Annotated in this window: 46 protein-coding genes and 2 tRNA genes (2 of these 48 cut by a window edge); 17 read left to right on the plus strand and 31 right to left on the minus strand. The window is 57.0% G+C overall.

Annotated features, from left to right (window positions below; genetic code table 11):
- Together CKROP_RS05985 and CKROP_RS05990 are read right to left on the minus strand one after the other, a co-directional pair.
- Positions 1 to 314, minus strand: the start of a protein-coding gene (locus tag CKROP_RS05985) for an Nramp family divalent metal transporter (protein ID WP_012731845.1). 916 nt of this gene lie to the left of the window's left edge; 314 of the gene's 1,230 nt are visible here — the first part of the coding sequence; the start codon lies at positions 312 to 314; the stop codon falls past the left edge of the window.
- Between the two features lie 189 nt (positions 315 to 503).
- Positions 504 to 1,370, minus strand: a complete 867-nt coding sequence (locus tag CKROP_RS05990) for a diacylglycerol/lipid kinase family protein (protein WP_012731846.1) — start codon at positions 1,368 to 1,370, stop codon at positions 504 to 506.
- 156 nt (positions 1,371 to 1,526) lie between these two features.
- On the opposite strand from CKROP_RS05990, the gene CKROP_RS05995 reads away from it, so the two are divergent.
- Entirely contained in the window at positions 1,527 to 2,783 is a 1,257-nt protein-coding gene (locus tag CKROP_RS05995) for a YkvI family membrane protein (protein WP_012731847.1), read from the plus strand.
- Here the strand turns inward: CKROP_RS05995 and CKROP_RS06000 are convergent.
- Positions 2,780 to 4,720 (minus strand): sigma factor-like helix-turn-helix DNA-binding protein, encoded by a 1,941-nt coding sequence (locus CKROP_RS06000; protein ID WP_041628843.1) that lies wholly within the window; start codon positions 4,718 to 4,720, stop codon positions 2,780 to 2,782. The two genes, CKROP_RS05995 and CKROP_RS06000, sit on opposite strands and share 4 nt — an antisense overlap.
- Positions 4,721 to 4,961: 241 nt before the next feature.
- Entirely contained in the window at positions 4,962 to 6,224 is a 1,263-nt protein-coding gene (solA, locus tag CKROP_RS06005; protein ID WP_012731849.1) for an N-methyl-L-tryptophan oxidase, read from the minus strand.
- A gap of 218 nt (positions 6,225 to 6,442) precedes the next feature.
- Between solA and CKROP_RS06010 the strand changes: the two genes are divergently transcribed.
- Together CKROP_RS06010 and CKROP_RS06015 are read left to right on the plus strand one after the other, a co-directional pair.
- Entirely contained in the window at positions 6,443 to 7,873 is a 1,431-nt protein-coding gene (locus tag CKROP_RS06010; RefSeq protein ID WP_012731850.1) for an MFS transporter, read from the plus strand.
- Between the two features lie 6 nt (positions 7,874 to 7,879).
- The gene (locus CKROP_RS06015) at positions 7,880 to 9,154 is read left to right on the plus strand and encodes an aminopeptidase P family protein (RefSeq protein WP_012731851.1); all 1,275 of its coding nucleotides are present in this window, start codon (positions 7,880 to 7,882) and stop codon (positions 9,152 to 9,154) included.
- 145 nt (positions 9,155 to 9,299) lie between these two features.
- Here CKROP_RS06015 and CKROP_RS11115 read toward each other — a convergent pair whose 3' ends face one another.
- Entirely contained in the window at positions 9,300 to 9,485 is a 186-nt protein-coding gene (locus tag CKROP_RS11115; RefSeq protein ID WP_012731852.1) for a hypothetical protein, read from the minus strand.
- An 852-nt stretch (positions 9,486 to 10,337) separates the two neighbouring features.
- On the opposite strand from CKROP_RS11115, the gene CKROP_RS06025 reads away from it, so the two are divergent.
- Positions 10,338 to 10,652 (plus strand): YbjQ family protein, encoded by a 315-nt coding sequence (locus CKROP_RS06025; RefSeq protein WP_041628845.1) that lies wholly within the window; start codon positions 10,338 to 10,340, stop codon positions 10,650 to 10,652.
- A 592-nt stretch (positions 10,653 to 11,244) separates the two neighbouring features.
- Here the strand turns inward: CKROP_RS06025 and CKROP_RS06030 are convergent.
- Positions 11,245 to 11,457: a hypothetical protein gene (locus tag CKROP_RS06030; protein ID WP_041628846.1), complete on the minus strand. Its 213-nt coding sequence runs from the start codon at positions 11,455 to 11,457 to the stop codon at positions 11,245 to 11,247.
- Positions 11,458 to 11,576: 119 nt separating this feature from the next.
- On the opposite strand from CKROP_RS06030, the gene CKROP_RS06035 reads away from it, so the two are divergent.
- The 4 genes from CKROP_RS06035 (at position 11,577) to CKROP_RS06050 (ending at position 14,391) form a co-directional block, all read left to right on the plus strand.
- Positions 11,577 to 11,942 (plus strand): ImmA/IrrE family metallo-endopeptidase, encoded by a 366-nt coding sequence (locus CKROP_RS06035; RefSeq protein ID WP_041628847.1) that lies wholly within the window; start codon positions 11,577 to 11,579, stop codon positions 11,940 to 11,942.
- The gene (locus CKROP_RS06040; RefSeq protein WP_012731855.1) at positions 11,939 to 12,391 is read left to right on the plus strand and encodes a hypothetical protein; all 453 of its coding nucleotides are present in this window, start codon (positions 11,939 to 11,941) and stop codon (positions 12,389 to 12,391) included. The genes CKROP_RS06035 and CKROP_RS06040 overlap by 4 nt, the downstream gene beginning before the upstream one ends.
- Positions 12,392 to 12,438: 47 nt before the next feature.
- Positions 12,439 to 13,221 (plus strand): hypothetical protein, encoded by a 783-nt coding sequence (locus CKROP_RS06045; protein ID WP_012731856.1) that lies wholly within the window; start codon positions 12,439 to 12,441, stop codon positions 13,219 to 13,221.
- Between the two features lie 84 nt (positions 13,222 to 13,305).
- The gene (locus CKROP_RS06050) at positions 13,306 to 14,391 is read left to right on the plus strand and encodes a site-specific integrase (protein WP_012731857.1); all 1,086 of its coding nucleotides are present in this window, start codon (positions 13,306 to 13,308) and stop codon (positions 14,389 to 14,391) included.
- Positions 14,392 to 14,467: 76 nt separating this feature from the next.
- Here the strand turns inward: CKROP_RS06050 and CKROP_RS06055 are convergent.
- From CKROP_RS06055 to gltX, 3 genes are all read right to left on the minus strand, one after another.
- Positions 14,468 to 14,540: transfer RNA gene (locus CKROP_RS06055), tRNA-Glu, on the minus strand.
- A gap of 23 nt (positions 14,541 to 14,563) precedes the next feature.
- A tRNA-Gln gene (locus CKROP_RS06060) sits at positions 14,564 to 14,635 on the minus strand.
- Between the two features lie 167 nt (positions 14,636 to 14,802).
- Complete coding sequence (gltX, locus tag CKROP_RS06065) at positions 14,803 to 16,293, minus strand: glutamate--tRNA ligase (protein WP_041628848.1); 1,491 nt, start codon at positions 16,291 to 16,293, stop codon at positions 14,803 to 14,805.
- Between the two features lie 170 nt (positions 16,294 to 16,463).
- Between gltX and CKROP_RS06070 the strand changes: the two genes are divergently transcribed.
- Complete coding sequence (locus tag CKROP_RS06070; protein WP_041629402.1) at positions 16,464 to 17,612, plus strand: isochorismate synthase; 1,149 nt, start codon at positions 16,464 to 16,466, stop codon at positions 17,610 to 17,612.
- 32 nt (positions 17,613 to 17,644) lie between these two features.
- Here the strand turns inward: CKROP_RS06070 and CKROP_RS06075 are convergent, their stop codons facing one another.
- From CKROP_RS06075 to CKROP_RS06085, 3 genes are all read right to left on the minus strand, one after another.
- Positions 17,645 to 18,442, minus strand: a complete 798-nt coding sequence (locus CKROP_RS06075) for a fumarylacetoacetate hydrolase family protein (protein WP_012731860.1) — start codon at positions 18,440 to 18,442, stop codon at positions 17,645 to 17,647.
- Between the two features lie 106 nt (positions 18,443 to 18,548).
- A complete protein-coding gene (locus CKROP_RS06080; RefSeq protein ID WP_012731861.1) occupies positions 18,549 to 19,319 on the minus strand; it encodes an exonuclease domain-containing protein in 771 nt (256 codons plus the stop codon).
- Complete coding sequence (locus CKROP_RS06085) at positions 19,316 to 21,229, minus strand: DUF294 nucleotidyltransferase-like domain-containing protein (protein ID WP_012731862.1); 1,914 nt, start codon at positions 21,227 to 21,229, stop codon at positions 19,316 to 19,318. Before CKROP_RS06085 ends, CKROP_RS06080 begins: the two co-directional genes overlap by 4 nt.
- A gap of 119 nt (positions 21,230 to 21,348) precedes the next feature.
- On the opposite strand from CKROP_RS06085, the gene CKROP_RS06090 reads away from it, so the two are divergent.
- A complete protein-coding gene (locus CKROP_RS06090) occupies positions 21,349 to 22,743 on the plus strand; it encodes an MFS transporter (protein WP_012731863.1) in 1,395 nt (464 codons plus the stop codon).
- 108 nt (positions 22,744 to 22,851) lie between these two features.
- Here the strand turns inward: CKROP_RS06090 and CKROP_RS06095 are convergent, their stop codons facing one another.
- From CKROP_RS06095 to CKROP_RS06125, 7 genes are all read right to left on the minus strand, one after another.
- Entirely contained in the window at positions 22,852 to 23,538 is a 687-nt protein-coding gene (locus CKROP_RS06095; RefSeq protein WP_012731864.1) for a GNAT family N-acetyltransferase, read from the minus strand.
- 20 nt (positions 23,539 to 23,558) lie between these two features.
- Entirely contained in the window at positions 23,559 to 24,587 is a 1,029-nt protein-coding gene (locus CKROP_RS06100; RefSeq protein WP_012731865.1) for a 3-isopropylmalate dehydrogenase, read from the minus strand.
- A 41-nt stretch (positions 24,588 to 24,628) separates the two neighbouring features.
- Entirely contained in the window at positions 24,629 to 25,738 is a 1,110-nt protein-coding gene (locus tag CKROP_RS06105; protein ID WP_041629406.1) for a GTP-binding protein, read from the minus strand.
- Positions 25,739 to 25,998: 260 nt separating this feature from the next.
- Entirely contained in the window at positions 25,999 to 27,597 is a 1,599-nt protein-coding gene (gene serA, locus CKROP_RS06110) for a phosphoglycerate dehydrogenase (protein ID WP_012731867.1), read from the minus strand.
- A gap of 184 nt (positions 27,598 to 27,781) precedes the next feature.
- A complete protein-coding gene (gene ilvC / locus CKROP_RS06115) occupies positions 27,782 to 28,795 on the minus strand; it encodes a ketol-acid reductoisomerase (protein WP_012731868.1) in 1,014 nt (337 codons plus the stop codon).
- A 54-nt stretch (positions 28,796 to 28,849) separates the two neighbouring features.
- Positions 28,850 to 29,347 carry an acetolactate synthase small subunit gene (gene ilvN / locus CKROP_RS06120; RefSeq protein WP_012731869.1) on the minus strand — a complete coding sequence of 166 codons (498 nt, stop codon included), beginning with the start codon at positions 29,345 to 29,347 and terminating at the stop codon, positions 28,850 to 28,852.
- Between the two features lie 4 nt (positions 29,348 to 29,351).
- Positions 29,352 to 31,307: an acetolactate synthase large subunit gene (locus tag CKROP_RS06125; RefSeq protein ID WP_012731870.1), complete on the minus strand. Its 1,956-nt coding sequence runs from the start codon at positions 31,305 to 31,307 to the stop codon at positions 29,352 to 29,354.
- A 465-nt stretch (positions 31,308 to 31,772) separates the two neighbouring features.
- On the opposite strand from CKROP_RS06125, the gene CKROP_RS10725 reads away from it, so the two are divergent.
- Genes CKROP_RS10725 through ilvD form a run of 3 tightly spaced genes read left to right on the plus strand, consistent with a single transcriptional unit; the run spans position 31,773 to position 36,516 of the window.
- The gene (locus CKROP_RS10725; protein WP_148209651.1) at positions 31,773 to 33,830 is read left to right on the plus strand and encodes a mechanosensitive ion channel family protein; all 2,058 of its coding nucleotides are present in this window, start codon (positions 31,773 to 31,775) and stop codon (positions 33,828 to 33,830) included.
- Positions 33,827 to 34,615 (plus strand): PH domain-containing protein, encoded by a 789-nt coding sequence (locus CKROP_RS06135; protein ID WP_012731872.1) that lies wholly within the window; start codon positions 33,827 to 33,829, stop codon positions 34,613 to 34,615. Before CKROP_RS10725 ends, CKROP_RS06135 begins: the two co-directional genes overlap by 4 nt.
- Before the next feature lie 50 nt (positions 34,616 to 34,665).
- Positions 34,666 to 36,516: a dihydroxy-acid dehydratase gene (ilvD, locus tag CKROP_RS06140; RefSeq protein ID WP_012731873.1), complete on the plus strand. Its 1,851-nt coding sequence runs from the start codon at positions 34,666 to 34,668 to the stop codon at positions 36,514 to 36,516.
- Between the two features lie 93 nt (positions 36,517 to 36,609).
- Here ilvD and CKROP_RS06145 read toward each other — a convergent pair whose 3' ends face one another.
- From CKROP_RS06145 to CKROP_RS06165, 5 genes are all read right to left on the minus strand, one after another.
- Positions 36,610 to 38,256 carry a DoxX family membrane protein gene (locus CKROP_RS06145; RefSeq protein WP_012731874.1) on the minus strand — a complete coding sequence of 549 codons (1,647 nt, stop codon included), beginning with the start codon at positions 38,254 to 38,256 and terminating at the stop codon, positions 36,610 to 36,612.
- 111 nt (positions 38,257 to 38,367) lie between these two features.
- Positions 38,368 to 39,768, minus strand: coding sequence for a YkvI family membrane protein (locus CKROP_RS06150; RefSeq protein ID WP_012731875.1), 1,401 nt, complete (start codon positions 39,766 to 39,768; stop codon positions 38,368 to 38,370).
- Positions 39,769 to 39,824: 56 nt separating this feature from the next.
- Positions 39,825 to 41,165, minus strand: coding sequence for a YkvI family membrane protein (locus CKROP_RS06155; RefSeq protein ID WP_012731876.1), 1,341 nt, complete (start codon positions 41,163 to 41,165; stop codon positions 39,825 to 39,827).
- A gap of 84 nt (positions 41,166 to 41,249) precedes the next feature.
- Entirely contained in the window at positions 41,250 to 42,809 is a 1,560-nt protein-coding gene (gatB, locus tag CKROP_RS06160) for an Asp-tRNA(Asn)/Glu-tRNA(Gln) amidotransferase subunit GatB (RefSeq protein ID WP_012731877.1), read from the minus strand.
- A gap of 60 nt (positions 42,810 to 42,869) precedes the next feature.
- A complete protein-coding gene (locus CKROP_RS06165; protein ID WP_012731878.1) occupies positions 42,870 to 44,087 on the minus strand; it encodes a YkvI family membrane protein in 1,218 nt (405 codons plus the stop codon).
- A 289-nt stretch (positions 44,088 to 44,376) separates the two neighbouring features.
- Between CKROP_RS06165 and CKROP_RS06170 the strand changes: the two genes are divergently transcribed.
- A complete protein-coding gene (locus tag CKROP_RS06170; protein WP_237698404.1) occupies positions 44,377 to 46,236 on the plus strand; it encodes a gamma-glutamyltransferase family protein in 1,860 nt (619 codons plus the stop codon).
- Here CKROP_RS06170 and CKROP_RS06175 read toward each other — a convergent pair whose 3' ends face one another.
- The 5 genes from CKROP_RS06175 to gatC form a co-directional block, all read right to left on the minus strand.
- Positions 46,237 to 47,268: a 6-phosphofructokinase gene (locus tag CKROP_RS06175; RefSeq protein ID WP_012731880.1), complete on the minus strand. Its 1,032-nt coding sequence runs from the start codon at positions 47,266 to 47,268 to the stop codon at positions 46,237 to 46,239.
- 51 nt (positions 47,269 to 47,319) lie between these two features.
- Positions 47,320 to 48,702 (minus strand): MFS transporter, encoded by a 1,383-nt coding sequence (locus CKROP_RS06180; protein WP_012731881.1) that lies wholly within the window; start codon positions 48,700 to 48,702, stop codon positions 47,320 to 47,322.
- 474 nt (positions 48,703 to 49,176) lie between these two features.
- Complete coding sequence (locus tag CKROP_RS06185; protein ID WP_012731882.1) at positions 49,177 to 49,818, minus strand: NUDIX hydrolase; 642 nt, start codon at positions 49,816 to 49,818, stop codon at positions 49,177 to 49,179.
- A gap of 10 nt (positions 49,819 to 49,828) precedes the next feature.
- Positions 49,829 to 51,340, minus strand: a complete 1,512-nt coding sequence (gene gatA, locus CKROP_RS06190) for an Asp-tRNA(Asn)/Glu-tRNA(Gln) amidotransferase subunit GatA (protein WP_012731883.1) — start codon at positions 51,338 to 51,340, stop codon at positions 49,829 to 49,831.
- 3 nt (positions 51,341 to 51,343) lie between these two features.
- Complete coding sequence (gatC, locus tag CKROP_RS06195; protein WP_012731884.1) at positions 51,344 to 51,637, minus strand: Asp-tRNA(Asn)/Glu-tRNA(Gln) amidotransferase subunit GatC; 294 nt, start codon at positions 51,635 to 51,637, stop codon at positions 51,344 to 51,346.
- A 241-nt stretch (positions 51,638 to 51,878) separates the two neighbouring features.
- Here gatC and CKROP_RS06200 point away from each other — a divergent pair, with 241 nt between their 5' ends.
- Positions 51,879 to 52,541: an ACT domain-containing protein gene (locus tag CKROP_RS06200; protein ID WP_012731885.1), complete on the plus strand. Its 663-nt coding sequence runs from the start codon at positions 51,879 to 51,881 to the stop codon at positions 52,539 to 52,541.
- 30 nt (positions 52,542 to 52,571) lie between these two features.
- Here the strand turns inward: CKROP_RS06200 and ilvA are convergent, their stop codons facing one another.
- Together ilvA and ligA are read right to left on the minus strand one after the other, a co-directional pair.
- A complete protein-coding gene (ilvA, locus tag CKROP_RS06205) occupies positions 52,572 to 54,128 on the minus strand; it encodes a threonine ammonia-lyase, biosynthetic (RefSeq protein WP_012731886.1) in 1,557 nt (518 codons plus the stop codon).
- Positions 54,129 to 54,216: 88 nt separating this feature from the next.
- The gene (gene ligA / locus CKROP_RS06210; protein ID WP_041629412.1) at positions 54,217 to 56,304 is read right to left on the minus strand and encodes an NAD-dependent DNA ligase LigA; all 2,088 of its coding nucleotides are present in this window, start codon (positions 56,302 to 56,304) and stop codon (positions 54,217 to 54,219) included.
- 158 nt (positions 56,305 to 56,462) lie between these two features.
- Here ligA and CKROP_RS06215 point away from each other — a divergent pair, with 158 nt between their 5' ends.
- Positions 56,463 to 57,173 (plus strand): 3'-5' exonuclease, encoded by a 711-nt coding sequence (locus CKROP_RS06215; RefSeq protein ID WP_012731888.1) that lies wholly within the window; start codon positions 56,463 to 56,465, stop codon positions 57,171 to 57,173.
- Positions 57,174 to 57,263: 90 nt separating this feature from the next.
- Positions 57,264 to 57,671: the 5' portion of a TetR/AcrR family transcriptional regulator gene (locus CKROP_RS10730; protein WP_012731889.1), read on the plus strand. The gene runs 378 nt beyond the window's last position; only the first 408 of its 786 coding nucleotides appear in the window; the start codon lies at positions 57,264 to 57,266; its stop codon lies off the right edge, out of view.

Below are 57,671 nucleotides of genomic sequence, written 5' to 3' on the forward strand. Positions count from 1 at the left end.
AGGTCAGTAGCCGCCGCCACAATTTCCGCTTGTAGCCAATATGCGATTCGCCACGGTCGGGAAAGCCGCTGGCCTAGCAGTTGGGGAAGGCTCTTCCCGGTGACGATTCCGAGCTTTGCGGCCTGATACTGGATGATCATGGCCATCAGGTTCGCGGTCGCGAGCACCCACACCAACAGATACCCGTAGGTTGCGCCAGAGGAGATGTTCGCCGCAACGTTTCCGGGGTCCACGTAGGCAATAGCTGCAATGAAAGCCGGGCCCAGCAGACCGATAAGCCGCTTCGACGACGGAGATGCCGATGGCTGTGACATGGGGTCGGACGAACCTGAGGCTGGTGTGCCGGATGGTCGACGTCCGCTGTGAGAAGCGAGTGAATTCGTCGGCACTGCCTGCTCTGAATCTGACGTAACCTACTCCTTCCGTGAGAGTTTCAGCTTATCGGTTCAGCTTTGCGTCGCCGTAATGAGTACATACTCTTCCGTAGCCTCACGTGCGTGATCTCACGCGGCACACGCCAGTGTGTGGGGAACAACAGAGATAGTGATCTCGTCGTACTTAGACAAGTACATGACCTCCCCATCCAGCTGGACCTGAGAGTCCTTTTCCAAGATGAAATGCCACCGTTCCTCGCGGTCGGTGTTGTGGAGGCCCAAAGTACTGGCGCGGAAAAGGTAGCCGACCAGCATGGCCAGTGTCAGGCTTTTATGCTTCACCACATCGAACTTCCCGTTCGTTAGCGAAGTATGGTCACTAATTTTGATAACTTTGCTCATCCTGGGGACATTGGCGAATACTAAATTATCGAATTTCTCCTGGTGACCTTCGTGAATGATTTTCACGGGTTTCACGGAGAAGAGGTTCCTCATGACAATCCATCCCTGATTCCACTTGGTCAAATGCGCCGCCGTGAGTTTTTCTCCGATATGAGGGGTTAGACCAAATCCGATATATGAGTGGGCATAACGCTCAAGATTATCTTTTCCAGTACTTACCAATTTAAGGACGTCAATGTCTGTGTAATCACTGGTAATAATGCGATGTGCCAAGGCTTTGCCGTTACTCAATGCGTGATAATGATCATTTGCATTACCGCTCGGCAAGATAGCAGTGCGAATGTGGTCATGTGGATGACTCACAACACCATTGACTACTTCGTTGTATGTTCCGTCACCGCTGGAACAGACGATGACATGAATGCTCTCAGATTCTTTGGTGATCTGGGCGGCTATTTTCTCGGCATGTCCCTGAAATTGAGTAGGGACGACAGTGACCTCAAAAAGCCCCTCAAGCTGGTCAGCCAACCGTCGTGCGCGTTTTTCACTGTCACCTGTCGAGTGGGGATTAAAGAGGATTGTTACTGGTGTCATGTCTTTTCTGTCGTCGTCGTGTCGAGATTATTTCGGTCATTTATCCTGCCGCCATGAGGCTTCACCAATAGTAGATCCTCCCAAAGAGTGGGCGAGAACAACACCCCATAGGTAGGCTTAACAGAACTGTTGCCCCATGATCGAATAGGACTTTTCATGAGACAGAGTATGGCTGTTGCCATGGCATTTGTTGGCCTCCTGGTTGGTGCCGGGTTCGCCACTGGTAAAGAAATGCTCCAGTATTTCATCGCCTTCGGGTCAATTGGCCTGGTAGGAGTGGTGATCACTGGAGCACTCATGGCTATTTTCGGATGGGTTGTTCTACAGGTCGGAAGCTATTTCCTTGCCGACGAACACGGGCATGTTTTTAAGAACATTGCACACCCACGAGTATCACGAATTTTGGACCTCTGTGTCTCCGCAACCATGGTGACCATGGGCATGATGATGCTGGCCGGAGCAGGCTCCAGCGTGAAGCAGACCTTCGGTTTGCCCGGATGGCTGGGTTCCGCTGGGTTAGCGATCATCGTGTACTTCGTCTGTTTCCTTGATGCGGAAAAGGTATCCAACATCATCGGTATTGTGACGCCACTGATGATTGTTGCCGTCATCATTCTTTTCGTATGGTCACTCGTTCACGTTCCTGACGACTTTTCCTTCAGCGCAGCTAGCGAATTAGGTAAGAAAGAAGCCGCACCTGTTTCACCGTGGTGGTGGTCGGCTATCAACTGTGCCGGCATGACCTTGATGTGCGCGATCGGAATGTCACTGGTCATCGGCGGTACTCACACTAAGCTTCGCGACGTCGGTATCGGCGGTCTTATCGGTGGCTCGATTATCGGAATCATGATGCTGATGGAGACGGTCACGCTCTTCATCAACGTTAAAGATGCCGGAGGAAAAGATATTCCGATGGCGTCGGTTACCCACGCTATTAACCCTGCCGCCGGTATTATTCTTCAGATTATTATTCTGATCATGATTTTTAATACCGCGTTAGGCGATTTTTACGCCTTCTCACGGCGTATCGACGTCGCCCTCCCCACACATCCGAAGATCAACCTCGCCGTTATTCTGACTATTTGCTGGGCAATTAGTTTGTTCGGTTTCGGACCGTTGATTCAGGTTGTTTTCCCCATCCTGGGATACTTGGGAACGTTCGTCGGAATCGTGTTTATTGCATGGCGCATTCGCTGGAGCCGGCTCATTCGCGGCGAAAAGGAACGTCGTAACCGAATTCGACAGCTCACCCACCTGTACATCCACCCCAATATCGCTGTGGATAGCACGATGGAACTGAATCACGAGCTCGAGGGTTCCGACGCTAATAGTGAAAAACTCTTCGCGACGGTTGCCCAGGAGGAGCGTCGGAAATTAGATCCCGATGCAACTCTGCATAAAGAGGATCGTTAAAGCCACAGCTCTTCGACCATCGCGATGGCATCTTTGTCATGGCGGTGGCGTAACCGAGCAACGATCCTGCGGCGTGGTGCATCGGGTGCTAGCCCGAGGTACTCCGCAACCAAGCTTTCACACACTTGATCAATCGTGTTTCCGGTCTCACCGCCGAGGTCGTCGATCCGCTGAGCAATCTCATCGTGGGAAATCCCCATGTAGTTGGCTAAGTTGACCATGGTGATGGAACGGCTCTCTGGGCCCAACCCTACCCCACCAGCATGTAGCGGATTGGGCGTATAACCTGGATCTTCGCGTTCGGCAGATACCTCGTCTTCAAGGAGGAACGGTGCGCGCGGCGCGGCCGGCTCAATGCGGAAGTATGTGCCGTTTCCGAAGTCCATCCAAATCCGTTCGCCCTCTATGATCCCTTGCGCGACGAGAAGCCGCCGGATCGATCCTGTTGTTGTTCCTGTCGCGTTCCAGGCGACGGATTGGTCACCGTCGTCGCTGGGGATATGCCGAGGTTGGCCCAACTGCAATCCGAGTAGCTGAGCGACACAGGCGGGGACGCCGGTTCCGCTGCCCCGCATGTGGTCATGATTCACGGTGACGAGGTATTGCCACCGACCATTGCGCCAATAGAGACCTCGAGAATCCTCGGGCTGACGGTGGGGTTCTATGTCGTCATTTCGTCGGCTAACAATTCCATCATCCAGACGGAATTCACCGGAACTGGCATATGAACGAATCGACGACGCCGATACCCCAAACTTTGTCGTTCCTTCAGAGATAAGGTCATCAAGATCGGCCGACTCATCACCAACACGGGAACCAATAAAATCCCGGATGGAAATGAACTCGTCCAGACCCCACTCCCGTAAAGCGATCTTGGTTTTACTAATCCGGATAATTGAGTCTTCAGAATAAGCAGCATTTGCCAAACTACGGGCCCGGCCAATGCCCCACATATGCGCGATCTCATCAAGGGAAAGAGGATGACCGGCAATATCGAGCGCAGCCTGAATTCGGTTCACCGCAGTTGTCGGATTCGCCACCACGTGGTCGCCAATAACAGCGACACCACACCCCTCGAGCCACTTGATCAGGTCGTCCTCCGGAACATGGCTGATGCGCTGAATTTCTTTAAAAGAGACGACACCGTATTTGTCGGTCATATCGTCGAGTAACTCTGTCGTCTTCTTTTGGCATTCGCCGAAGCTAGGAAAACATACCCACCCTTGTTCGACAGAAAAACGATCGTCCAAAACATCGAGTATTTTCCACAAGGGCGCTTCCCAACCGTGCAAAGTTCGTTCGAGTTCCGGGTATTTCTGGGAAAGCGCCTTCACTGTGCCGACGGGATACGCGTGATACCGCATTGCGGCAAGGAGGTTGGCGACGGGACCTCGCGATATGGATTCACTGATCGTCGAATCCAGTCCCGCCAAAATTTGACGAATACGCTCCCGGGTCAGGCCAACCGCGTGGCCAATATTCTCTAGTGTTTCCTCGTGGCCGTCCCCGTAGCGTCGATACAGTATTTCCTGCTCTCGGTCAGAAAACTGAACGAATATGGTTTCCAGCAGGCGGGCAGCCCGTTCCGCAGGTGGGATGCCGATGGCCCACGAATCAGAAGCCGTAACGGACGAGGCCAGAGCGTTGTCAACCGCTTCGTTGATGTACGTCGGCGCATCACCGTAGCGGTCAACTACGCCGCGAAGGGATCCTTCCATGGCAGCGAGATAAGACAGAATGTCCAGCGCAGTGCGTGATTCATCAGGCGGTTGGTCATCCTGTCCCTGCCTGGCGAATGTTTCATGGTCGGGGGAAAACAGTAAAGGCGAGGCGTCACTCGAATCATCGTCAGCATAAAAAGTATCGCCCAGACGACTAGATGCATGACCGAGCTGGTCGACGTGAGTTTCGTCGGAAAGGTTATTGTTTTCGCTCATAGGGACCTTTCTCGCGCGTGGATGCATGTCAGTGCGCACTCACTACCGGTCGATGCATGCCCACTACCTGCCAATACCGTCAGAAACACCGGTTTCCTTACAGCCTAATCCCCCGACGCTGCTCGAGCAGAATAAGAGCGGGCGTAATTAAGGGAAACGCGCTAAACAAACGTCGGCAAGAAATAGATCAGCAAGGAATATGAGAAAGCACTGAGGCGAAGAGAAGTATCGGACGCCCTACTCACACTTCCTGTGACACCGCAGCTCGAACCTCGGTGAAGCGTAATGGGTCGAAAAGGTCAATGGGATGATCCGTACGACCGTCGGTAGCAAGGTCCGCAAGAACCTCGCCGATGGCTGGAACAAATTTAAAACCGTGCCCCGAAAACCCGCACGCAATAATGATGTTCGGATCATTCCACTGGGGGCGCCGGCCAATCACGAAATGTTCGTCAGGCGTGGTGGTGTACATGCAGGCCCGACTATTCCGATGCTCCCCGCGGCCGAGGGCCGGCACAAAAGTCAGCAGACGCTCCCGCATCTCATTGATCTCAGCGTCAGTGACCTCCCGATCCAACTGGTCCGGGTCAACCGTCCGACCATTGCGGAAAAACGCCACCTTAGCCCCTGCTTCTTCCCCATCCGCGGCCGGGAAACCGTAAATCTGGAGCTCGTCGGCGCGCTCGTGAATATACACCCGGCCCCGTTCATATTCTGCGAACTCCTCCCCTGGGCTAAACCAGTGCATGACCTGGCGCTCCGCACGCTGCGGAATGCCCGTCTCTTCAAACAGACCGGGCGCCCAGGCACCTGGGCAGATCACCGCTGTTCGGGCAGTAAAGACCTCTGGCTCCCCGTACTTTTGTGTGCCGGGCTTTCCTTCCTTGCCGACGGCTCCAGCGACCGTCACAGCAACCCCACCGTCCTTTGGCTCAATGTTCAACACCTTGTGGCGATGACGTAGCACTGCGCCACGTTCTTCCGCTCGGGCCAGCTGTAAGGCAACTGTTAACTCCGGGCGAACGAAACCCGCACGCTTCTCGAACACCGCCACCTCATCGTCCTTTACCGCAAAGTGGGGAAAACGAGCGCGAATGTCGTCGGCAGAAAGTAATTCGTGGTCAACCCCATGCTCAACCGCAGAGATCCGCGACCCCTCCACCGTGGTGCAACCGGGCGGTCCCGCGTACAAACCGCCTGTGTAATGGACAAGCTGCTCCCACCCTCGCTGCTGGCTATCTGCTTCCAGCTCGTCCCACAGCTCGAAAGCCCGCCGTAACAGTGGCACATAATCCGGATGCTCAAAATAGCTCATCCGAATGATCCTCGATCCACCATGGTGGGATCCATTGTCGTGACCGCGATGAAACTGCTCGAAGCCTAAGACCTTCTGCCCTCGTTCACTCAGCCGATCCGCGGCAGCAGATCCCATCGAACCCAAACCCACAACAATGACGTCCGCGTCAAAACCGTCATCTGCGTCAAAACCGTGATTGTTCGTCATGCTCTTTATTCTCAGACACGAGCCATTTCCAATGGAATCGAAATCTTCAATTTCGTCAATAGTTTTAACAAAAAGACAAGACAGAAACTCAAAGATCACTAACCTGAAATAAATCAGTAACTAAGGCTACTTAGATTTCAATTACCGGTTGGTTCGCTTCCGCGCCGGTGCACCGCATACTGCGCCCTCCCGCGGCGCAAGAAAGGAGCGGAAAACACATGAATGCTCCACCAATAACGACGGATTCCTCAGATTCCGCCGTAACGACAACCCCGAGTCGCCATGGACTCAGCCCCGCAGGAAAAACCGCACCAGAAGGAGAAAACACAATCGTCGACCTAGCAGGTGCGGAGGAACATTCCCGTACGAACATTCGTCGCTCTGTCACCTCTAGCTTTATCGGTAACTTCATCGAGTGGTTCGACTACGCCATGTACGGCTACCTCGCCGTCGTCATCGCCTCGGTTTTCTTCCCTGAATCGGACTCCAATGTCGGGCTTGTTCTCACTTTCGGGCTCTTCGCCATCAGCTTCCTCATCCGGCCCATCGGGGCGATTTTTTGGGGACATATCGGCGATCGCCTCGGGCGCAAAACAACTCTGTCGTGGTCAATTCTTCTGATGTCCGGCGCCACCATGTGCATCGCTTTCCTTCCCGGTTACGACCACATCGGTATTCTCGCCCCGCTCCTTCTCCTCGCGCTTCGCCTCGTCCAGGGGTTCTCCGCCGCCGGAGAATATGCCGGTGCAGGAACAATGCTTACCGAAATCGCACCATCCGGTCGTCGCGGGCTCTATGCCGCCATCGTGCCGGCGTCCACCGCGTCGGGATTACTCCTCGGCTCTTTACTCGCCGCGCTGCTTAATGGAATTCTTTCCGACGCGAATCTGCACTCGTGGGGCTGGCGGATCCCCTTCCTCCTCGCCGCTCCCCTCGGGCTCATAGGGCTGTGGATCCGTCGTCACATGGATGAGACCAATGAATTCCAGCGCGCACAGGAATCGGAGGAAGTTGCCGTCGGCACTGGTGAACCCCAGAAATCTCCCCTGGCCATGGTGTGGAAGGAACCCAAGGCTCTCGGTATCGCTCTTGCCGCATCCTTGCTGAATGCGATCGGGTTTTATGTCATCCTGTCATATTTGCCTACGTATCTGAGCGAAGAATTAGGGCAGAATCACACGGATTCCTTCATTGCCACGTCGGTCACTCTGTTTGCCTATATCTTCAGCGTCCTCTTCACCGGATGGCTATCCGACCGAGTAGGCCGCAAGAGGATTATGCTCACCGCGTCCATTGCTTTTGTCGTCACCATTGTTCCGGCATTCATGCTCCTTGACGGTGCGGGATTGTTCCTCGTCATTGTGATCCAGTTGTGCATGGGAATGGCCCTCGCTCTTAACGACGGTGTTTTGCCCTCGTTCCTTTCCGAGCAATTCAGCACCAAGGTTCGGCTGAGCGGTTTTGCTCTGACCTTTAACGCCGCCAATGCGGTTTTCGGTGGAAGCGCAGCGATGGTTGCCACGCTGCTAATCGGCTGGACGGGATCAGATCTCGCACCCGGCTTTTATCTCATGGCAGCGGCCGTCGTCACATTTTTTGCGGTCCTTGCAGCACGCGAAACTAGTAAACACGAATTAAAGAGAGGATAGGTTTCCATGCCATCTTTGCCCACCGGGGTCGTCCCCACCATTGATTCCACGGATTTTCTTAATGAACGTCTGCGCACTTTTTACAACGGTGAGAAGCAGCCTTCGACCTTCAGTGAGGAAGAAATGCAGCGTCGCCTTGATGCTTTGCGTGGTGTCATGGCCGAGCAAGATCTTGATGCCGTGGTGCTGACCTCCCAGCACAACATCAAGTACTATTCCGATTTCCTTTACACCCATTTCGGACGTTTCTACGCCGTGGTCGTGACCGCCGACGAGTGCTGCACGATCAGTGCCGGTATCGATGCAGGTATGCCTTGGCGACGTTCGACGGGCGATAACCTGATTTACACCGATTGGGGCCGCAACAACTATCCCCACGCGATCAATACCGCTATTCGCGAGCGGGTAACACCACGACGGGTTGGCTTGGAATTCGATGGCCTGTCCGTTCATCTTTATAGCGCCATTACGACGACCATTGGGCCTGAAGTTGAATTCGTCGACATTGCTCCGTCGACAATGAGATTGCGCATGATCAAGTCGGACGAAGAAATCGCCGTCATTACCGACGGTGCCAACGTGGCGGATATTGGTGGTTTCGCTATCCGCGAGGCTCTAGAGGCCGGCCCTAAGACGGAATACGAGCTGGCGCTCATTGGCACCGAGGCCATGGTGAAAGAGATTGCTCATCGCTATCCCGGCAGCGAGATCCGCGACACGTGGGTGTGGTTCCAATCCGGCATTAACACCGACGGCGCGCACAACTGGCCGACGACGCGGATGGTTGAGCCGGGCGACATTTTGAGTCTGAACTGTTTCCCGATGATCAGTGGCTACTACACAGCCTTGGAACGGACGATGTTTTACGGTGACATTGACGACGCTACCCGGCGCTATTGGGACGTCAATATGGAGGTGTACTACCGGGGTCTGGAGCTGATCCGACCAGGTGCGGTGTGTGGGGATATCGCCAAGGAGCTGAACCTTATTTATGCCAAGCACGGGATGCTGGGGCTGCGCACCTTCGGTTACGGACATTCGTTCGGCGTGCTCTCGCACTACTACGGGCGGGAAGCCGGGCTGGAGCTCCGCGAGGATATCGATACTGTCCTCGAACCGAACATGGTGGTGTCCATGGAACCCATGATTACCGTTCCTGATGGTGAACCGGGTGCCGGCGGATACCGCGAACACGACATTCTCGTGATTACCGACGACGGAGCCCGTGATATCACTGGTTTCCCGACCGGCCCTGAGAAGAACGTGATTGCTGCTGGGTGATTATTCCGCCAAAGTGATTATTCCGTCCGGTGAGTGTGGTGGATGTGGGTCGGCTAGCCGTTGTCTCCAATAACCCAGTCCACCATTTCGTAGTTATCGAGTAAGGCTTCTTCTTCGTACGTGAGATCATCGGCCAGGCGTAAGTTTAATCGCCTATAGCCCAGGTCAATTGTTCATACCGGCGGAGTAAACGGTCTTCGTCATATTCGATAGCCGCAGAGTCACGGAGCCTACGAAGAATGCCAACAGAGCAAGGCATTTGTTTTTCCACTTTGTCTCGTCCCGCTCGCAGTTCTTCAACGGTCTGAGGCTTAAAAAGTGGTGCGGGCATTGCGATCGTCTCCCCTTCGTTAACTAGTCTCCCCTGGGTGAGTTTTTGTGATGTCGAGCCTAGTCAATCTGTGGAGCGTACACGGTAAAATGCCCAGTAACCTAGAGCACTACCAGGGAATCCGGCCACCAAATTCGGCTCGAAACACACACGGCCATTGCACGATCCAGAAAATATATTCTTCGTGCCGTTCGCAGGTTACGACGCGTTGTATTCTACGCGGGAGTTGAAAGTTCCTTTTAAGTCACATCTTTCACAAAGAACGATACAACTGACTGAACTATAAAAGTTACTATTAGGGCGATGTTCAGTATGGATATTGCCGGGTCGTAATTATGCCCACCAGAAAGCGCGATGGATATGAAACAGAGTACCCATATGCAGATCAGAAGCATTGAAGATAGTGAAAAGATCAATAACTTAATGCGGTGATTTGAGCCGGAACTTAAAAACATGGAGCAAGCTACAAGCCACGCCAAAGAAGATAAGATCCTGTCCCAGTAATCAGAGTCCCGGACGTCAGCTATCGATATAACGATCGAGATCACTACCAGCAGTACTACCACTAGAAATCTCCAGCTTAGAAGAATCTTCGCGGGGTTCCCTTTAGCATTCATAACACTTCATGATAGCCGGGAATATGAAATTCGGTCTCCCTGCTGCGTCAATTGAACTGGTCAAAAACACTTCTTGAACGACCCCGGCAGCCCCGACTCCGTCACATCTTCTCAAGGAGCCACACCATCACAACCTACTGAGCCCCGGTAGCATCGGAGCATCGTGGAGTGGCTGGCGCCTGGTACCGTCGCCACTCTTAAGAACGACCAACTACTGGAGAGAAGGAGCAAGGATATGATCGTGACTACCACAAATACCATCGAGGGTAAGCAGATCGGTCAGTACCTGCGCGTCGTGGCGGGTGAGACCGTCGCGGGGATTAACGCGTTCAAGGACATCAGCGCAGGGTTCCGCAACCTGGTCGGTGGCCGTTCCAACAGCTACGAGGGTGAGATCCGTAAGGCACGCGAGGACGCGCTCGGAGAGATGGTCGACCGCGCGCATGAGCTCGGCGCGGAAGGAATCGTCGGCGTTGACATCGACTACGAAGCCGTGGGGCAGAACATGATCATGGTGACTGCTTCCGGCACCGCCGTGACATTTCAGTAGACGGCCCAGCTGAACAACCTGGATAGCGCACGGCGCGCCACGGAACTAGGTGTAGGCCTGCAAGAACGCACAGTGGAGTTTTCGCGGAATCATGGAACACCCCTGCAGCCCCGATCATTTCGACATACAGAAAACTTTTGACAGACCCCACCAGCCACACTAACTTCGCTCTCGGACGCACTAAGGTGCTCCAGTTCCGAGGCTCGTGTGTACACCGCACGAGCTTTCGTGTATCCAAGGATCCCACGCATATCGGTTACTTCGACGAGTTCGGCCACAGCGGGCCTACTAATCTCGCCAGAACCAACGCCTCAAAGCCCACCCAGTCTTCGGCATTGGCGGATTTATCATCCCGGCAGACAACGTACGCTTATTCCCCGGGCAATTCCAACACCTCAAAAAGATCGAGTTGAATGCGAACAATCATCAATCGCCTGCTAACCCCCTGGACAGACTGAACTGCCCCCGTTAGTTGGACTGAGAAACCAGACACCGACTAGTGGGGAGCAGTTCACGCTCGAGGGCTAAGGAAGTTTTTAAAAGACTTTCGGGTTGAGGAAAACTTCGGAGGCCTCCTCAAGCTCGTCGATGTTCATGAGTTGAGTAGACTCTCGACCCTTACGAGTTCGTCGTAAAGGCGTCGTTCGGGGTCGGATAGTATCCCCATGACGACGAGCTCTCGGAGACCTTGTTGTGTCAGCGGGGCACCTTCCCGCATGATGCCGGCATCTTTAAAGCTGTTGTATATCGCTTTGCGCCGCTTGTGGAGTTCCTCAGTGGTTCTCCGGTTGATTGTGATGCTCATGCCTGTCTCCCCTGTAGCTGTGATGTGCCACATACAGTATCGGGGAATCGAGACATTTTCGTGGCGGGGACACAGTTTTGTTCGAGCATCAGGAAACGCCGCCGGTTTATGGTACAGGCGTGGTCGCTCCTCCTCTGTGCGTGTCCTCCCACACCGGTGGCGAGAAAGGCCGCTGGTACAGCGACACCCGAACAATAGGCCTCAGAAAAGACCTCCACCCCACACTGCGCTACTGCACACTCGCCCACGAACTAGGCCACGCCCTCAACAACCACGACAGTAGGGCCGAAGCCTGGCTTAGGGACCGGCAAGAGCGGGAAGCTGACATTTTCGCAGCTAACGTTTTGATCGACCCCAGCGAATACAAAAGCGCAGAGCTACTCTACGGCCCCCGCTACGGGGCTATTGCCCACGAAATAGGTGTCACCGTGCACCTCATCAAAGTGTGGGCGGCGCACCACACTCCCCAAAGGATAATTCCATGAACAGCTCCCCCACCCGCCAGCAAGACCTCCAAACATGGGCCATCAGACACCAAAAACTCATTTGGGGAATCATCATCGCCATTGCCGTTCTTGGCGGACTTTTCTTGTTGGCTAATACTGGCTCAGACGAGTGGGAATCTGATTCTCAACGCAACCAAGCTTTCCAGGAATTCTATTGCAAGAAGCTAGAAGAAGACCCCAACGAAGTAGGCGACAGTCTCATCTCGGCGTCGAATGATCTGTACAGCGATCCCGGGGACAGGGCAGTGCTTGTCCGAAACGCCAGAATGATAATTGACGGTGCCTTCACCCCTACCTGTGACACGGATAGCCCGACTTACAACCAGATGATTGTTGAGTCATGGGCAAAAGTTGCAGAGCAACAGTATGGCGACAATTTCACGCCATCAAAGGCTCGAGAAGCTGGCGTCAGCGTTGAAAACAACTAAAACCTTTAGGACTGTGTATAAAACGCCCCGTAGATCAAGGAACAGCAATGAAAACAACCAAAACCAACATGACCGCCCTCGACTACATCCTTACCGCCGTATGGTGGCTGGCCGTCATCCTCGCTATCGTCAGCCTGTTCTCCATGAGCGGGGCACGGGGCAAGATCGGCATGTTTCTCTTTTTCGCGATCATTGCGGGACTGCTGAGCTACGTCATCACGGCCCGCAGCAAAGATAAGGAATCCGGCCAGCACACGCCCCGAAAGTGGAAGATCGTTGCGCCTACTACTGCTGTTGCGCTCCTCGCTTCCCTAGCGCTGGTTGGTTCAGCGGGGACAAAGGACGCTGAGACGGAAGCGGCCACCGCACCGGCCACTACGACCGCCACCACCACGACGGCACAGACTGAGACGACAACCACACAGAAACCGGCCCCCACGACCACACAGGACAAGCAGCCCTCACCAACGAAAACAAAGGACAACACCATGAACAACGGCGACATGGGTAAAGACTTTGAACAGTGGTACCTCAAAACCGCCGGCATGACCTCATGGGAAGACAACTACTCGGCCGCGTGGGCACCCCACATTATCGCCGTAAAAGACGGAAAAGCCGGAATCATTCAGTTCGTTACTGACCTCGATTCGTCAGATAAAGACGGGAAGAAAATCGGTAACCAGTTGGCAACCGCTATGGTGAACACGATTAAAACGACGCCTAAGAGTGAGTTGCCTGAGTCGGTGCAGAAGACGGCGAAACAGGTCGGAGTGTCCGACATTACGGGTTCTAAGGTTATTGCGCTGAAGGATATTCAGTTCCAGGACTAGCACCCGCATTTTTTAGGCCCCGCCCCGTCACGTAACGACAAGGGTGGGGCCTTACCCCTACCCCACCACAAGGAAAACCCCAGAATGGCCAGCATAAAGCAATACAACACCGCCAACGGCCCCAGATGGCGCGTCCAATACTACGACCCCGCCAACGGCAAACGACAAAAACGCGGCTTCGCAACAAAATGGCAAGCTGAAAACTGGGCCGCAGAAAACACCGTAGACCTCACCACCGGACAATGGCGCGACCCCGCCGGGGCAAACATCACCGTCGAAACACTCTCGAAAACATGGTGGCGGGGCCGCCAGCACCTCAAACCCTCCACCCTCGACCGTGACGCCTCACGACTCCACGGCGTAGTCCTACCCATGTGGGGCAAACGGAAGATCGGCACACTACGCAAAAGCGAAATCCAAGCATGGGTATCCGCGTCCCCACTCTCCGGCTCCAGTATCAGGCACGCCCATAACCTGCTAGCCCAAATCCTCGACGTCGCCGTGGACGATAACTATCTGAAGTCGAACCCGGCGCGTGGGGTGAAACTGCCGCCTAAGGGCAAACCCGTCAAGGTGTATCTGACACCTACTCAGCTGGAGCGGTTGGCTCATCATGCGGGGGATAAGGCTGTAGTGGTGTGGGTGCTTGGCACCGTAGGTCTCAGGTGGGGTGAACTGGTCGGACTCAAAGTCGAGGACGTGGACGAGCTGCACTCCCGGCTACGCATAAACCGGTCGGTGATCTACATCAAAGGTAAGCCCCAAGAGACGCTGCCTAAGACGCATGAGCGTCGCACGGTGTCGGTCAGTTTGCCGGTTATGCGCATGATCCATGAACAGGCCGCTGGACGGCTCCCTAGCGCGTGGCTCTTCCCCCACACCGACGGAGGGCCACTGAAACGGGCCGACGGTACTAAAGGCTGGTTCGCTGCTGCCGTGAAGAAAGCTCAAGCTGAAGACCCGTCGTTCCCCCGAATCACCCCTCACGGGTTGCGCCACGTAGCCGCTGGCCTGTTGGTATCAGCCGGGGCGAACGTGAAAGTCGTACAGCGGCAGCTAGGCCATGCCTCAGCCGTTTTAACGCTGGATACGTACGCAGATTTGTTCGAAGAAGACCTCGACACTGTGGGGCAAGCGATGGCCGGTCTATTTCGCATAGAGCCAAAATAGAGCCACAGACGCCGAAACGTCCGACTTAACATATGCAAAATACCCCTGACCTGCAGTAACAGGTGAGGGGGTGTTGTACCCTGTACGGGATTTGAACCCGTGCCGCCGCCGTGAGAGGGCGGTGTCCTAGGCCGCTAGACGAACAGGGCATAAGAAGCCAAAGAGCTTCTTGCTGGCCTACCAGGACTCGAACCTAGAATGGCGGTACCAGAAACCGCTGTGTTGCCAATTACACCATAGGCCAATGAGCACAAAGCACCGCCAGGCCCGGCTGCGCTGTGCAACGGGGAATAATATAACCATAGGGCCTTATGTGGGGCAAATCCTCAGGTCAACGCTATTCCCACCGCAGCACAACACCCGCTCAGGGCCGACGAATGCCAGCTGCTGCAATACTCACTACAGCAGCAATCACTGTTGGGCTGACCACGGAGTAACGGCCCGCGCATCCTTGAGGCGCTTCATCGTCGTCTGCTTCCCCAGCAGCTCCAGGGACTCGAACAACGGCGGCGATACCGCAGCGCCCGACGTCGCTACCCGAATCGCACCAAACGCCTTCCGGGGCTTCAGACCAAGCCGATCGATCAACGCGCCATGCAGGGCAGCTTCGATGCGTTCCGTCGTAAAGGAGGATTCATCGATCGCATCCAGCTCCTCCATCGCCACATCAAGAGCCTGCACAGCATCCTCTTTGAGGTTCTTCCTGCCCGACTTCTCGTCGATCTCGAAGTCCTCATCCGACACCACAAGGAACTTCAGGAGATCCCACGCATCCCCCAACGTCTTGATGCGCGTTTGGACGAGCTCCGCGGCGACAGCGAACTTGTCGTCCGGATAGTCCGCGGGGAAGCCCTTGTACTCTTCCAAGTACGCCCGCAAACGCTGAGCAAAATCATCTTTATCGAGCATACGAATATGCTCAGCGTTGATAGCGATCAGCTTTTTCTCGTCAAATCGCGCAGGATTGCCCAACACATCGCCAACGTCGAAATTCTTGACCAATTCATCGCGGCCGAAAATATCCTGATCGGCGGACAAAGACCATCCCAAGAGAGACAGGTAGTTCACCATTCCTTCCGGAATGATGCCCGCATCCCGGTGATTAAAGAGATTCGACTCCGGGTCCCGCTTCGACAGCTTCTTATTGCCCTGCCCCATGACGAACGGCAAATGCGCAAACTGCGGAGTCTGCTTCGCAATCCCCAACTTCTTCAGAGCCTCGTACAAAGCCAACTGGCGAGGTGTCGACGCCAAAATGTCCTCACCACGCAGCACGTGAGTGACACCCATCATGGCGTCGTCAACCGGGTTGACCAGGGGATACAGAGGAGATCCATCAGACCGGGCAACAACATAGTCCGGCTGAGTTTCAGGCTGGAAGGTCACATGCCCACGGACCAAGTCATCCCATTCCCACACCTGCTCCGGCATGCGGAAACGCCATACCGGTTTGCGGCCCTCTTTTTCATATTCCGCAATTTGTTCATCAGTTAAATTGCGGTCGTAATTGTCATAACCCAATTGAGGATCACGGCCCGCAGCCTTGTGGCGTGCTCTCACTTCATCCGCCGTCGAATAAGCGGGATAAACAAAGCCGGCTTCAATGAGTTTATTTAAAACATCGGCATAAATATCTAACCGCTGGGACTGTCGGTAAGGACCATTCGGCCCGCCGATCTCGCCGATTCCTTCATCCCAGTCAATGCCCAACCATTGAAGTGAATCAATAATCGCAGCATAGGATTCCTCAGAATCGCGTTTAGCATCGGTATCTTCAATACGAAAGATCATCTTTCCGTCGGTATGGCGCGCATACGCCCAGTTAAACAAAGCAGTACGCACCATTCCCACATGGGGAGTACCCGTCGGCGATGGACTAAATCGGACAACAACGTCACTCATGCTCATCAAGCGTAGTGGACACGGTATTTCTCACCACCCCTGCCCTTGTCGCACACGATCCACGCAGTGACACCGCCCGACCATCACGCGATCACGACCGACCTTCATTATCGACGACGAATCCGCCGGAAAAGCTTGCCACCTCGGGCGAACGAACGTACTGTTTCAGCGTGGCTTCAGCATCCGACAATAGCTCCGCACCCCGACCCCGAAACGCCCCTGACTTCCTTCTTTCACGTGTTGACGGCTCGTTGCGCACCCAAGGCTCGGATGCCACTTTCACCACTATTAGCGACGCTCAAAGCGCCTTAGACAACGGAAAAGCCTCCTACATCGTCGGCGCGCTGCCCTTCGATCCGTCACACCCAGCTGCGCTCACGAGCCCCCGATCGGTGTGGCGATACACGGGTCCGCTGGAGCCTCCCGCCTTCTACAGGGGCAAAGGCGCCCACGCGCACATCGTCGCCGAAAACCCGAGCCTCGACGAGCACGCGGAGATTATCGACGCCGTTACGCGAACGATCGCGCGGACCAGCGTCGATAAGGTAGTTATTGCCCGCAATGTTGATCTGTTCTTCGATGACCCGATCGACCCCCGGCTGCTGGCCACGCGCCTGATCGACCACGCTCCGAATCTGGACGGTTTTCTCGCGGACCTCTCCCCTGCCGGAGACGAATACACAGGTCACTGGCTTGTTGGTTCCTCGCCCGAAATGCTGATTCGGCGTCAAGGCCCTGTTGTGTCGGCGTATCCCCTGGCTGGCTCGCTCCCGCGGAGCAACGACCCTCAGGAAGACGAACAACGCGGCCAGCAATTGCTGCACAGTACGAAGAATCTGGATGAGCATCATTTTGTTGTCGATCATTACCGACGGGTGCTCAGCCAGCTCTGTCACACGGTTGACATTCCGAGTTCGCCGGAGCTCATGCAGACTGCCGAAATGTGGCACTTAGCGACGCCGATCCGCGCAACTATTAACGACGACGGGCCCAGCGCTCTTCAACTTGCCGAGGCCCTTTACCCCACCCCCGCTCTTGCTGGTGTTCCCACCGAGGCCGCCATGGAAATTATCCGCACTGCCGAAGGAGACCGCCGGTTTTACGGTGGCGCTGTCGGATGGTGCCACGCCAATGGCGACGGAGAGTTTATGGTCAGCATTAGGTGCGCTGAGCTGGAGAAAGATCTCCAGCACGCCAGAGCCTGGGCCGGTGGCGGGATCGTCGAACAATCTAATCCCACTGAGGAAGTTGAGGAAACATGCGGGAAGATGAAAACAATGCTTCTCGCGATGGGGGCCTCGGAAATTCGCCACAATTAGGGCCGCGACCGAACAAAGGCCGTGCAGCCCACCTAGGCCTTAACAACCGGATTCTTCAGCGAACCCAGCCCCGGGATCTCAATCTCAATCTCGTCACCAGGAACCATCTGCGCTGTTCCCGCAGGCGAGCCAGTAGAAATCACGTCGCCGGGAAGCAGAGTGAACGCCTGGGAAACCCACTCAATAATCTCCGGAACCGACTTAATCATCTGATTCGAATTAGAATCCTGCTTCACCGTGGTGGTTCCGTCGTGAGTCAGGTGAGCGCGGATAGGCAGGCCCTCCAAATCCAGGGCATCGACATTGGTCTCGATCCACGGCCCCATCGGGCAGAACGTATCAAGCCCCTTGGCACGCGCCCACTGGCCGTCTGAGAACTGCAGGTCACGGGACGAAACGTCGTTCACGATGGTGTAGCCGAGCACAGCGTCGCGCCAATTTTCCGCGGCAACATTCTTGACGGGGCGGCCAATGACGATGGCGAGTTCACCCTCGAATTCAACATTCGTCGCGAAGTCGGGGATCCTAATCGGAGACCCCGGCCCGGTGATCGCTGTCGGAGGCTTCAAGAAAATCGTGGGTGGCAGATGCTCGCTACCCTTTTTGAAGACTTCCGCCACGTGGTCGGCGTAGTTACGGCCTACCGCAACGACCTTCGGCGCCAAGATCGGGGCCAAAAGTCGGACGTCCGCGAGGGGCCATTCCTTACCCGTTAATGTCGGTTCCCCGAACGGGTGGCCATCAATTTGGCGGCAGACGATGTCGTCGCCCTCACCCTCCACGGAACAAAATATCATACCTTCAACAGTGGCGATTCGAGCTATTCGCATGCGAACCAGCCTACATAACCCCTCACAGCTGATAAGGAAAACATCCTAAAAACAGCGGAGATGCTGCAGATGCAGTGTGAGTGCACTGGGCAGACGAACTACCGCGTCACCACCGCGTCGTTCCCTTCTTCCGAATGACACTCACCAGCTCCGAACCGAAGTGATCAGCCGACGTTTGCGCCAAATACAGCTCCGCACACGCTAGGGCGTCTACCAGCGCATTGTGGTTGTGATAGCTCGGCAGCCCACGGGAATAGCGCGCGTTCATCAACCGAACCTCGCCGCGGCCCGGCCGGCGTCCGAATGACACCGCCGACCGTCGCTCCAAATCCATCGTGTCGACGACGCAAAGAGGGCTCCACGGCACACCGACCGCACGCTCACACGCCGTGGAAATAAAGTCATGCTCAATGAGCGCTAAATGCGCCAACAGAGCACGCCCGGCGGCCGCATTAACAACGTCCGTCAGAATGTCCAGCAAAGACCGGCCATTTTCCAACTGCGAATCGGTGATCCCATGGATAGTCGCCGACTGCCCCACTGAAACGTCGCCCTCGTGATAGCGTACGAGCCAGTGGTCCGCCGTCGCCAGAGGAATAGCACGCCCATTAATGGCGACCATCCCGACCGACAGCAGACGGTCGCGGTCGGCATCCAGACCAGTGGTTTCTACATCCACAGCTAACAGCGGCAATTCCTTCAGCGGGGTGTCCAACTCAGGCGCAGGCGTCGTATAGAAATGATGGAGCGCCTCGGCTAGAGCACAGCGGGAGCGGTCCCGCGGGTCGTCACTCTCGCGTAACTGTTCGCACACCTCGCGGGAGCGGTCGGCATAGTCTTCCCACGACACGCGTGGTCGTCGTCGAAAAAACCTCATAGCCCCGTGCTCGATTCAGCCGACTTGAGTTCGGAACGGACCAACCGGAATGCATCGCGGAGGGATTCCCGCTCCAAGTGGGCCAAGGAATCGGGATCGATACGAGCGTTCGTTTCTTTCCCATCCCGCCACTGCGAAGCCTGGTTAGCCAACAAAATGAGCTGGAAGATATCGAACGCATCGACGAGGTCCTCGACCCGACGGTGGCTAATGACTCCAGCCCGCGCCGCAGCCCGCAACCGATCACGCGTGCCGACCTCATCCACCCACGCTTGAATCGCATACAACCGCGCGAGCTGAACGACAGCCGTCAGCCCGCCCCTCTTGATATCAAGAGTGTTGGCGTAATTCCCGGACCGATCCAGGACGAATCCACGGAAGAAACCCAGCGGTGGTTCGCGATGACGCGCGATCTTCACCAGCGCGTTAAGGAAGCGTCGGTCCCGGCGCGCAGTCATGAGAGCGGCAGAGCGGACATCGTCGCATAGTTCGCTATCTCCGACCACGGGGCGCATGTCGAAGAAGGTTTGTGCCTTCATTAATGCCTTCGGGCCGAGGTCATCAGTCCATGTACTAAATTCCTTTTCCCAGGCACTCGCGGTGAGACGCCACTTGCTATTGGACGCCATCATGTCGCCGGGGCACACGGGCAGCCCGGCTTGGGCTACCAGGCTGCTGAACTTTTCACCCAACTGTTTGAAGTAGAAACCGTGCTTATCGGGGTCGTACTCGTCGGACAAAATGATGGCGTGATCTTGGTCGCTAGAGAGCACCATCTCGGAGCGGCCCAGCGATCCCATCACGACAAGGCAGAAGGGCACCGGAGCGGGCCCGATTTCCTCCTGCACTAATTCGATGACGCGCTTCATCATTTCGTCGGTGCCCAGGGTCAAGAGCCTCGTAGCCTCGTGCGGAGTAGCGCCACGGTCGATGAAACGCACGGCCACGTCGATCACCGCGTCAAAGCACTCAGAGAGCTGGTCCGTTCGCGCTTCGCGGAATTGCGCGGCGGCAAAAATCGGGTCGCCCTGGAGCTGCCGCATGACGGCACCCGTCGTCAAGACTCCGACGACATTGTCATCGTCGATCACGGGGAGATGGTTCACACGGGCTTCCGTAAGCTGCAGCATGCCCTCGAATAGCGGCATGCTGGCGTAGGTCACCATGGGTTTGGGCGACATGATGCGCTCCACGGGGCCCGACGGATCCGCCCCCTTCGCGAGCACTTCCGACCGCAGCGTTGCATCTGTCACAATGCCGACGATCCTGCTCGGGCGATGATCGTCGTCGTCGGCCTTCACGACGATGGCGCTGGATAGATTCCGCTCGCTCATTTTGGTGGCGGTGTCGCGGATGGTGGTCTCGGGCGATACGATGACCGGTTTCACGGCAACCTCGCCGACGGTTCCGCGGAGGGCGTCGATGTCAGCGACTCCCCCTGTGCCCGACGTCTCCCGCAATTCGTTGGCTGAGCTGCGGCGCCTCGTCGTCACTGTGCCGAAGAACGTCGTGACTTCGGGATAGTTCTGGAGGCTTTCGATAACCTCGACGGGAATCTCGATCAGCAGGCTATCCTCATGCGCCCAATAGGAATAGTGCTGCGTCGGTTTATCGGAAACCCGGCGCGGATAAATTTCGCCGGGGCCGAAGCGGTCGACCAGTTGATCCCGTTCACCGAAGCAGTTGATGGCCCCGGACCGAACAATGCGGATTCCGGTCATCGCGTCGTCAGCTGACGTGCCACCCGAGTGACTGTGTGACGTATCAGACGTGGCGTCGGCTTTTTCGCCCGCTTTGACGTAGAGCATGGTTGCGTTCCGTGCGACCCGCGCGCGGTGGTCGTCGGTAATGCTATCAAAGGGCGGGGTGTGCGCTAAGAAATCGGTGATCTCTGAGACTTCAACCGTCATGCCCCTACCGTATCGAATTTGCGCGGCGTTTTTTACATGTGTTCCGCGCGTATTTCGCGTCCGCTACTTCTACTTGCTCTATTTCCACTCACAGACCAAGCGGTCTATGTTAGGGGACTATGTCTCGCTCCCGACCTTTATCTTCTGGTTCTCCAGCCTCAGAAGAGTCCCCTTCCATTGCTGCGCGGATGGACCGGCTCCCCGTCCTCCGGTCACACAAATTGATCACCATTGTGATCGGATTGGGAGTCTTCTTCGATCAATACGAGAATTTCTTGGCACCCATTATGTCGACGGTGCTGAAGAAGCACTTCGACCTGGGCGGGACTCAGCTGTCGCTTGTTCTGGCGTCGGCCTTCTTGGGCCAATTTGTGGGCGCGCTGTGGATGGGTCGGTTAGCGGACCGCATCGGGCGGCAGCACACCTTCATCATCAACTTGTTGGTCTACTCGCTCGCCTCGATTGTGTGTGGTCTCGCGCCGCATGCCTCCGTTCTGATCCTCGCGCGGTTCGTCGCGGGAATCGGCATCGGCGGGGAATACGCGCTGGCAGACTCGTACCTTGCCGATATCCTCCCGTCCAAGGTGCGCGGCCGCTACATTGTGTGGGCCTACACGGTGAGCTTCTTCGGGGTGCCTTTATCAGGGTTCCTCGCCCGGTGGCTCGTTCCCCTCGAGCCTTTGGGGTTCGACGGTTGGCGCTGGATGTTCATCATCGGCGGTGTGGGTGGATTAATTGTGTGGGCTATCCGCAGCTTCCTCCCCGAATCGCCGGTCTGGCTTGAGGCTCATGGCCGCACGGACGAGGCCGAAAAGATCGCGCGTCGTTTTGAGGATGAAGCACGAAAAGAGGGGCACACCCTCGCGGAACCGGACACCCGCGTGCGACCTGTCCACCAGAAGAATGTGCAGTTCTCGGAAGTGTTTGCCCCCGCGGTGAGGAAGCGGACGCTCGTTGTCTCGGTCATGAGTGTTCTTCAGGTGTTCGGGTACTACGGTTTTGGCACGATCGCGACCCTCGCTCTGGCGGCGAAAGGGTTCGATGTTGTCGATTCCATCGCATATACCGCGGTGACCTACATCGGTTATCCGGTCGGTTCGTTACTGATGGTGCCGCTGGTTGACCGATTCGAGCGCAAACACCTCATTGTTGCCACCGCCATCATGATGGGCGTCTTCGGTCTTGTCTTCGGGTTCTCCCCCACGCCCGCCATTGTCATGATTGCCGGCGGATTGTTTACAGCCTCAAGCAACATGTTCTCCGGGGTCTACCACACCTATCTGGCGGAAAACTTCCCGACGCGCATTCGGGGCACGGCTGCTGGTTTCGCCTACTCGCTATCGAAGATCTCGGCGGGCGTCATGCCTTTCATCTTGCTGCCCATTCTTCATAGCGCCGGCCCCGGAACAGTGTTCACTGTCGTCGCCGTCGCCATGGTGATCATGATGATCGACATCGGAGTCTTCGGAGTGCGCACAACGGGACGCAACGCTGACATCGAAGATCATCTGTGATCGAGGGCGTCTAGTTCTGTACCCCTAACATCGCGGCCAATTCCGGTGTCCACCCATCGACCTGCACAGAGGTAGACCCACAGTTGAACGTGTCTGGGGTGCAATGCATTAGCACCTTTCATTTTCATTGTCGACGTTGTTATTGCCGACGTCGTTACCACCGGCATCATTCTCTTCCGCGGCGGCGGAGGCGCCATTGATGCCGTCGGGACGCGTGCCGAGGAATGTGTAACCGCACGAGAGTGATACCGCTTGAGATGCAGCATTCGTCGGCCAGCTTTCGGATACCGCAATGCCGAAGCCGCAATACGTAAATGCCACGGTGAGTGCGGCTCGTCGGGCCTGAGTTCCAAAACCGTGCCCTTGAAAAGGCCTCAAGATATATGACCCGGTCTCGACGTAGCTATCACCGGCCTTGAAGCCGAGGTCACGAAGGAGTCCGCGCAGCTCCTCCCCGCCTGAGGGGGCAGAGCCAGGAATTCGACGACGCCGGAGATCGATCACACCAACAAACTCGCCGCGATGCCGGATAAGCAAGGACAAAGTCCACTCGGATGAGGAGGGGTCCCCCGCTCCAAGGCTTGCCATCATGCCGAGGTGGAACGCAGCGTTGGAATACTTCGGCGCACCGATCCATGGAAAAACCTCGGGACCAGTGGGATCAGCGAACACATCATCTACTCGGGACACAGCGCGAACGGCGTCGGAAATGGCCTGCTCATCCATAGGCCGGAGCTCCAGCGCACCCGCTCTTATGCGGAGGCCGGACGGTGGCCAAATCTCAGGTGGTAACACGGCGACCCCCTACCCCACGGCTAGCTGTCGAGACTGTTCGCAATCCGAGTCCCAACTTCCTCGGTGCGGATGCTGCCATCCCTCGAGGCGACATCATTGCGCACCGCGGCCTCAATGGCATCGGCTTCGTCGGTCTTACCCAAGTGACGGAATAGCAGCGCACCCGACAAAATCGCAGCGGTCGGGTCCGCGATCCCCTTCCCGGCAATATCAGGAGCAGAGCCGTGAACGGGCTCGAACATGGACGGATTCGTGCCGGTCGCGTCGATATTGCCCGATGCAGCCAACCCGATACCACCGGTGACAGCTCCCGCCAGGTCCGTGATGATGTCGCCAAAAAGGTTGTCCGTCACGATGACGTCGAAGCGCGACGGGTCAGTGACCATATAAATTGTCGCCGCGTCGATGTGGCAATAATCCACGGTAACGTCGAGATACTCCTGGGCGACCTGGTCGACGGTGCGTTGCCACAGCCCACCTGCATACACGAGGACATTGGTTTTGTGCACCAGCGTTAACTTCTTGCGTCGCTCTTGCGCGCGGTCAAAGGCGTAGCGGACAACGCGCTCAACTCCGTACCGCGTGTTCACACTTGTTTCGTTCGCAACCTCGTGAGGCGTATCCACACGGATCGAACCGCCATTCCCGGCGTACAACCCCTCGGTGCCCTCGCGGACGACGATAAAGTCAACCTTCCCCGGATCGGACAGAGGCGAGGTTACCCCTGGATACAGCACCGACGGACGCAGATTGACATGGTGGTCGAGGACGAATCGCATCTTCAGCAGAAGCCCGCGCTCCAGCACTCCTGATGGGACGGTTCGCGGATCACCGACGGCCCCGAGCAGAATCGCATCGTGCTCACGCAAGGAAGCGAGATCGTCGTCCGTGAGAAGCTCCCCATTGCGGAGGTACCGGCGGGCGCCGAGGTCGTAGTCCGTGGTCTCAATGGACTCGCCGCTCCCCGCCAACGCAGCTCGCATCACTTTGAGCGCTTCCGCCGTTACTTCTGTGCCGATCCCGTCGCCAGGGATAACCGCCAGTTTCATATCCTGAGATACCTTTCTCACATCACGGGTTTCTTGTGAGTCTAACCGATCGCCGACGCTCCAGCCATACGTTTAAGCAGCGCGCGGGATTCGTCGTCATTTAGTGTTGCCGCCTGGAGCCGAGCCAGGGTGTCGGCACCATTAAAATTCACACCAATAAGGACAATTTCCGACGACGGAGCCTCCGATGCCTGCGACCACAATGCTGCAGGTGAGATCGTTAAGTTCGGGCCGGCCTGGGACCACATCTGGATGAGCTCTGGGCGGTCGGCAATCCAACAATGCCCTTTTGACCGAACCAAACCGCGCATGGATTTCACGGCTGCAATGAGTCGGCGCTGGTCAAAGGGCCGTTGGGATCGAAACACCACTGAGGAAATACCGTACTCTTCGGTTTCCGGAGTATGCGGATTCGCGAGCTCATCAAGGTACCCGGGAGCTGCAGCGGACTCCTCAACGTCATAAAGGTGCGCATCGAGCACGGCTTCCATGGGAATCTCGCCATTGACGACACGACGTATGCGTGCGCGCGGGTTCATGGCATGAACTGCGTCTTCAGTTGCCTGGGCGAGTTCATCACGAACTAGGTCGCATTTTGTCACGAAGATCATGTCAGCAAACTCGACTTGGTCGACGAGCAGCTCAGCAACCGTGCGGTCGTCGTCGGGAGCGGCCTCTAAACCCCGGTCAGAGAGCCGTCCCCGTTTGTGCATTTGCGGCAGGAACGTCGTCGCATCGACCAAGGTCACCATCGTGTCGATCGGAGCGATGCCACCAAGATGGACTCCGTCGGAAAATTCCCACTCGAAAGTTGCGGCGACAGGCATCGGCTCTGAGATGCCCGTTGATTCGATAACGATATGGTCGAACTTTTGGCTCGCCGCGAGCGACGCCACCGATTCAATGAGGTCCTCCCGCAGCGTGCAACAAATGCAGCCATTGGAGAGCTCGACCATACGGTCACTTCCGCGCTCAAGATGCCCCTCACCCGCGATGAGCGCTGCGTCAATATTCACTTCCGAAAAGTCGTTGACGATCACCGCGATTTTACGGCCAGCGCGGTTGGCCAACAGGTGGTTGAGGAGCGTGGTTTTCCCCGAACCGAGGAACCCCGACAAAACCGTCACCGGCGTCGGCCGAAAATCAGCCATGTCAGCGTTTCGGACGTTTTCTTTCACCACACCGTCCATATAGCGCTCTTCAAACACTGTGCATCCCCTTAACGTCTCTCCGCGTCAGTCGCAGCACAAAGCTGGACATAACGCACCACTTGAGATGGAGGACGGTAGTCAGCCAAAGCTAGTCAGCCAGTTCCCGGCGCGATTGACTAACTACACATCCTCCAAAGCGTTAATGATACACAATGTCAATAGTGGCGATTTTTCGCCCACCTCAGGCAGACGCGCCCTACCTAGTCGAAGTCGAGCGCAATGGCATACTGCGCATCCAAGGACGCCTTCATCGACTCCATCACATCGTCAGGAACCGCCTTATCCACCCTAAGGGCTAGCGTGGCGCCAGTCCCGGCCTTATCCTGCGACAATGCCGCGGCCTCGACGTTAATCCCACGCTCGCCCAACTGGGATCCGACGGCACCCAAGGCGCCCGGGCGGTCCTTGTAGTGCAGGAACACGTTCCGACCTTCCGCGCGCAGATCCAACCCTCGGTCGTTGATGCGGACAATCTTTTCCACACCGTCCAAGCCGGTCAGGGCACCCACCACCGACACGGTGTCGCCCGTATTCGTCACCAGCCGAACCTCAACAACCGAGCGGTGCAACACCGATTCGGCAGCCGTCGTCACGGAAAGTTGAACACCGCGATCCTCAGCAATGGCCGGGGCATTGACAAATGTCACCTTTTCATCCACCGTGCCCGCGAACACACCACGCAGAGCCGCAAGACCCAGTGCGTCGACGTTTTCCGAGGACAGCTCACCACGCGCGATCACTTCCACCGACGTCGTCGCACCATGCTGGATTGCCGACGCCAACACGGCCAGCTTGCGCGTCAGGTTCAACCACAGGGAGACCTCTTCGCCGATAGCACCACCGGAGACGTTCACCGCGTCGGGAACAAACTCTCCCGCGAGGGCGAGCAAGACGGACTTCGCTACATCGGTCCCGGCGCGATCCTGCGCCTCCACCGTCGACGCGCCTAGGTGAGGCGTCACGACAACTTCGGGCCGGTCGAACAGAGGAGAATCCGTGCACGGCTCGGTGGCGTACACATCCACGCCCGCGCCACGAATGTGGCCGGAATCGATCGCACGAGCCAGTGCTTCTTCGTCGATAAGACCACCGCGAGCAGCATTAACGATAATCTGCCCCTTCTTCGCCTTCTCAAGGAGAGCGTCATTGAACATGCCCGCCGTCTCCTTGGTCTTGGGGAGGTGGATGGTGACGAAATCAGACACCGCCATCAGCTCCTCGAGGTCAATGAGCTCGACCCCCAACTGTGCGGCGCGGGCCGGGTTGGCGTAGGGGTCATAAGCAACAATGCGCTCGACATCGAAAGCGGCAAGCCGTTGAGCGAGGAGCTGCCCGATGTGACCAAATCCGACGATGCCCACGGTCTTGCCATAGACCTCGACACCTTTGAAGGACGACCGTTTCCACTCTCCTTGCCGCAGCGATTGATCGGCCTGAGGAATCTGGCGAGCGGCTGCCAGCAGCAAGGTGATCGCATGTTCGCAGGCTGAGTGAATATTCGACGTGGGCGCGTTGACCACCATCACCCCACGCTGTGTCGCGCCTTCAATATCAACATTGTCCAGTCCGACGCCCGCGCGGCCGATGATTTTCAGCTCTTTGGCGGCGTCGAGAACTTCTTCATCCACCGTGGTGGCGGAACGTACTAGGAGCGCATCTGCTTCGGGAACGGCGGCCAGGAGCTCGGCACGGTTCGGCCCGTCTACCCACCGGACCTCAACGCCATCTCCCAGCGCCTCGATTGTTGATTGAGCAAGCTTGTCAGCGATAAGAACCACAGGTAAGCAGTTGTGATTCACGATTTGGTCCTCCTAGTAAAAACAGCGCACGGTCAGGTGCACTCCGTCGTGTGGGTTGGGTTTTGCGAACACGTATATGGCCCGGATGATCAGGCGCGGATATACAAAAAGCATAGCCCTCCTACCAGCACATTATGGCGGAATAAGAGGACTATGCTGAATAATATCCCTTTTTGGGGATATTTTAAGCGGTTTCGTCCAGCGGGTTAGCGATCCAGCTCATCATGGAGCGCATATCTTTACCTGCCTTCTCCAGCGGGTGGTTCGCGTATTCCTCGCGCAGACCCTTCAGACCAGGCTGGCCAGCGTCGACATCCTTGAACATGGCGTCGACAAAGGTGCCGTCCTGAATCTCGGAGAGAACCTTCTTCATCGACTCCTTGACGTGGTCGTCAATGATCTTTGGTCCCGAAACATAGCCACCGAACTCAGCGGTTTCCGAGATCGAGTAGTTCATGTTCGACAGGCCACCCTCGAAGATGAGGTCCACGATCAGCTTCATTTCGTGGCAGACCTCGAAGAACGCCATCTCCGGTGCGTAACCAGCTTCGACGAGAACCTCGAAGCCCGTCATCATCAGCTTTTCCAAGCCACCACAGAGAACTGCCTGCTCACCGAAGAGGTCAGTTTCGGTCTCCTCGCGGAAGGTGGTCTCGATAACCCCTGCACGTCCAGCGCCGATAGCGGCTGCATAGGACAGTGCCAGAGCCGTGCCCTCGCCGGTCGGATCATTTTCCACGGCAATCAACGACGGAACACCCTTGCCCTCCGTAAACTGGCGACGAACCAGGTGGCCGGGGCCCTTCGGTGCAACCATGGCCACCGTGACTCCCTTAGGAGCGACGATCTTCTTGAAGTGAATGTTCAAGCCGTGGGCGAAGAAAATAGCATCGCCATCCTTCAGATGAGGCTCGATCTCCTTCTCGAAGATCGCGATCTGCGACGTATCGGGGGCCAGGATCATGATCAGATCAGCCCACTCAGCGGCCTCAGCGTTAGAGAGCACTTCGAAGCCGGCTTCTTTGGCCTTTTCCGCAGATTTGGAGCCCTCGCGGAGGCCGATACGAACCTCGACGCCAGAGTCGCGCAAGCACTTAGCGTGCGCGTGGCCCTGTGAACCGTAGCCAATCACCGCTACTTTGCGACCTTGGATAATGCTCAGGTCTGCGTCATCGTCGTAATAAGTTTTGATTGCCACTGTAACTCCTTTCAAGAGTTCCATTTGTCGAGAAGATCATATCATAGGGTGAGATTATCGTTTGGGCATCAGGGGATTCGCACCACGACTTAAAGCAACCACCCCCGAATACACTTGTTCGCGGATACCGAACGGGCGGAGGACATCCAACAGAGCAACCAACTTCCCCGGCTGCCCTGTCGCCTCAATGACCACCGATTCAGGCGCCACATCGACCACACGAGCGCGGAACAGGTTGGCAGCGTCTACGACCTGTGCCCGGTTCTCATTATTCGCCGCAACCTTGACCATGAGCAGTGCACGAGACACCATTTGATCGTCCTTCTGCCGAATAACCTTCAGCACCGGGACCAATTTATTGAGCTGCTTCGTGATCTGCTCGATGGACACTTCATCTGTTTCGACGACGATGGTGATCCGATTGACCCCCTCCAGATCAGTCGTTCCTGTCGTCATCGAAATGATGTTGAATGATCGCCGGGCGAACATCCCGGACAGCCGAGCAACAATGCCTGGCTGATCTTCTACTAAGAGACTCAACGTATGTTGCATGCCCCTACTCCTCTCCCCTGCCGCGCTGGTCATCGGTTGCCGCGGTGGTTCCTTCCGCCGCCAACCGAGCCTGATCCTCTTCAATAACGTCGCTCACATCAGTGACAGAATCTTCATCAATCATCTGATCTGAGTCGAACAGTGGCCGCAGGTTGAGAGCGTACTGGATCTCATCATTCGAGTGTCCCGACGCAACCATCGGCCACACTTGCGCATCCTCACCAACGATGAAGTCAATCACCACCGGCCGGTCATTGATCTCACGCGCTTTCTTGATCGTCGGCACGATCTCATCTTCCCGAGTAACCCGGAAGCTCGCGCACCCCATCGACTCTGCCAACGACACAAAATCAGGCAGATACTCGCCCTTCGGGTGAAGCCCTGTGTGCGAATAGTGGCTCTGGTAGAACAAATTCTGCCACTGACGAACCATGCCCAAGTTGCCGTTATTGATCACCGCAACTTTGATCGGAAGATCGTTGACCGCGCAGGTCACCAACTCCTGGTTGGTCATCTGGAAGCAACCATCACCATCGATAGCCCAGACTTCCTTCCCCGGCGAACCGGCCTGAGCACCCATCGCCGCGGGGACGGCATAACCCATCGTCCCCAGGCCACCCGAGTTCAACCAGGTCCGCGGCTGCTCATAATCGACGAACTGCGCCGCCCACATCTGGTGCTGCCCCACACCAGCGCAGTAAATCGCGTCGGGGCCAGCTTCGTCGGAAATAGCCTTAATGACGGCTTGGGGAGCTAACTTGCCATCGTCGGGATTCTCCCACCCCAATGCATAGGTCTTCTGCAAAGAATGGAGATAATCAACCCAGCGGCTACATTCAGGCTGCTTCAAGTTCTTCTTCTCGTACATATCGGTCAGAGACTGAAGAACTTCACGCGCATCCCCGACGATGGGGACCTCAACCTCGCGAATCTTCCCGATCTCCGCAGGGTCAATATCCGCATGGATAAACTTCGCCTCCGGAGCGAAGGACTCAACATCACCGGTGACACGATCGTCGAAACGCGTTCCGATCGCTATAACGACGTCGGCTTTCTGCAATGAAGCGACGGCCGAGACGCTGCCGTGCATTCCCGGCATGCCCATATGAAGAGGGTGGGAATCGGGGAACGATCCCAGCGCCATCAACGTCGTCACCACGGGAATACCCGTCTTTTCGACGAACTCCGCAAGCCCCGCACTGGCGTTAGCCTTGATCACCCCACCACCGACATACAGCACCGGGCGACGGGATTGCGCAATGAGATCCACCGCCTGCTTGATCTTCCGAGAGTGCGGCGACGTCGTCGGCCGATAACCAGGAAGCTCCAGCTCAACAGGCCACTCAAACTCAGCGACTTGATTCTGAATATCCTTCGGCACGTCGACAAGCACCGGACCAGGACGCCCAGTGGATGCCAAGTGGAATGCCTCCGCAATCAGACGCGGGATGTCCTCAACTTTGGTCACCATGAAGTTGTGCTTCGTGACGGGGAGGGTCACCCCGCAAATATCAGCTTCCTGGAACGCGTCGGTTCCCAATAAGCGCAGCCCCACCTGCCCAGTAATCGCGACGACCGGAACAGAGTCAATGTTGGCATCGGCCAGCGGCGTCACAAGGTTTGTCGCGCCGGGTCCTGAAGTCGCAATGCACACGCCAACTTCGCCGGTTGCTTGGGCATAACCGGTTGCGGCGTGGCCAGCACCCTGCTCGTGGCGCACCAGAATGTGATTGAGAGTGGTCGATTCGTAAAGGGCCTCGTAGAGGGGAAGAACAGCGCCACCCGGAAGACCGAAAACAGTCCGGGTACCCAATACCTCGAGGGTACGGACAATAAGCTCTGCGCCGGTGAGCTTCTCTTTTCGGGGTTTCTGAGTGGGTTTGTTGGGTGCTCCCGACTGCGTTGCCACAGTTGAAGCCGCAACCGTCGCCGGAGTGGGCGGTTGAGAGGGGGCGTTCACGGGTTTGTGCTCTCCTCACTGTGTGATCAGGGGTATCAGCCTCAGCGGAACGTTATTCCCGACGGATGGGCGTGGTAGCGCCATCGTCGCGAGTTCCGATAAAGCATCGGATATGAAAAAAGCCCTTCTCGCGTGGTGCGAAAGGGCGGTGACGAGTAACCAGGAAAGCTAACGCCCTCTCGGTACTACAAGAATGATGGTGGTCATCGTTGCGCTCGTCATACTTAGAACTATAAGGGCACAGACACGTCAGACCAACTAGGACCGCGAGAAATCACCGGAATTGCCCGATAATGGCGCACTATCACCCCCGAATGGTAAGGAACGCGCCCGAAAACGGGAGGACGGCGAGCCACACGAGACCGAACGTCCACTCCTCTACTATCTCCGTGCTGATAGTTAACTGAGAATATTCACGGAGATCTGTGAAAAGATCATTCACATCGTGGCCAACCGCACAATCTCGTGACTAAGTTTAAGTCTATGCCGTTCAAGTTCTATTTGACTTCCATGTGGGAGTGGGTGGCCAACACCGGTCTATCCCTTGCCATCTTGATCTGTATCGCCATACTCATACCGCGCATCGGCCGACTCGTGGTCCGATGGGCGACGATCAAGATGAACGAGCACGAAGAACGGCGCGGAGAGATCGCCGACACCGAAGGCTACAAAGGCCGGCTAGCTATCCTCGGCGCACTGGTCTACATCGCTGAGGCCATCGCCTTCTTCTTCGTCGCCATCCGGATCCTTAAAGATTTCGGATTCTCGACGACAGGCGCGGCCGTTCCCGCAACCGTTGTTTCTGCCGCGGTTGCGTTTGGTGCGCAGAAAATCATCGCCGACTTCCTCGCCGGATTCTTCATCATTACCGAGCGACAGTATGGCGTCGGCGACTGGGTCATCCTTCAAAATAAGGACGCCCCGGTCGAGGGAACAGTGACGGCTATTACCTTGCGGTCGACCACGGTGCGGACGATCAATGGCCAAGAGGCCGTGGTACCTAACTCGGTACCGCTGGTGGCTGTTAACGCTTCTTCCGGGTGGGCGAAGGCTCAGATCGATATCCCTGTTCCACTTACCGCAGGTGACAATACTGAGGACTTGAACACGCTCTTCGACGGCTGCGTGAACCGCACTCTGGCTAAACCTGAGATCGCGCGCCTCGTGAGCGACGACGCCGATGCCGTGAGCATCCTGCCTGCGCTGGATCTGATTCCGCCGACATCGGCGGGCGTTCCGTGGAGCATCCAGTACCGCGTCCTTATCCGCGTCGAGCCGGGACAGCAGTGGACTGTTGAACGTGCTCTTCGGTCAGCTGTCATGGATGAGATGTGGGCATCGTATTCCCGGTCGACCATTGAGAGCTTGCCGGGACTCACTCGGTCTTCGGGAGAGTCGCACGATGCGCATGGTGATGGGCGTGACGACGGGCACCACGGTGGACGCAGTGGCGACGGTGCACACGCGTCGACAACTTCCGGCACAGACAAGGCGACCAGCGGCAACGACACTCAGGCGTTGGATACAACACGACGGTGGGCTGCGACACTGCAACACGAAGAAGACGAATTCGAAGGCCGGCCAACGTCGTCGGATGCGCAAGGGGCTACTTCGTCAGAGACCATGTCTGGTGTCGGACCTAATGCCGGTGGCAATGGCAGTGGCACCGCCAGCGATTCGGAAACCGTCGTCTTCCCCTCGGCATCAGGCTCCGGATCAGGCTCAACGGCGGAAACGCGAGTCTTTTCAGCTGAGGACGACACGGCAGCTGCCGAAAGTGCTGCCCAGGCCTCCGATCATGGGGTTAACCCGACCGACCGGGGTACCAGCAGCGCCGATGCTTCAGACGCAACAACGTCGAAGACGGCAGAAGACACGCGTACGTCGCTAGAAAAAGAAGCGGAAGATGCCCAGCAAAATGGTCTGTTCAGGAAGATTTCGTATGATCGAAGGATCCAACGCCTCTTCTCGATCGGCGGACGCTGCCGCGCGTCAACGACGGCCATCGTGCTGGTTCTCATCACCTTGGTGATCCTTCAAGGGCTCACCTATGACGGTGGTGACCGTGGTTCTGGAGTCCTGGCCCCCTCGTCATTCCAATCGCATTCCGACAAAAAGGAGTCGGACGACAAGTCGGAGAGCTCGGCTCCCACGACGCCGGAGTCAAATACTCATTCTGAGAATCCGACCACGGAGCGGGATAGCAATAGCGAGAACGGCAGCAACACTCCAACGACAACGCCGAATCGCACACAGCCCACGACGACCGCCACGAATACGGAGAACAACCGGAACCAGCAGAATTCCACGAATGGAAACCAAAATTCCGGCAATAACGGGAATGCGGGATCCAATTCCAATGGGGACAACTCCGATAACGGAGGGGCCAACCAACAGGACACTGACTCCAGCAACCGGGGCTCAGGGTCCGGCAACTCCAACAGTGGGAATGACAACTCCGGCCAGATGAATCTGAGCCACGGTCAAGGTGACAACAACACAGCATCTACAATGGCCCCATGAGTTCGACTCCGTCCGGCGAGCACACCCCAGGCTCTCACCCACGCCCACACCACGCACGACCAAGTCAGGGTGCGGGCCGACAGGCATCTCGCCCTGCGGCATCCTCACCCCGCACACAGAAAGAAAAGATCAGGACAACGACGACAATCCGTCCCGACAGAATGAACCTCATCGGGGCGATCGTCATGTTCCTGATCTTCCTCATTTTCGTAGGCTATAAACCCGCCTACCTTTTCTGGGTGCTAAACTTTCCTATCCTCTTCGCCGTGTGGGTTCTCCGTGCTCGTACTGAGATCTCACCGACGGGTATTACCGCACGGTATCTTTTCCGTTCCAGCCGAACACTATCCTGGGATGACTTCTCCGGTATCCAGTTCAGCCGTGGTGGGCGAGCCTATGCCGTGCCGAATGGGCCGGATCGAGGGACGAGTGATCAGGCTGCGGAGCACGGACGCACCAGCCGACCCAGGCAAAAGCGCAATACCATCGCATTACCCGGAGTGACGTTTAATAACCTTCCGAAACTTGCCAAGGCCTCCGGCGGACTCATCCCTGACCCTGTTACGCCGGGGCGAAACCGCGATGATGACGAGTTGACCATCGTCAATCGCGACGGGTACGCCGTCGTTAAAACCCGCGAGGAGGCGACGAGGGAGCACAATGCCAAACTCATCGCCGCCGAGATGGAACGACGACGCGCAGCCCAGCACTCCACATCCGACGAAACCTCGGAGACAAGCCACCGCGACCAGTCAGACACACCGGAAAAACCTGACCAGGATTAGCAGCGGCGCCCGACCATTCCAGAAATCACACTGTTGAGGAGCCAACCCCCATGATCCCCCTACGATCGTCGGTCACTACCCAAGGCCGCAACGCCGCTGGAGCTCGCGCGCTATGGCGAGCCGCCGGCTTAAAAGATGGTGACTTTAACAAGCCCATCATCGCCATCGCGAACTCCTACACGCAGTTCGTTCCCGGCCACGTGCATCTCAAGGACGTCGGGGACATTGTCGCTGGTGCCATCCGTGAAGCCGGCGGCGTTCCGCGAGAGTTCAACACTATTGCCGTCGATGATGGAATCGCCATGGGCCATGGTGGAATGCTCTACTCACTCCCGTCCCGCGAAATCATCTCCGATTCCGTCGAATATATGGTCAATGCGCACGCCGCGGACGCGATTGTCTGCATTTCCAACTGTGACAAGATCACGCCGGGAATGCTCAATGCGGCCATGCGGCTCAACATTCCCGCCATCTTCGTGTCCGGTGGCCCCATGGAGGCGGGGAAAGCCGTCGTCGTCGATGGGGTTGCGCATACTCCGACGGACCTCATTACAGCGATTTCGGCGTCGGCAAACGATAGTGTCGACGACCGCGGGCTCTCTATCGTCGAGAATTCGGCATGCCCGACTTGTGGCTCGTGTTCAGGAATGTTCACCGCGAACTCTATGAATAGTTTGACGGAGGCGCTCGGGCTGTCACTCCCCGGTAACGGCTCCACGCTGGCCACCCACGCAGCCCGACGCGCACTCTTTGAGAACGCGGGCCGGACGATCGTGGACATGTGCCAGCGTTATTACAACCACGATGACGATAGTGTCCTCCCCCGCAACGTCGCGAATAAGCATGCTTTTGATAACGCCATGACCCTTGATATGGCCATGGGTGGATCGACGAACACTGTTCTGCACATTCTTGCTGCAGCGCAAGAGGGCGACATCGATTTTGATCTGGCCGATATCGATCGCCTGTCCAGGGAAGTTCCTTGTCTCTCTAAGGTCGCGCCGAACTCCAATTACCACATGGAAGACGTCCATCGTGCGGGCGGGATTCCCGCGATCCTCGGTGAGCTCAATCGCGCGGGTCTACTTCACGACGATGTCCACGCGGTTCATGCGCAATCTCTGTCGGACTGGTTAGCGACCTGGGATATCCGTACAGATAACCCGACACAGATTGCGTTGGATTTGTTCCACGCTGCCCCTGGTGGCGTGCGAACAACGGTCCCCTTCTCGACGGATAATAAGTGGGACGAGCTTGACACGGACTCCGAAAACGGGTGCATCCGCGACGTTGATCACGCGTACACCGCTGATGGCGGGCTGGTTATTTTGCGCGGGAACCTCGCTGAGGATGGAGCCGTCATTAAGGCTGCCGGAATTGATGAGTCGCTGTGGCACTTCTCTGGGCCTGCTCACGTGTTGGAATCCCAAGAGGATGCCGTTAACGCCATTTTGAACAAGCAGATCAAGCCGGGCGAGGTCGTCGTCATTCGGTATGAGGGTCCCGCCGGTGGCCCGGGGATGCAAGAAATGCTGCACCCCACTGCGTTCTTGAAGGGCGCTGGCCTGGGAACTCAGTGCGCGCTGATCACGGATGGGCGTTTCTCTGGCGGCTCGTCGGGAATTTCCGTTGGGCACATTTCACCCGAGGCGGCACATGGTGGGCTGATTGGTCTTATTCACGACGGTGACACCGTTACTATCGACGTCCACAAGCGCCAGCTCACTCTTGACGTACCTGAGGATGTGTTGGCGGAGCGTCGGGAGAAGATGAATGTCTCTGAGCACCCGTGGCGCCCGCTGAACCGTCAGCGTCGGGTGAGCAAGGCGCTCCAGGCGTACGCATCGATGGCTACCAGCGCTGATACTGGTGCGGTTCGGAAAGTCAACGACCGGCGGTAGTTACCGGTTTCGGTTCGCTCTTGCGCAGAACCTCCACGGTCCCTCCGGGCTCAACCGCCAGGGTTGAACGCGTGAGGAGCCGACTTATTTGGGTTAGTTGAATGGGTTTGACTGGGCGACGACGACCCACACCGCTGCTCCCGCGAGCAACCCAATGATCGTGCTGAACCAACCGCTCCCTAGCGGGCGTCGGGCCCAACCGCGAGTGGCGTCCACTCCCCACTTTCCGGGACCGCTAAACGCTACGCCTATGGATAGCGCGGTGAGCAACAACCACACCTGTACGTGCGGAGCCAAATTGAACGGTGAGAATGCGCCCGGCTGAAGGTCAATCGAGTACATCGCCATAAAGCTCGATACCGCAACCGCCATGCAGGCACCGAGCGGGGCAAACACGCCCAACACGAGGAACGCCCCGGCGGCAGTTTCGATGATGGGCACAGCCCAGGCGAGTAGCTCATTTCCCTTCATAAAGTAGAAGTCATTGTGCAGACCATCGACGCCAGAGCTGCCTCCTAGCTCGAAGAGAGTTCGGACACCGTAGAACAGCAGCATCGCGCCCAGAGCCAGGCGAATGAGGAAGAGCCCGAAGTCGGTGGTTCCGCGACGTGGGTCCTCATCCTCATAGATCTCATCATCGACGTCGACGTCACCAGTGCTATCAATGGGGCGGTCGTCCTCCCCCCGTGGGACAGCGTCATCCCCGTATTCACCAGCGGCACCGTCACTCGCCATCACGCCGGCAGCCGCCCTGTCATTCTGGCAATCGTCGGCATAGTGGACCCTATCGACGTGGTCGCGGTCATAAGCACCTGACGTCGGCATATCGACGCGTGTCTCGTTGATCTGCTCATCAGATCGATCGACGTATGTGTCGTGAGTCCCGTAGCGTGGCGTGGGTTCCGACGATGCACGCCTATCGGCCGAAACCGAGGTCCGGCTTGCCGATGCAGGTTCTTCCTCATCCATGGTGGCCATGTCTAAATCTGACACAGGAGCGTTAGCGAAGACGGCATCCTCGTCCGACGTTGACTGCGCACCTGGGATGTCCTCAGGCTGATCAAATAATGGGTCGTGGTTTTCCGGTTCCTGAGGCTGCTCACGAGGCGTAATCACCTGTGGTGCAGCCCGCCCCGTCAAGGAATAAATGTCACGCCGACCCTGCGGGCGCTGCTCAACCACCGTGAGTTCGTCAGCTGCAAAATCTTCATCAGGTCGCGCTTCAGGTTGTGCATCACCACTAGAGACGTGGTGAGGCACGTCATGGGTCGCGTCGCGCTCAGATTCACTGGCCCCGCGATCACCTACGTGATCGGCCCTGGGATCATCATGGCCCGAACGATCCTCTGACGCTGCAGAGCTAGCAGAGCTAGCCGAACTAGCGGGCTTGACCGGCCGTGATCCGGCAACCGTCGGAATGTCGTCTAAATCATCCATTGCGTGAAGATCGTCTAAATCGCGCGAGCCACTTGCGTCGGAGGCCCCGCGTGACTTCTTATCCCAGGGATCCAGCCCACGATGGTCTATCGCACCATAAGACAATGACGGTCCGGACTTTTCCTTCACCTCGTGGGACTGCCCTTCTGCCGATGCGTTCCCTCGCACGGCATCGGCGTTATTCCCCGTCGATGTGGACGTATCCGATGTAGGCGCATCGATCTCGTCGCGGGATTCGCGGGCGGGAATAGAGGTATCAGCTGTGGGGTCATTAGGTTTATTGCGGGACTTTCTTCCGAACATAACCCCCACTTTAAAGGTGAACAGTGACACAACGCAGATAATTTACGTGGTGTGTCGACTAATATCCTCGCGACCAGGGATAATGGGACTCACAAGAGTCCCCGTTGTCACCTAATCCGACGTCGACGCTGGCACACTTTCCGAACGCCCACCGGAGTTATCACTCGATTCACTGCCGGAGACCGCACCATGCGTTTCAGCCTCAGAGACGGATGAATCGCCCTGTGCAGATGATCCCCCATCACCCGACGGTTTTTCATCCGAAGAGGCGTCGTGTGAGTCATCATCTGACTCCTCATCGAGCTCTTTCCTGACCGCTTCCCGCAGCTCGGCATTTTCAATATTTGACGCCCTGACAAGGTGGCGTAGTTGCCGACGCTGCTTTGACGTAAAGCGCTTCTTCGGATTGTCACGTCGCTCGACTAATTCGCTAATTCGATCACGACGTTCGGCCTCGTCCTCGATGCGGGAATGTCCGCGGAACCAGGCAATCAACAACACGATAATCAGGAAAACACCCAAATAGCCTAAGGCCGGATATACCGTCGCAATTAGGGACTTGAACCCCAGGAAGCTCAAAACAAAGCCCGCCAATGTCGCAGTGATGAAAATAATGCGGAATTTATCGGGACGCTTGGCCGATAGCCGTCGACCTAATGAGTAAAACATTCCGATGGCGGTATTAAAGATCATGCCGTAAATAACCACAGCCATGACCCAACCAAGGCCGCCGTTGATGTTATTCACCAGGGAAAGCATGGGTAATGCGTCATCTTTAACAGTTGCCGTGGAGCACAATAAAGCAACTGCGGAAATGGTGAGCAAAATCCCGAAGGTAAGGCCACCGAAGAAGCCTCCCCAGCCCGCCTCACGCGGGTACAGGTGTGAACCGCCAATAACAATGGCCATGGAGACCGAAAGAATTAATGACAGGCCCACATAGTTCAGACTCGACAATGCGAAGTTCGGGAAGCTATTGGGGATTGATGAGGCTACCTCACTGAGATGACCCCATGAATCGCTGCGATCAACGAAGGAATAGATCGATGCAGCCACAACGAAAACGATGATAAATGGTGTAATGCCACCAATGACGGCTGAAACTTTATCAACGTCCAACATGCCGGCCGCTAAAACGAGCACCAGCATGATGACCGAACCGACCCACACTGGCCACCCCAGCTGCTGTTTAAGGTTCTCCCCCGCACCTGCGAACATCACGAAACCAATACAAAATAGGGTGGCAATAATAGCGAGATCGAGAAATTTCGATACCCAGGTAGGCAATGAGCCGGACAATACTTCATTGTGCTCATCAGCCATGTAATAGCTGCCCAGTTGGAGCACTGTGTACCCCGTTGCCGCCATAATGACCGCGGCAAGAATCGCACCCAGAATTCCCCACGTTCCGTAGGACACGAAATATTGTTGGATCTCCTGGCCCGACGCGAAACCTGCACCAACAATTAATCCAACAAAGGACAACGCAATACTTATTGTGCGTTTAACCACTGATCTAACTTTCTATCTATTCCGAATTTAACGATCGATTGCTATTCCCGGGGTCATTACTTCACCGGGGTGCTTGACACCGTGGAACTTGAGCCAGTGTCTCCCCCGGCGCTGTCTTTAGCATCTGCATCCGGCTCATCGATCTCTTCGGGTTCAGGAGCCTCATCAGTCTTGGTATCACTCGTCACGTCGTCGCGGATAAGTTTCCGGAGTTCGTCATCATCCAGGTTCGAGTCCCCGATCAGGTGCCGGAGCCGACGAGCCTGCTTCGACGTAAACCGCACATTCGGATCGAGCTTGCGCTCGGCAAGTTCACGCGCTTCTTGGCGACGGCCACCTTCGTCGTGCATCGCAGTCCGTCCCCGGAACCAGGCAATGAACAGCAACGCGATCAATACGAACCCGACGTACCCCATGATCGGGTACACGCTGGACAGCAACGTTTTGAATCCGAAGAAGCTGACGGCAAAGCCAATCACGGTGACGACCGTAAAGACAATCCGGAATTTCTCCGGGTGATGTGCAGTCAGGCGACGACCCAAGGAATAGAACAGGCCCAGGCAGGTGTTAAAGATCATCCCGTAAATGATCAAGGACATGACCACGCCTAAGGCTGGGTGAATGTCGTCGACCAGCGTCAGCATGGGCAGATCGGACCCCTGAACGGTTTTGATCTTCAGGAAGAGCGACAGGGTGCTGATGATGAGCAGCACACCGAACGTGATGCCTCCCACGAGCCCACCGAGGCCGGCTTCGCGTGGGTAGAGATGAGAGCCACCAATAACGATGGCCATCGCCACGTTAACCATGAGGACAAGTCCCGCGTAGTTCAGGGCGCTGATCCACCAGTTCGGAAGGTTGGTATCGACGTTCTGGGTGAGCGGTTCGAGGCTCGACAAGCTTCCGTCGGTGTGGGTATATGCCCATATTGCCGCACCAACAAGGGCAACCACGATGAACGGCGTGATGGCTCCGATCACTGTGCTGACGCGATCGGCATCAAGCATCCCCGCAGCCAACACGAGAACCAGCAGAATCGCCGACCCCACCCACGATGGAATTCCGAACTGCTGGTTGAGGTTGGATCCGCCCCCGGCCAGCATGACGAAGCCCACGGAAAACAGTGTGAAGACAATGCCGATATCCAGGATCCACGAGACCGTTTTCGTGCCTATGGTCCGTAATACTCCGGCGTGTTCATCAGCTTGGAAATAGCTTCCCAGCTGCAACACGATCATTCCAGCAGCGGACATCAAGACCGCTACGATAACGGCCCCCCAAATCCCCATTTTCCCGAAGGCCACGAAATACTGGAGTACTTCCTGACCAGATGAAAAGCCGGCGCCGACGATAAGGCCGACAACCGACATAGCAACAGCAATTGTTCTTTTGAACATCGAATCCTCAAGAAAGGGTTGATTAGCTTTCTATTGAGGAATCATACCGGCCGAGGCACCGCAACTAATAGTTAGCGCAACGCCTTAACTGCATTTCTCCACGATAAGCTGCTGAACACGAGCCGGATCAGCCTTGCCACGCGTAGCCTTCATCACTGCACCGACGATAGCGCCCGCTGCTTTCGTCTTGCCACTCTTAATCTTCTCGACAATGTCCGGGTTAGCCGCCAACGCGTCGTCGACAGCCTTCTCAAGGGCACCGTCATCGCGGACCACTTCAAGCCCACGATCCTTCACAACATTGTCGACGACGTCCGCGCTCTCGGGCTCGTCAACGTTCTCCTTACCTTCGCCGGCAAGGACGCCATCGATGGCGGAACGGGCCAGCTTATTGGTCAGCTTCCCATCGGCGACGAGTTTCGCCACGCGAGCAACCTGACGAGGGCTAATGGGCAGCGCATCCAGCTCGACTTCCTGCTCATTCGCCTTTTGCGCAAGATAGGACACCCACCACGAGCGAGCCTCAGCTGGCGTAGCGCCGGCTTCGACCGTGTCAGCCACGAGATCCAAGGCGCCAGCGTTCACGAGGTCGCGAAGCTCCTCGTCTGAAAGCTTCCATTCCTTCTGAATCCGGGCACGACGTACCCACGGAAGCTCGGGCAGCGTCGCACGGATTTCCTCCACCCACTCAGATGGAGCGACGACGGGCGGTAGATCAGGATCGTTGAAGTAGCGGTAATCCGCCATCGTTTCCTTCGGACGGCCCTTCGACGTCGTGCCGTCGGTCTCCTGGTAGTGCCGTGTCTCCTGGACGATCTCGACGCCGTGCTTCAGGCACTGAGCCTGACGCTGCATCTCAAACCGCACAGCCTGTTCCACTGAACGCAGCGAATTGATGTTCTTTGTCTCCGTGCGGGTGCCGAACTCTTCCGTACCGATCGGCCGCAAAGACAGGTTCGAGTCAACACGCATCGAGCCCTGGTCCATGCGGGCGTCCGAAACCTTGAGGGCTTTCATCAGATCGCGCACGGCTGTGACATAAGCACGAGCCACTTCCGGCGCACGGTCGCCTGCACCCACGATGGGCTTAGTCACGATCTCGATCAGCGGCACACCAGCGCGGTTAGCGTCGACAAGAGATTTTGTTGCGCCAGCAATGCGACCACCCTGCCCACCGATGTGGGTCAATTTACAGGTGTCTTCCTCCATGTGGGCGCGCTCAATCTCCACGCGGAATATCGAGCCATCGTCGAGCTGAACATCCAAATAGCCGTCGTATGCGATGGGCTCGTCGTACTGGCTAATCTGGTAATTCTTCGGCTGATCCGGGTAGAAGTAATTCTTTCGCGCAAACCGCGACCGCTCGGCGATAGAGCAATTGAGGGCTAAACCAATTTTGATTGCCCATTCGACGCCCTTCTTGTTCACCACGGGCAGAGCACCCGGCAAACCTAAACAGCACGGGTCGGCGTGGGAATTAGGGGCGTCACCGAACTCAACCGAGGACGACGAAAACATCTTCGATTTCGTCGCGAGCTCAACGTGAATTTCCATTCCCATAACGGGATCAAACTGCGCGACTACGTCGTCATAGTCCATAACATCGTCGGAATAATCCTGAATCGACTGAGCGGGAGAAGTCATAACCAACAGTGTAGCGCCAGAGTGTTCAACAACTTGTAAAGGGACAACAGAGCCGAACGCCTACACGTCGTTGCGGTCGAGGATGTCGCGCAACACATCGTCATCAATATTCGACTCGCCGATGAGGTGCCGGAGCTGGCGCTTCTGTTTAGAGGTGAACCGCTTGGTGGGGTCCAACTTTCGCTCAGCCAACTCATGGAGCTTCCGACGTCGGTCCCCCTCTTCCTGAATCTGGATCCGCGATTTCCTCCACGAATAGACCAACACGATCATGAGGACGACACCGACATATCCCAAGATTGGATAGACATTCGACACCAGCGTTTTGAACCCAAAGAAACTGATCACGAAAGCGACCAGAGCTGTCACAACGAGCGTCGGGCGGAAGCGTTCCTCATGGTTTGCAGTCAACCGACGGGCCAGAGCGTAGAAAACGCCCAGTGCTGTATTGAAGATCATGCCGTAAATGACAATCGACATGACCCACCCGAACGGGCCGTTGAAATTCGATGCGAGAGCAAGCATCGGAAGATCCGCATCTTTAACATCATCGACCTTCACATACAGCGAAAATGCGATGACGATCAGCAAGAACCCGAAAATCAGGCCTCCGAGGCCGCCACCAATTCCGGCCTGGCGCGGATAAAAATAGGAACCGCCGATCACGATGGCCATGGACACACCACAAATAAGGTTGAAGCCCACGTAGTTGAGCGCCGAAATCCACCAATTCGGCAGATTCGTATTAATGGTGGCTGCGGACGCATCTAAGTGGCTGTAGTCGGGGTGAATTCCGATCAATGTCACCAGCCCGACAATCGTGATACAGACAATGATGAACGGCGTAATCGCACCGATAATGGCCGAGACTTTAGAGATATCCAACATGCCTGACGACAGGACGAGGGCCAGGAGAATTGTCGCGCCGACCCACGTCGGCAGGCCATATTGCTGATTGAGGTTGGAGCCTGCACCCGCGAACATCACGAACCCGAGCGAAAACAGGGTGACCAGAATGCCGATGTCCAAGAAGATGGCCAGGAACTTGGTCGCGGAACTATCGATGACTCGTTTGTGCTCTTGAGCTCGGTAATAGCTACCGAGGATAAAGACGGAGGTGCCGGCAATGCTCATCAAGATCGCGGCGAGGACAACGCCCCACAAGCCCCAGCGCCCAAAGGCGACGAAAAACTGCAGCCCCTCCTGCCCAGAGGCTGTTCCCGCGCCAACGATCAGCCCCACAAAAGCTAAAGCGATCGAAAGCGTATTTCTGAACATGAGGGGTTCTCCTTGGAACAAAATCACCAGAGAGCCGGGAAGGCTCGACTACCACCGGCAAAGGTTACTCGACCGTTGGGACAAAGACCGCTATTTAACACGAACGCTCGCATTTGTAACACACAATTAATGAAAAACAATGATGGATGTCACAGCGACTCCATAGTATAAAAGAATGAATCCGCTCCCCCATCGACAAACGTCGAAAACCCAACACAACTCGTCGCCGGTATTGGTTGCGATGCAATCAGAACAAGTACCTCGTCACAGACGGCTATGGGCGTCGTTAATGAGTACGTTCGTTCTGCTTATTGCCAGCGGGTACACACCGGTCACACGAACAGCGCACGCTGAACCCCCGGTGCCGAACCGGGATATTTCCGTCGCTCCCGAATCAAATACCGACTACCGCCCGGACATGACGGCGGTACAGACGGATTCATACTCCGTATCCACCGCGAACCCTGTCTCGACGACTGCCGCCCGCGATGTGTTGGCCGCCGGTGGAACCGCTGCTGATGCGTTGGTTACGGCGCAACTCGTGTTAGGGCTGGTGGAGCCTCAATCGTCCGGGATCGGCGGCGGTGGCTACATTCTGTACCACGACGCGTCGAGCGACTCTGTCACCGCCATCGATGGCCGCGAAACCGCGCCCGATAACGCACCTGACACCTACCTGTCGCAGATATCCGCCACCGACACCCGCGCACCCGAGCCCGACGCACGACGTTCCGGCAGGTCAATCGGCGTACCGGGGATCATGGCCGCCTTAGGCACCCTCCACGCGCAACACGGGAAAACGCAATGGGGCGACCTTGTCCAACCTGCCATCACCCTGTCTGAAAATGGTTTCGACATCAGCCCACGCCTCGCGACAACGATTGAGGACAATGCTGCCGACCTCGCCCGCGATCCGGAAGCCGCGGCCTATTACCTCAACCCCGATGGAACCGGAAAGAAAACCGGGACGCGCCTCACCAACCCGGCCTATGCGACGACACTGACATCCCTCAAGCTCAATGGCCCACAAGCGCTCTATACAGGGAAAATAGCCGACGACATCGTCGCCCGAGCACGCAGCGAGCATGGCGGGACAACACCATCGTCCTTAACGACGGCTGACCTCGCGAAATATAACCCCACTGTTAAACAAGCGCTATGCGGCCCCTACCGCACCCATATTGTCTGTGGGGCACCGCCATCCACCTCGGGCGGCGTCACAGTCGCAGCTACGCTGGGGATTCTTTCTCACGCGGATCTATCCGCCATGAAACCGCTCAAGGTCGACAACAATGGCGGCGTGCCCTCCCCTGAGGCCGTCCATATCATTTCTGAAGCGGAGCGCCTCGCCTACGCGGACCGCGACGCCTACCTTGCCGACACCGCTTTTGAGAACCTCCCCGACGGCGATTACACGAAATTGCTCAACCCGGAATACCTGGCGCAGCGGTATTCGCACATCAATCCAGAGAAATCCATGGGAACAGCGAAAGCCGGAACTTTCGATACGGACCACGCCCGCGGTGAGGATCAACCCGAACACGGAACTAGCCACATTTCCGTCGTCGATTCTTATGGGAACGCTGCCAGCATGACAACAAGTGTGGAATCGGCATTCGGCTCATTCCACATGGTCGATGGGTTCATGCTCAACAACCAGCTCACCGACTTCGCGGCCACACCCCGTGACGACGACGGCCAGCTCAAGGCGAACCGAGTTGAGGGCGGGAAACGGCCACGGTCATCCATGTCCCCCACGATCGTGTACACCATGACGAAGACTGGTGAGCGGGGAGATCTCTATGCCGTCGTCGGATCTCCCGGTGGAGCGGTTATCCCGCAATTTGTCATCAAAACACTGATCGGCATCCTCGACTGGGGACTTGACCCGCAGCAAGCCGTCGCTCTGCCTAATTTTGGGGCCCGAAATAAACCGGAAACCGGCATTGGCGGTGAGCATCCAGACATCGGCAATGACGGAAAAGCCACGCCAGAGGCTCAGGAACTGGTCGACGATCTCACACGTCGAGGGCACACCGTCAACCTCGACGAACAATCAAGTGGACTATCCGCCATCATCCGAACTCGCGACGGGCACCTCCTCGGCGGAGCGGATCCGCGCCGGGAAGGAGCCGTCATGGGCGGATGATTAACCGAACAGGGCAGCCGCGGCCTCGTACCGCTCGATCGGAACAACCTTCAGCGTGCCCACGGCATCCTGGAGGCTGACCAGCCCAATACTCTCTCCCTGGAGGGAAGCGACGGTTCCGTACTTACCTTCGTGAGCAGCGCGGCAAGCGTGAACACCGTAGCGCGTGGCAAGAACGCGATCATAAGCCGTCGGCGTACCACCGCGCTGGATGTGTCCCAACACCGTGGTACGGACATCGTGACCCAGGCGCTCATGGATAGCGTCGGCAACTTGCTGGCCAACGCCGGTGAATACCTCGTGGCCGAACTGGTCGATCCCGCCCGTCTTCAGTTCCATGGTGCCTTCTTTCGGGCGGGCACCCTCGGCGACGACGACGATTCCGTATTTCTCCCCCATCTGGAAACGACGTTCCATGGCTTTACAGATCTCGTCGATATCGAACGGAACTTCGGGGATCACGGTGTAGTGGGCACCACCAGCCATACCGGCGTGGAGGGCAATCCAGCCGACGTGCCGGCCCATGACCTCCACGACCATCACACGATTGTGCGACTCTGCGGTGGTGTGCAAACGGTCAATCGCATCCGTGGCGACGGAGACGGCGGTATCGAAACCGAAGGTGTAGTCCGTCGCATTAACGTCGTTATCGATGGTTTTAGGGACACCGACCACCGGAATTCCGTTTTCATGGAGCCAGAGAGCACCCTTAAGCGTTCCCTCGCCGCCGATGGGGATCAATGCATCGACCCCCGCGTTCTCTAGGTTTTCCTTAATCTGTTCAATTCCTTCGCGGAATTTGTCAGGGTGTAAACGGCCCGTGCCCAAGATAGTTCCACCCCGGAGGAGAACCCGGTCAATCTCCTCATCGTCGTAGAGCTGAATTCGGCGATCCTCGAGGAGCCCCACCCAGCCATCTTCATAGCCGACCACGGTGGAGCCATATTCAGAACTCGCGGTGCGGACAATTCCACGAATCACCGCGTTAAGTCCCGGGCAATCACCACCGGAGGTAAGAGTCGCAATACGCATAGTGACTACCCTAGCCGGATCGCTAGCGTGTTGCCTATCCGGGACCACCTACTACTTTCCGCGCGTTGCAGCGGTTGTTCCTTGGAATTGCGTCACGACGACCAAACCGATCAATAACACCGCTGCCGGGAAAATCATCGTCCAGCCCAAAGAGGACACTGGGTCGGTATGCTGCATGAACACATCGAGCGTCGCTGCAACGGTCGCGGACCCGATCACCGAACCCACTTGGCGCGTGGTGTTGTACACGCCTGAACCAGCGCCCGTTTTCTCCATCGGGAGGTCCCGCATCGTGGTCGTCGAATTGGGCGCCCACACGAACGCGTTCCCCAACCCCTGCAGCGCGATGGGTACAAACATCCACCACACCGACGTATCCGGCTTCATCACCAGGAAGTAGCAGAGCATGGACAGCGTCATGAACGTAAATCCGGTCAGCGATAGCCGACGGGGTGGCACCGTATCTGACAAACGGCCGACAAATGGGGATAGCAAACCTGAAATCAGAGCCATCGGCACCATCATCAGGCCGGCTTTCAGGGCCGACATGTGGTGGAACTGCTGGAAGTAAATCATGATCGGGACCATCGGGCCTGCCACAGCGAAGCCCATCGTCGTGATCGAAATATTCCCCACCGAGAAATTCTTGTCCTTAAAGAGCGACAGCGGGACGAGCACCTCGACACCGCGCTGAGCGCCCCACTTCTCGATCATGATGAAAATACCGAAGACGACGACGGACGCTGCGATCATGATCCAGATCCACGGAGCCCAGTTCACGTTACCGCCCTCCTGGAGCGCGAAGACCAGCAAGAACACTGCGATGACAGAGGTCACGATGCCGCCCCAGTCGTAGCCGTGGTTTCTCGTCGGCAATTGTGGCACCCACTTGAGCACCATGATGACTGAGACCACGCCGATCGGGACGTTAACGAAGAAAATCCATTCCCAACCGATCCATGTGGTCAGTAACCCACCGAGAACCGGGCCGGCCAAGCCTGCCATTCCGGCGGTGGCACCCCATAACCCCATGGCCGCGCCGCGACGCTCACGGGCGAAGATTCGGTTAATCACGCTCATGGTTTGAGGTGTCAACAGCGCAGCACCCAGGCCCTGAACAGCACGAGCGGCGATCAGCCAATGAATATCCGGGGCTAAACCACAGCCCAGGGACGAGAGAGTGAAGACGACCATGCCGGCGACATAGACGTTCTTCGGCCCGATGTGGTCTCCTAATCGGCCTGTGACCAGCAGTGGGACTGCGTAGGTCAGGAGGTACACCGACGTGACCCACAGCACTTGGCTGTAGTCGGCGTTCAGCGCACTCTGAAAATCAGGGGTTGCCACTGCCACAATGGTCTGGTCCAAAAGGATCATAAAAAAGCCGATGCAGAGCGCCACTAATGCGCGCCACGCGTCTTTCTCTGGGATCATCCCCTGGGGTTGTCCCGCCTGAGCCGAGCTGGCTGAAGGGTTATTCGCTGCTGTGTTGGCCGTCGTCTCTTGGTGCGACGATCCGTTGAGGTTACCAGTCAAAAACGCTTCCTTACCTCTTAATTATCCACCACTATTTATCTACTCATCGCTACAAAAGAAAAGAGTGAACGCTGACGGAATTCGGGGTTGATGTTCCGTGAAAGTCAGCGCACATGTCCGCTGAGCCTTCCCAGAACTACCCGAAACTACTCGAAAAGCGAACTATTTAAGGTGAAAGCCGTGCCCTCAGCACAGACTTCACCTTGTCCATCCAGACAGGTTACGCGCACACAAAGATCATCGCGAAACCTTAATTCGAGCCCACAATCAGATGGTGGCCACGAACCTCGGGGTCGTACATCGAGCCCCCTAGCCGTATCTTGCCGAACCCCGCCTCATACAGCGCACCTATTCACCGAGGCTACCTAGAGGCTACCGAGGCACCACCCACAGCGCGCCCTCGCCGGACTCATTAGCGCGCATCGTCGGCTGAGAAACATCGCCACGCTGAACGACACTCGACGTCATCGGCAACGAGCTCCGGAACGGAGCCATTAAATCCAAACTTTCAATCTCGGATTCCGGCACCCACACCAGTTCAATGGATTCATTATTCTTGTGCACCTCAAGCGGATGAGAAGCAAAAGCCGACACTGTCGTATATGTCCACTCGCGCACACTGGGGTCCATGAGCCCCACCCAACGCTTCCCCGTCAGCGAGGTGTACCAGGGTAAACGCGGCCAATCTTCGGCCGGTGCTCTCCGCACCGCATAATCCACGGGGACCCGCGTCGTCACTTGTTTTTGAACGACGGTGACATCGTCCGGATTGAGGCCGGCTTCTTCAATGGCTTCACGTAACGCGGCTTCTTCGACTGTTTCATCCGCATCACGTGCCCCGCCTGGTACACCCCAGGTGAGAGGCATTGATGTCCACTCGGCACGATATTGCATGAGGACCATAGGAAGACCATCAGGCCCCGGCGCTCGAAGCAGCAAACCCGCTGCTCCTTCGACTCCCCAGAACCGCGCACCGTTTGCTTGAATTGCCCAACCGTCTCCACTGTGGTACATAGGCCCTAACCTACTCTTGTGACTCTCCCGAGCGAGCAGCCTCATATGCGGCACCGACGCGATACAGTCGATCATCCTGGTGTGCTGGGGCCATAATCTGCAGGCCAACGGGAAGATTCGTATCAGAGGCAAGCCCCGACGGAACCGACATACCGCACAAGCCTGCAAGGTTCAGCGGCAGCGTGCACAGGTCGAACCGGTACATCGAAATGGGGTCATCGACCTTGGTGCCCAACTTGAACGCCGTGGTCGGCGTCGTCGGAGAGACCAGCACATCGACCTTCTCGTACGCCTTGGCAAAATCGCGGGCAATCAACGCACGAACACGCTGAGCCTGCAGGTAGTAGGCGTCATAGTATCCGACAGAGAGCGCATACGTTCCCAGGATGATGCGTCGCTTGACCTCAGAACCAAAGCCCTCTTCACGGGACAGCTCCATCACGTCGTTGGCCGAGTGGTGGCCATCATCACCGACACGCAGACCGTAGCGCATGCCGTCGAACCGGGCGAGGTTCGAGCTCACCTCACACGGAAGAATGAGGTAGTACGCGCTCAACGCATCGTCGAAGTGAGGACAATCCACATCCACGACCTCCGCACCCAGGCGAGAGAGCGTGGCCACGGCTTCGTTATAGGACTCGAGGACGCCGTCCTGGTAGCCATCGCCCGCCAATTGCTTGACGACGCCGACCTTCAGGCCGGAGAGATCCCCCTTCGCACCCTCGCGGGCGGCCTGAACCACCGGCGCAACGGGGCGGTTGACCGACGTGGAATCATGCGGGTCGTATCCAGCGATGACCTCGTGCAACAGTGCGGTATCCAGGACTGTGCGCCCGGTCGGGCCACCCTGATCAAGCGACGACGCACACGCAACGAGGCCATACCGCGACACCGTGCCATAGGTCGGCTTCACCCCGACCGTATTGGTCAGGGCCGCCGGCTGGCGGATAGATCCACCGGTGTCGGTACCGATCGCGAGGGGCGCCATTCCCGACGCCAACGCTGCGGCCGAGCCACCGCCGGAGCCACCTGGGGTCCGGGCAAGATCCCACGGATTGTGGGTCGGCCCATACGCGGAGTTTTCCGTGGACGACCCCATGGCGAACTCGTCCATGTTGGTCTTTCCGACGATAGGGATACCGGCCTCACGCAAACGCTTCGTCACCGTCGCGTCATACGGGCTCATGTACCCTTCAAGGATTTTCGACGCACACGTCGTCGGCGCGTCCGTCGTCGTAAAGACGTCTTTCAAGGCTAAAGGAACACCGGCCAGGGGTGATGACGGCTTCTCACCACGGGCGATACTGTCATCAACCTTCTTGGCAGCTGCGAGAGCTTCGTCGGCAGAAACATGCAGGAAAGCATGGATATCGCCGTCGATCTGTGAAATACGGTCCAGGTGCGCCTGAGTCGCTTCCACCGAGGATACATCGCCGGAATGGATTTTTTCAGCTAGATCCGCCGCGGTGTACGTCGTAAAATCGTCAGCATTGAAGTTCGCAACGCGATAAGTGGTCTCCATGATTTACTCCCCCAGAATCCGCGGTACTTCGAAACGGTCACGCTGGCTAGCCGGGGCCTGATCCAAGGCCTGCTCAGCCGTCAACGTCGGATGAACTTCATCCTCGCGCATAACACCGGCAAGATCAGAGGGATGGCTCATCGGCTCAACGCCCTCGGTATCAACATTCGATACTTTTTGGACGTGCTCGATAATGCCGTCGATCTGGTCAGCGAATTCATCCAGCTCGTCGTCGGTGAGAGAGAGCCGAGACAAGCGCGCAAGGTGCGCGACCTCGTCGCGGGAAATAGAAGACACAGTGGTTCCTTCACCTGGTGTGACAATGATGACTCCCCTAGCTTAGCCGGTTCCGGGATTCATGTGGCCTTAGGGGGACGGCCGCCGACGGTCGCCACGCGCATCGGGGTGCAACAACCCGAAATGCACCAATCTGTCTATTTCTGTCACCCGGTTCCCACGCTTGTCACGAGGAACGCCTACACTGTCTAGTTGATCACAGCGCAATGATCACACCGCACCGTCGAATAAAGGGTTTTCTATGTCGTTCCTCCTCCGCGTCTTCCTGCCTGATGCTCCCGGCAGCTTAGGCCGTCTTGCCGCATCGATCGGCGAAGTCGGCGGGGATATCCGCAGCGTCGATATCGTCAGCCACAATTTTTCCGACGGTGCCGTTGTGGACGATATTGTCATCGATCTTCCGCCCACATCCCTCCCCGACACCCTTATTACCGCAGCTCAACAGGTCGATGGCGTCGAGGTCGATTCCATCCGCCCGTTCTCTGGCTCGGTGAACCGCTCCGGTCAGGTCGCCATGTTGGCATCGATTGCCCAGGCACCATCCCGAAGCAAAGCTCTCCAACTTCTTGTCGACGGACTTCCGACGACGATGTCGGCGGGGTGGGCCATCGTACTGAGCGGACAGACCGACGTGCATCGCCTTGCCGCGTCCATGGCCGCCCCTGAGGATGATGGGCGCATTCTTCAGTCCACCCCGGTGACGACGGCCCGATGCCTTGACCGTGAGGACGACGATTGGCTGCCCGAGAGCTGGACGGTCATGGATTCAGCGCTAGCGGCCGCACCGATTAGCGACGAGGACGAGGTTCTCGTCATCGGCCGCCCAGGCGGCCCGGATTTCCTTGCCGGGGAGGTTGAACACCTCGGCAAGCTCGGCACCATCCTGAGCGCCATGATGGACTAGCGCGGGAACCGGGAGCCTACGATAAACGCCCTATGACTTGAGGAAGTACGTGTAGGCCATAGAGTCCGTGACCTCCTTGAACTGGTACCCCAGTTCTTGCATGTGATGGTCGAAATCATCATCCGACCCATCGCCCGCCGGGTTCTCCGTGTCATCGAATCCGCAGAGCACGCGACCGTAATCCATACCGTGGCTCCGGTAGTGGAAAAGGCTAATATTCCAGTGCGTGCCCAGGACCTTCAGGAAGTGGAGCAAGGCACCAGGGTGCTCAGGGAATTGGATGGAGAACACGCGCTCGTTGAAATGCCTAGGTGCTCGCCCGCCAATCATGTAGCGGACATGTTCCTTCGCAGCGTCGTCGCTGGATAAATCGACGACATCATAGGAGCGCTCCTGCAAGTCCACGATGATGTCGTCGCGCTCTTGATCCCCCTCGTGGAGCTGAACACCCACGAAGATGCGCGCACGATCATGGTCATCCACGCGATAGTTAAATTCCGTCACAGACCGGCCGCCGAGAACCTGGCAGAACTCGAGGAACGCGCCTTTACGCTCCGGAATCGTCACGCCCAGAAGCGCTTCGCCGTGTTCACCCAGCTCAGCGCGTTCGGAAATGTACCGGAGGCCATGGAAATTCAGGTTCGCACCAGAGAGCACGTGGGCCAGTGTCTCACCATGCACTCCGTGGGTCGTCACGTATTTCTTCAACCCCGCGAGAGCAACGGCCCCCGACGGCTCGGCCACCGCGCGGGTGTCGTCGAAAATATCTTTGACGGCAGCACTGATTTCGTCGGAATTAACCGTGATGACCTCGTCGAGATTATCCCGACATACACGGAAGGTCTCGTCACCGATGCGGGCGACTGCCACACCTTCCGCATACAGCGAAACACGGTCCAATGTGACGGGCTCGCCGGCCTTCAAGGCTGCGGTCAAGCAGGCCGAGCCCTCGGGCTCCACACCGATAACGCTGATGCGTGGGTTCAGTTGCTTCAACACGACGGCGACGCCAGCGGCTAGACCACCACCGCCGACGGGAACGAAAACCCGGTCAACTGTCGACGCTTGCTGGAAGATCTCCAGCCCGATGGTCCCCTGACCAGCGATGACATGTGGATCGTCGAAGGGAGGGACGAAAACTCGGCCCTCCGATTGGGCAATTTCAGAGGCGCGTTCCTTGGCCTCGTCGAAGTTGTCGCCGAAAAGAAGGACCTCGCCACCGAAGTTCCCGACGGCATCGACCTTAATCTGCGGGGTCATCGTCGGCATAACGATGAGTGCCGACACATCCATAATGCTGCCGGATAGAGCAATACCCTGCGCATGGTTACCCGCCGAGGCCGTGACCACGCCACGGCGTTTCTCGTCATCGGTGAGGGCCGCCATGCGAGCGTAGGCGCCGCGGACCTTGAAACTATGGACCGGCTGGGTGTCTTCGCGCTTGACATAGACGTCATTGCCCAATCGCTGCGACATCCGTGGCATCGGCTCGAGCAGCGTTCTCTCCGCGGCGTCATACACGGGGGCGCGAACTACTAAGCTCAAATAATCAGAATTGGAGGGGTGGGGGTTTTGGGCGGGAGGCATGTGTTACTCCTGAATGTCGTCTATCTCATGTCGTCTATGTCATCGTTAGCATCATGACCGAATAGTCGGCCAAAGGGAAAGCTGCTGCTTAAGCAGGGTCACTCACACGGCCTGTTTCTAAAAGCTCTTTAAAACCGTCCTCGTCGAGAATACGCAACCCGAGGTCCCGCGCTTTCGTCTCTTTCGATCCAGCATTCGCCCCGACGACAACATAATTTGTTTTCTTGGAGACCGACCCCGCTGCGCGACCTCCCCGCGAAATAATCGCTTCCTTCGCCGAGTCACGCGTGAAATCTTCCAACGTACCCGTGACGACGACGGTCGTGCCCTCCAAGGTCTGCGGTTGGGCTTGCTGCTTGTCATCCTCCATGCGGACACCGGCCGCGGCCCAGGCGTCGACAATTTTTATATGCCAATCGACGGCAAACCATGAGCACAACGACGCCGCAATGATGCTGCCGACTCCATCGATTCGAGCTAGCTCCTCCTCGGACGCGCTGCGAATGGCCTCGAGAGAGCCATATTTCGTGGCCAGCGCACGAGCAGCTGTGGGGCCCACGTGACGAATAGAAAGCGCCACGATAACCCGCCATAACTCGGTGGACTTCGCTTCCTCGAGGTTTTTCAGCAACGCCTTCCCCGTCGCGTTGATCTTCCCCGCTTTCGTGGTAAACACCGACGTCAAACGAAGATGTGATTCATCGAGGTCAAAGAGCTCAGATTCATTAGTCAGAGCTCCCGACCTGATGAGGTCCTGGATACCCGACACGCCCAAAGCATCGATATCGAAAGCAGACCGGCCGGCCAAATACGTCATCCGAGCCAGCAACTGACCGGGGCACCCTTGTGTATTAGGGCATCTCCAATCGGCGTCATCCGCCTTGGCCTGCACCAACGGCGTGCCACACTCAGGGCAGACAGTAGAGAACACGAACGGCTTTTCGGACCCATCACGCGCATCTGCCACCGGGCCCAGCACTTCGGGAATGACCTCGCCAGCCTTGCGGATGGTGACTCTATCACCGATCAACACACCTTTGTCGTGGACCTCCGACGGGTTGTGTAGCGTCGCCCGAGCGACCGTTGAGCCAGCCACCAGGACGGGATCTAGCACGGCGTACGTCGTCGCGCGACCAGTCCGGCCGATGCCGATGCGAATATCGCGCAGCGTCGTCACGACCTCTTCGGGCGGATATTTGTAGGCAATAGCCCACCGGGGAGCGCGCGAGGTCTCGCCCAAATCCTCCTGCTCAGCTAGGTCATCAACTTTTACGACTAGACCGTCCATTTCGTGGGTCGCGTCGTGACGGTGCTCGCCCCAATATTCCATTTGAGCAATGACCTCATCTGCCGAGGTCACACGCTTGGTGTACGGGGATACCCGAAAACCCCACGCGGCCAAAGCAGTGTACGCATCATGTTGGGTCGAAGGCTCCCAGCCCTCGCGTGCTCCGATCCCGTGGCAGATCATCGACAGATTCCGCTTAGCGGTTTCCGCGGGGTTCTTTTGACGCAGAGATCCCGCTGCGGCATTGCGTGGGTTGGCAAAGGGCTTCCGGCCTTGCTCCACGCGGTCGGCGTTAATCACAGCGAATTCTTCGACACCAATGAACACTTCGCCGCGCACTTCCACCAACTCGGGCACGGGATACTCGTCCGTCGGAGAAATCGTTTGGGGGATATCCGAGATCGTCCGGGCGTTCGGGGTGATGTCTTCGCCGGTGAGACCGTCGCCACGAGTCGCGGCGGACACGAGTTCGCCGTCGCGATACACCAGGTCGATGGATAAACCGTCGATCTTTAACTCCGTCAAGTACGTCGGCGCGGGGGTTCTATGCAGCCACTCCAGCAACTCGGACTTCGAAAAAACATTGTCCAGGCTGTACAACCGCTCGATGTGACGTACCGGGGCGAAAGTTACTTCGGCGCTGCTGGTCTCGGTAGGGGTCGGGACGGGCGCGCCCACCTCTTCCGTCGGTGAACCATTCTTGGCCAGCTCCGGATGGTCTGCTTCCAGGTCTTGGAGGGTCTTGAAAAGGTGATCGAATTCGGCATCCGAGATCACGGGCTCACTGTTGTAGTACAGGTCACGGTGGTGCCGAACATCAGCAGCAAGCGAGTTCCATTGTGCTTGAAGATCGGTGCTCACGTCAGTGGAATTCCCGGAATTATTCACACGCCCAGCATAGAGGGATTTCACCGCCGGCCCACATCACAGCTGCCACTACCAGCGCACGCCGTGGACAACGTCGCAGGTGCTACCACAGGCGCTACCACGGCCAATGTCGGTGCAGACCGAACACCTATCCCCGTGTCCGACCCGTCGTCTAATCTATGCCTATGCCGCTTCCATCGTCCGCGCCGAGTCACTTTGATCCCTCCTCTATGCTCAGCTTCGATCTGGAGACCACGGGCACTAATCCTCTACAGGCGAGAATTGTGACGTCGGCACTCGTGTCCATCCATGGTGGATCGGCCAATTCCACCGAGCTACTCGCCGACCCGGGCATTGAGATTCCTGAATCAGCGTCACAAATTCATGGGATTTCGACGGAGTACGCGAGGGAACATGGTGAACCTCATGACGATGTCTTGCACAAGACGATTCGTGCGATTTACGACGGATGGGAGCGTGGGCAGACGCTCATCGTGTTCAATGCGGCCTATGACCTCACGATTTTGCGGCACCTGGAGCCATCATTCGTCTGCAGTGGATTAGTGTTCGACCCCCTGGTGATGGGCCGGGCGTTGGAGCCACAGCGGACAGGCCCGCGTAAGTTGGGGACCTTGGTGAAGCGTTATGGAATTCAGTTGGACAATGCCCACAATGCCAGCGCAGATGCTCTCGCGGCGGCTCGGGTGGCGTGGAAAATGGCACGGATGTGGCCTGATTTGGTGAAGAAAACATCCGATGAGTTGATGGAGTTTCAGGCCGTTTCTTATTTCGACTACCAAATACATCTGCGTGACTATTTCGCGTCACAAGGCCGAGAGATGACGGATTTCTCCACCGCGTGGCCCATGCGGGATGGTTCACGCACGTGACCCACATGAAACAGTAGTGCTGCTACACAATGATGGGGTTTTTCTTCCCCGCTACTTTCACTCACCACAATTAAAGGTTAGGATAGCCTCATGCCAAGGATTTCAGCGAAGTCAGTGATTGAACACCGGCGTCAAACGTCCGAGAAAATCCTCGATGCCGTCGAAGAAATCCTCGAAGAATCCCAAACCGACCAGAACGCAACCCCGCTGACTGTCGGGACTGTTGCTAAGCGCCTCGGTATGGGCAGGTCAAGCCTCTACCGGTATCACAACAATGTCGACGACATGATCGAGGCCGTCGTCGTTCGGGATTTCCCCCGGCGCGCCCAGGTCATCACCGACCAGATGGACGATGCGCCAGGGCCGCTCGACGCTATCGAGGCCTACGCCCGCGCCAGTTTCCGCGAGGCCCGCGAGTCCCGGCACTCGTGGAGATCCGCTCTGTCCCGAGTTCATCTTGACGACGACGCACGAGCACGAATTGGACGTCTGCATGCC

It is taken from the genome of Corynebacterium kroppenstedtii DSM 44385 (genome assembly GCF_000023145.1).
GTDB lineage: Bacteria > Actinomycetota > Actinomycetes > Mycobacteriales > Mycobacteriaceae > Corynebacterium > Corynebacterium kroppenstedtii.

Bases quoted from the DNA above. Each gene is read 5' to 3' on its own strand.
- CKROP_RS05990 (WP_012731846.1), bottom strand. From the start codon at position 1,370: ATGACACCAGTAACAATCCTCTTTAATCCCCACTCGACAGGTGACAGT.
- CKROP_RS05995 (WP_012731847.1), top strand. From the start codon at position 1,527: ATGAGACAGAGTATGGCTGTTGCCATGGCATTTGTTGGCCTCCTGGTT.
- CKROP_RS06000 (WP_041628843.1), bottom strand. From the start codon at position 4,720: ATGAGCGAAAACAATAACCTTTCCGACGAAACTCACGTCGACCAGCTC.
- solA (WP_012731849.1), bottom strand. From the start codon at position 6,224: ATGACGAACAATCACGGTTTTGACGCAGATGACGGTTTTGACGCGGAC.
- CKROP_RS06010 (WP_012731850.1), top strand. From the start codon at position 6,443: ATGAATGCTCCACCAATAACGACGGATTCCTCAGATTCCGCCGTAACG.
- CKROP_RS06015 (WP_012731851.1), top strand. From the start codon at position 7,880: ATGCCATCTTTGCCCACCGGGGTCGTCCCCACCATTGATTCCACGGAT.
- CKROP_RS11115 (WP_012731852.1), bottom strand. From the start codon at position 9,485: ATGCCCGCACCACTTTTTAAGCCTCAGACCGTTGAAGAACTGCGAGCG.
- CKROP_RS06025 (WP_041628845.1), top strand. From the start codon at position 10,338: ATGATCGTGACTACCACAAATACCATCGAGGGTAAGCAGATCGGTCAG.
- CKROP_RS06030 (WP_041628846.1), bottom strand. From the start codon at position 11,457: ATGAGCATCACAATCAACCGGAGAACCACTGAGGAACTCCACAAGCGG.
- CKROP_RS06040 (WP_012731855.1), top strand. From the start codon at position 11,939: ATGAACAGCTCCCCCACCCGCCAGCAAGACCTCCAAACATGGGCCATC.
- CKROP_RS06045 (WP_012731856.1), top strand. From the start codon at position 12,439: ATGAAAACAACCAAAACCAACATGACCGCCCTCGACTACATCCTTACC.
- CKROP_RS06050 (WP_012731857.1), top strand. From the start codon at position 13,306: ATGGCCAGCATAAAGCAATACAACACCGCCAACGGCCCCAGATGGCGC.
- gltX (WP_041628848.1), bottom strand. From the start codon at position 16,293: ATGAGTGACGTTGTTGTCCGATTTAGTCCATCGCCGACGGGTACTCCC.
- CKROP_RS06075 (WP_012731860.1), bottom strand. From the start codon at position 18,442: ATGCGAATAGCTCGAATCGCCACTGTTGAAGGTATGATATTTTGTTCC.
- CKROP_RS06080 (WP_012731861.1), bottom strand. From the start codon at position 19,319: ATGAGGTTTTTTCGACGACGACCACGCGTGTCGTGGGAAGACTATGCC.
- CKROP_RS06085 (WP_012731862.1), bottom strand. From the start codon at position 21,229: ATGACGGTTGAAGTCTCAGAGATCACCGATTTCTTAGCGCACACCCCG.
- CKROP_RS06090 (WP_012731863.1), top strand. From the start codon at position 21,349: ATGTCTCGCTCCCGACCTTTATCTTCTGGTTCTCCAGCCTCAGAAGAG.
- CKROP_RS06100 (WP_012731865.1), bottom strand. From the start codon at position 24,587: ATGAAACTGGCGGTTATCCCTGGCGACGGGATCGGCACAGAAGTAACG.
- CKROP_RS06105 (WP_041629406.1), bottom strand. From the start codon at position 25,738: ATGGCTGATTTTCGGCCGACGCCGGTGACGGTTTTGTCGGGGTTCCTC.
- ilvN (WP_012731869.1), bottom strand. From the start codon at position 29,347: ATGCAACATACGTTGAGTCTCTTAGTAGAAGATCAGCCAGGCATTGTT.
- CKROP_RS06135 (WP_012731872.1), top strand. From the start codon at position 33,827: ATGAGTTCGACTCCGTCCGGCGAGCACACCCCAGGCTCTCACCCACGC.
- ilvD (WP_012731873.1), top strand. From the start codon at position 34,666: ATGATCCCCCTACGATCGTCGGTCACTACCCAAGGCCGCAACGCCGCT.
- CKROP_RS06145 (WP_012731874.1), bottom strand. From the start codon at position 38,256: ATGTTCGGAAGAAAGTCCCGCAATAAACCTAATGACCCCACAGCTGAT.
- CKROP_RS06155 (WP_012731876.1), bottom strand. From the start codon at position 41,165: ATGTTCAAAAGAACAATTGCTGTTGCTATGTCGGTTGTCGGCCTTATC.
- gatB (WP_012731877.1), bottom strand. From the start codon at position 42,809: ATGACTTCTCCCGCTCAGTCGATTCAGGATTATTCCGACGATGTTATG.
- CKROP_RS06165 (WP_012731878.1), bottom strand. From the start codon at position 44,087: ATGTTCAGAAATACGCTTTCGATCGCTTTAGCTTTTGTGGGGCTGATC.
- CKROP_RS06170 (WP_237698404.1), top strand. From the start codon at position 44,377: ATGAGTACGTTCGTTCTGCTTATTGCCAGCGGGTACACACCGGTCACA.
- CKROP_RS06175 (WP_012731880.1), bottom strand. From the start codon at position 47,268: ATGCGTATTGCGACTCTTACCTCCGGTGGTGATTGCCCGGGACTTAAC.
- CKROP_RS06180 (WP_012731881.1), bottom strand. From the start codon at position 48,702: ATGATCCCAGAGAAAGACGCGTGGCGCGCATTAGTGGCGCTCTGCATC.
- CKROP_RS06185 (WP_012731882.1), bottom strand. From the start codon at position 49,818: ATGTACCACAGTGGAGACGGTTGGGCAATTCAAGCAAACGGTGCGCGG.
- gatA (WP_012731883.1), bottom strand. From the start codon at position 51,340: ATGGAGACCACTTATCGCGTTGCGAACTTCAATGCTGACGATTTTACG.
- CKROP_RS06200 (WP_012731885.1), top strand. From the start codon at position 51,879: ATGTCGTTCCTCCTCCGCGTCTTCCTGCCTGATGCTCCCGGCAGCTTA.
- ilvA (WP_012731886.1), bottom strand. From the start codon at position 54,128: ATGCCTCCCGCCCAAAACCCCCACCCCTCCAATTCTGATTATTTGAGC.
- CKROP_RS06215 (WP_012731888.1), top strand. From the start codon at position 56,463: ATGCCTATGCCGCTTCCATCGTCCGCGCCGAGTCACTTTGATCCCTCC.